This window comes from Streptomyces sp. NPDC054883, assembly GCF_053610645.1.
In genome coordinates, this window is record NZ_JBSGYT010000020.1 from 1 (window position 1) to 54,727 (window position 54,727).

Here is a 54,727-nt window from a genome sequence, read left to right on the forward strand (position 1 = left end):
GTACGCGGCCGCGTACCCCGCGGCGGGCGCCTCGGTCGGGGCCGCCGGAGGCGCGGCCGGGCCCGGGACCATCGCGGGAGTCCCGCTGAGGGCCGCCGGTCCCGGGTCCCGGGTCAGGGGGTGGGCCACGGTCGGCCCCGACGACTGGTGCGGAGCCACTGGTGGGGCTGTCGAGCGGGCGGAGGAGACGGGCACCGCCGCCGGGCTCGGATTCCGGGCCGAGGCCGTGCCCGGGACGGTGGCCGAGGACGGGGCGCCCGGCTCCGACGCCGACACCGCCTGCGGCGTCGCAGCGCGGGGGGTGGAACGGCTCGGCTGGGGCGCCGGGCCGGGGACCGGGACCGCGTGCTGCGCCTGCGCCGGGCCCGCGCCGGGGGCCGTTGTCGGCGTCATGCTCGGGTGGGGCACCGAGGCCGGGGGCGGAGGCCACGCCGCACTCTCCGCCCGGGCTGCGGCCGCCGCACGGACGGGGGAACGGGGCACGGTCGGCTCGGCAGCCGACCCTTCGCCCGGGGCCGGCTCCGGCGTCAGCGTCGGGACCGCCGGCCAGGGCGGCGCTTCCGCACGGGCCGGGGTCGGGACCGGGACTTCGGCCGGGGCCCGGTGCGGGGCCGTCGGCCAGGGCGCTTCCGCACGGGCCGGGGCCGGGTGCGCGGCCCCCTCTCCCACATCCCCCGGGGCCGCCGGCCAGGCCGGGTGCGGGGGCGGCGTTGGGGTTGCCGGCTCGGTCGGCGTGGGAGCCGGGGCCGGGGTGGCGCGGAAACGGGTGGTCCAGCGGCCCGGGCGGGGAGACCGGCGGGGGCCCGACGGGGGGACGGGGAAGGTGCCCGTCGTGGTCGTGGTGCGCGTGGGGTACATGGTTGCCTCCGTCATGCGAACAGCCGGCGCCAGGTTTCCGGGCCCGGATAGCCGTTGGCCGAGGCCCCGCGCCAGCCCTGCGCGCGCTGGAACGCCTCGACGTTGCGGCGGTCGGCCTCGCTCCAGACGGAACCCGGGCCGGAGGTGTAGTGCTTGCCGAACCCCTTCGCCACCAGCCGGCGGCCGAGGGCGGCGACGGCCGGGCCGGACCGTCCCGGCCGGAAGGCGGCCGGGCCCGGGTACGCGGGGTGGCCGCCCGGGCCCGGCGCGGCGTCCGGCGTGGGCACGATGTCGTTGCCCTGCCCCTCGACCAGCAGCCGCCAGGTGTCCGCGCCCGGGATGCCGTCGGCGTCGGCTCCCGTCCAGCCCTGGGCCGTCTGGAAGGCCCGGGTGGCCAGCCGGTCGGACTCGCTCCACTTCGTGCTCGGGCCCTTGGGGTAGAAGCGGCGTCCGCCCCGGTCGATCAGCATCCGGCCCAGCCGCGCCACGTGCTGGTTGTCGGCGCCCGGCCCGAACATCTTCGCTCCGGGGAAGGCGGACGGAACCGCCGGCTTCGGGTCCGTCCCCGGCCCGTCCGGCACGAGCCCGCCGGTCACCCCGGTGAAGCGGTAGGGCAGGTACTTGGTCGCGTTGTTCCAGTACCCGAACGGCGTCGCCAGCTTGCGCGTCGTCGGGCGCGTCTGCTCGTAGGCGATGTAGTGCGTGCGCGTCTCGTCGACCCAGCCGCCGAAGAGGGTGACGTGCGAGCCGTTGTTGGGGTCGGAGGGGTTGTGGAAGAGGAGCATGTCCCCCGGCAGCAACTCCTCCTTGGTGATCTTCTTGGCGAACTTGTCGAGACTGCCGGTCCATTCGTTCGTGCCGAGGTTCCAGGCCATGGAGACGAAGCCCGAGCAGTCCTGCCGGTATCCGTCCCACCAGTAGTCGTTCATGCTGTACGGGACCTGCTCGTCCAGCCACACCTTGGCCCGGTTGATGATCGTCGACCGGTCGATCCGGCGCACCGCCGTGGGCGCCCCCGGCAGGCCCGGCGGCTTGGCGGGCGACCCCTTCGGCCCGTGCAGCGGCGCCCGGCCGCCCTGTGGGGACCCGGGCACGTCCGGCGTCCCGGGCCCGGGCCCGCCCGGCTTACGGTGTCCCGGCGCGGCGGGTTTCCCGGACCCAGGCACGTCCGGCTTCGCGGAGCCCGGCACGTCCGGCGTGGCGGAGCCCGGCCCGCCCGGCTTCGCGGAGCCCGGCTTCGCGGGCTCCGGCGGCGTCGGCTTCACCGGATCCGGACCGCCCGGCTGCGCCGGGCCCGGGCCCGGCGTGGGGCGGGCCGTCGCCACGGCGGTCGCGCCGCCGCCGCTCAGCACCACACCGGCCGCCGTGGCCAGTACCAGCGCGCGGCGCGCGCCGCGCGCGGCGGGGTGTCCGCCGTCCCGGAGCGGTATGGCCCGCCCGCGGGCGAGGGTGCGCCGCCGGTGCACGCAGCCCGGGCAGACACAGTCGCCCGCGGGCTCGTACTCCTCGAAGACCGGCATCGGCATCGATGGCGCCATCTGCACCTGCATCGGAGGCTGCGTCGTCATGCGTTCCGTCCACTCCCCTTGCTCGTCCACTCGTCCGACCGGGCACGCGTCTGGCGGGGCATCAGATTCGGCTCGGCTCAGACATATCGTGCACGACAAACCCCCCAAACATGGGTTAATCGGACAACGCGGGCGCGGCTGGTCATGAGCACCCCCGCAGGTGGGGTAGAGTTTTCCCTGTCAGCAAGCGCCGCTAGCTCAGTTGGTTAGAGCAGCTGACTCTTAATCAGCGGGTCCGGGGTTCGAGTCCCTGGCGGCGCACAGACGGGAAAAACCCCCGCAGCGAAAGCTGCGGGGGTTTCTTCGTTCCCGTCCCTCACACGGGCGTACCGGGTCTGGCCCGCACACCCGTCAGGTAGGCGGCGACCACCACGTTCGCCGAGTACTGCTTGGCCGTCTTGTCGTACGTTCCGCCGCAGGTCACCAGCCGCAGCTCGGCGCGGCCCGGCACTTTGGGGCCGTACGCCTTCTGCGGGTCGAACCCCGCGCGCTCGTAGACCCGTACCTCCTCGACCGTGAACTCGGCGACCGACCCGTCCGCCCGGACCACGCCGACCTTGTCCCCCCGCTGCGCCGTGCTCAGCCCGTAGAACACCGCCGGCTTCGACCGCGTGTCCACGTGCCCGATCAGCAGGGCGGTACCGGCCTTGCCCGGCTGGGTACCGCCGCTCCACCAGCCGACCGTGCCCGGGTTCTCGTACGGAGGCGGCTCGATCGCCCCCTCGCGGTCCAGGCCGCGCGAGATCACCGGCGCCTGGATGCCCAGGGACGGTACGTCGAGCCGCGCCGGCGGCGCCGCCGCCAGCGGGGCGTGGGCCACGGGCAGGCCGGGCGCCGCGGCCCCGCCACCGCCCGCCTGGCCCCCGGGCGGTACGGGAACCCCGGTGATCTCCCGCCCCCACAACCACAGCCCGAGCACCAGCACGGTCCACGCGGCGAACGTCAGCAGGCGGGAGCCGCCGGAGCCGCGGGGCTCCTCGCTCACCGGCGTGCCCTCACTCGCTGCCGCGACGGCGGCGCAGCGCCAGCGCCCTGCCCGCGACGGCGAGGGTGGCCACGGCGGCGAGGACGGCGCCGATCACCGTCTGGGGCAGCCCAGGGCCGTCGCCGCCGTGGTTCTTCTTCGTGGGCGCGGCCGCCAGCTCGGTCGTCCGGGCCACCTCTGCGGCCATCGCGCCGCCGCCCGCGTGGACCGGCCGGACGGGCGAGTGGTGCGGGTCGGGGTGGTGCCCCTCCCGGATCCGGACGGAGCCGCTCACCCGGTCGTCGCGGCCGTCGCACTTGACGCGGATCTCGTGCGAGCCCGGCCGGGCGTGCGTGGCGATGAGCGCGTCACCCCACAGGGCGTGGCGGTCGTCGTGTCCGGCGGACAGGTGGACCTCGGAGACGAAAACGGAGGACCTGGCCGACGCCCAGCCGCCGTCGCAGCCCCGCACCTCCAGCTTGACCAGGTCGCCGGGCTCGGCCGGATCCGGCTTGACCGAGACGCCGCCGCGGCCCCAGTCCTCGGCGGCGGCTGCGGGCGCGGTCACCGCGCCGAGGGCGGTCAGGGCGACGGCCACCCCGGTGGCACGGAGAGCGATCAGAGTACTGCGCATGGTGAACCTCCTCAACAAGGAGATTCACGCGCGGCGCGCCGCCCCGCATCCGGAGCGGCGCGCCTTTGGACCGTACGAGTCAGCCGTACGCCCCGGACGTACGCGCCGGACACCTGCCGGGCACCTGCCGGGCACCTGCCGGACAGCACACTCGGGGACCTAGACGAGGTCGACCAGGTCGGCGATGGAGTCGACCGTCTTGGTGGGGCGGTAGGGGAACTTCTCGGTGTCCTCGACCGTGGTCAGACCGGTCAGGACGAGGAAGGTCTGCATGCCCGCCTCCAGGCCGGCGAGCACGTCGGTGTCCATCCGGTCGCCGATCATGGCGCTGCTCTCGGAGTGCGCGCCGATCGCGTTCAGGCCGGTCCGCATCATCAGCGGGTTGGGCTTGCCGGCGAAGTACGGCTGCTTGCCGGTGGCCTTGGTGATCAGCGCGGCGACGGCGCCGGTGGCGGGCAGCGGCCCCTCGGTGGACGGGCCGGTCTCGTCCGGGTTGGTGCAGATGAAGCGGGCGCCGCCGTTGATCAGGCGGACGGCCTTGGTCATCGCCTCGAAGCTGTACGTACGGGTCTCGCCCAGGACCACGTAGTCCGGCTCGTGGTCGGTCAGGATGTAGCCGATGTCGTGCAGGGCGGTGGTCAGGCCGGCCTCGCCGATGACGTAGGCCGTGCCGCCCGGACGCTGGTCGTCGAGGAACTTGGCGGTGGCGAGCGCCGAGGTCCAGATGTTGTCGACGGGGACGTGCAGGCCCATCCGGTTGAGCCGGGCGTGCAGGTCGCGCGGGGTGTAGATGGAGTTGTTGGTCAGGACCAGGAAGGGCTTGCCGGACTCGCGCAGCCGCTTGATGAAGGCATCGGCGCCGGGGATCGGCGTCCCCTCGTGGATGAGGACTCCGTCCATGTCGGTGAGCCAGGATTCGATCGGCTTGCGCTCTGCCACGGGACTGTTCTCCGCTCTGCGGGGCCTCTGACCACGGGGGCCTCTGGTCTGTACCACCCTATCGGGGAACGGGCCGTGGACGCGGGGCGCGTCCACGGCCCGGACATGGACCGGAAGGCGGCGGGAGACCGGTGTCAGCCGAGCTTCACGTTGTCGACGGTCCAGTACCAGTTGTTGGTGCCGCTGTAGCGGAGTTCGGCGGAGGCCGCGTCGGCGGTCTTGGGGTCCTCGCTGCCGTAGCCGTCGCGGTCGCCCTTGAGGCCGAGCCGCTTGTCGATCTTGGCGGAGAACCGGTCAGGCCCTGGCTCATCAGGCCTTGCAGGTTGGGGGCGTTGGCGGCCTTGAGGCGGTCGAGGACCACGCCGTCGGGGCCGATGACGAGGACCTTGTCGGTGGCGGCCGCCGTGGCCGGGACGGTGATGAGAGCGGTGCCGAACAGGGCGGTGGCGGTGGCGGCCACGGCGAGGGTCCGTCCGGACAGGACAGTGGACACGTACTCCTCCGGGGAGGGGTCGTGGTGAGGGCGCGGGGGGCATACGGCGCCCCCGGACCGAGGGCGCGTTTCGGTCAAGACCCGTTACCGGAAAGACACCTCGCCGGTCACAGGTGACCGGGAGGCGACCGCTCAGCTGCCGGTGGCCGACTTCCACGCGTCGACGTAGCCCGAGAGGTTCTTGTCGATGTCCGACCAGTCGGGCTCGAAGACCTCGACACCGGTCATGAGCTTGGAGAGTTCGACGGCGTTGGTGTCGGTGGGCTGGACGTCGGTGCGGGCCGGGAAGCCGCCGCCGACCTCGCTGACCAGCTTCTGGGCGTCCTCGCCGAGCAGGTAGTCGAGGAGCTTCTTGCCGTTCTCGGTGTGCGGGGACTTGTCGACCAGACCGGCCGCGTACGGGAGGGCGAAGGTGGTCGGCCTGCCGCCGTCCTTGGCCGGGAACCAGATGCCGAGGTTCGGCATGGACTTGGACTGCGCGAAGTTCATCTGGACGTCGCCGTTGGCGACGAGCAGCTCGCCCTTGTCGGTCTTGGGCGCGAGCTTGCTGGTCGAGGACGACGGGCCGACGTTGTTGGCCTGGAGCTTCTTCAGGTACTCCATCGCCGGCTCCTTGCCGCCGAAGTCGTGCATCGACTTGACGAGCACGGCGGTTCCGTCGCCGGCGACACCCGGGGTGGAGTACTGGAGCTTGCCCTCGTACTTGGCGTCGAGCAGCTCCTCCCAGGTCTTCGGGGCCTCCGTCAGCTCCTTCTTGTCGTAGACGAAGCCGAAGTAGTTGTTCACCACCGAGGTCCACTTGCCGTCGGCGGCCTTGTCGCCGCCGTTGACCTTGTCGGAGCCCTGCGGCTTGTACGCCTGGAGCAGGCCCTTGCCGTCGGCCTGCTGGATGAAGGGCGGCAGGGTGACGAGGACGTCCGCCTGGGTGTTGGTCTTCTCGCGCAGGGCTCGCTGCACCATCTCCCCCGAGCCGCCTTCGACGTACTTGACCTCGATGCCGGTCTTCTTGGTGAAGTCGGCGAAGACCTTGTCGTACCAGCCGTCGCCCTTGTCGCTCTTGAGGCCGTCGGCGCTGTAGACGGTGACGGTCTTCTCCGCGCCGTCGGAGCCCGCGGAGGAGGCGGATCCGCCGCCGCAGGCGGTGAGGGAGGCGGCGAGGGCGAGACCGCCGGTGACGGCGGCGGCGCGCAGGGGCATGCGGGTGCTGGGCATGCGGGTGCTGGGCATGGAACTTCCTCACGGGAAAGGGAGTCTGGAGGTGTGGAGCGGGGACTCAGCGGTAGGACGCCTCGGTGCGGACGCGGGAGACGGCCAGCAGGACCAGCAGGGTGGCGGCCATGAGGACCACCGCGATCGCGGAGCCGCTGAACAGCGAACCGCGGTCGGTGGCGGTGAAGATCCGGACCGGGAGGGGCATCCAGTCCGGCGGGTAGAGCATCATCGTGGCGCTCAGCTCGCCCATGGACAGGGCGAAGCAGAGCCCGGCGGCCGCGGTCAGGGAGGGCAGCAGCAGGGGGAGCTTGACCCGCCACAGGACGTACGAGGGACGGGCGCCCAGGGAGGCGGCCGCCCGCTCGTACGCGGGATCGAGACGGACGATGGCGGCTGAAACCGACTGATGGGCGAACGCCGTGACAAGAATCGTGTGCGCCAGGATGACGATGGAGCTCGTGCCGTTGAGCAGCAGCGGGGGCTTGCTGAACGCGACGAGCACGGCCAGGCCCAGGACGACGGACGGCACGGCGACCGGCAGCATGAACAGCGCGTCGAGCGACCGCCTGCCGCGCTTGCCCAGCCCGGCGGCGGCCAGTGCGGCCCAGCTGCCGACGGTGAGGGCGAGCAGGCTCGCGGCCAGGGCGGTGACCAGCGAGGTCGTCAGTGCCCGGAGGGATTCGCCCTGCACGGCGGAGGCGTAGTTCTGGGTGGTCGGACCGGAGGGGAAGGCGCCGGACCAGTGAGTGGCGAAGGAGGCGGCCACCACGACGAGCAGGGGCAGCGCGAAGAGGGGAAGGAAGAGGAAGCCGAACAGCCCCCAGGCGGCCCAGCGGCCCGCCTTGCTATGCACCAGCACGCTTGCTCACCACCCGGTAGAGGCCGAACAGGCCGACGGAGACCGAGATGTTGACGACGGCGACCACACAGGCGCCCGCGTAGTCGGATTCGAGGATCGCCTTGCCGTAGATGAGCATCGGGAGCGTCGTGACGTCCTTGGCGCCGGTGAACAGGACGATCCCGAACTCGTTGAGGCACATGACGAGGACGAGGCTGCCGCCCGCGGCGAGGGCCGGCAGGGCCTCGGGGAGGATCACCCTGCGGACGATCCGGGCCGGGCGCGCGCCGAGCGAGGAGGCCACTTCCAGCTGCGCCGTGTCCAGTTGGGAGAAGGCGGCGAGCAGCGGGCGCATCACGAACGGCGTGAAGTAGGTGATCTCGGCCAGCAGCACGCCCCAGGGGGTGGTGAGGAAGTGGAACGGGCCCTCCGGGGTGGAGAAGGCGTCGCTCCACAGCCCGTTGGCCATGCCGGCGGTGCCGTAGACGAAGAGGAGGGCGAGGGTGATGAGGAAGGAGGGGAAGGAGAGGAAGACATCGATGAACTTGGCCACCCCCCTGGCGCCGGGGAAGGGCACGAAGGCGATGACCAGCGCCAGGGCGAAGCCGAGCACGAGGCAGCCGATGGTGGCGCCCGCGGCCAGCCGGACGGTGGTGCCGAGCGCTTCGCGGAAGACGGTGGAGGAGAACACGGCGGAGTAGGCGTCGAGGGCGCCGCCGCCGTTGTCGGGGGTGAAGGACTGCTGGACGACCAGGGCGAGGGGGTACAGGAAGACCAGCGCGAGCGCGGCGAGCGGCGGCAGGGACCACACCCAGGCGGGAACCCCGCGCGGGTGCCGGGCGCGGGCCGGGCCGGCGCCCCGCGGGGCGGGCAGCGGGAACGGCACCGGCGCGGCGGCGGGGTCCGGCGCGGCCCCGGCCGTTCCCTGCGCGACCACGGCCGCGCCCGGCGCGCCCGGTGGGCCCGACGGTCGGCTGTCGGTGACCTCAGGCACCACGGGACACCTCCGCCGAGAGCAGCACCGCGTCCCGGGGCTCGAAGTGCAGGATCACCTCGTCGCCCAGCGCCGGGGTCTCCCGCAGCTCCGGCAGGTCCGCCTTGACCCGGTGGCCGTCGATGTCGACGTACAGCCGGTGCGTCGAGCCGCGCCACTGCACCTCGGTGATCGTGCCGCGCAGCGCGTTCGGGCCCTCGCCCAGGGCCAGCAGGTGGGGCCGTACGCACAGGGTGGCGCCCGCGCCGGGCGCGGCGAGACCCCGGTCGAGTTCCAGCGCGTGCCCCTCGAAGACCGCGCCGCCGTCGGCCACGGTCACCGGGAGCAGGTTGGCGTTGCCGACGAAGGAGGCGGTGAACTCCGTACCCGGCGTCCGGTACAGCTGCTGCGGGGTGCCGCAGTCCTGGAGCCGGGCCCGGTCCATGACCGCGATCCGGTCGGCGAGGGTCAGCGCCTCGACCTGGTCGTGGGTGACGTAGAGGATCGAGACGTCCGGCAGCTCGCGGTGCAGCCGCGCGAGTTCGGCGAGCATCCCGGACCGCAACTGCGCGTCGAGCGCGGACAGCGGCTCGTCCAGCAGCAGGACGCCGGGGCGGATGGCGAGGGCGCGGGCGATGGCGACGCGCTGCTGCTGGCCGCCGGAGAGCTCGCGCGGATAGCGCTTCGCGTAGGCGGCCATCCCCGTCATCTCCAGGGCCTCGGCGACCCGCCCGGGTATCCCGGCCTTGGGCGCCTTCTGCGCCTTGAGACCGAAGGCGACGTTCTCGTCGACCCGCATGTGCGGGAACAGCGCGTACTGCTGGACGACCATGCCGATGCCGCGCTTGTGCGGCGGCAGGCCGGTGACGTCCCGGCCGCCGATCAGCACCCGGCCGGAGACGGGCCGCACGAATCCGGCGACCGCGCGCAGGGCCGTGGTCTTGCCCGAGCCGGAGGGGCCGAGCAGCGCCATCACCTCGCCCGGCTCGACGGTGAGGTCGAGCCGGTCCAGGACGGTGGTGCCGTGGTAGGCGACCGAGACCGAGTCGAAGCGGATGCCGCTCACGCCGACTCCGCCAGCAGGGCCGGGAGTTCGGCGACGGAGCCGAGGACGTGGGTCGCGCCGTTGCCGGTCAGCACCTCGCGGCCGTGGGCGCCGGTGAGGACGCCGGCCACGACCCCGGCGCCGGCCCGGACCCCGCTGAGCATGTCGTACGCCGTGTCGCCCACGACCACGGTCTGCCGTACGTCGGCCACCGCGCCCGTGCGCAGGAACGCGGCCAGCACCATGTCGGGGTAGGGGCGGCCGCGGCCGCCGGCGTCGGCCGGGCAGAGGGTGAGGTCGGCCAGGTCCCGCCAGCCGAGGGCGTCGAGGATGGCGTCCTGGGTGACGCGGGCGAAGCCGGTCGTCAGTACGACGGTGCGGCCGTCGGCGCGGAGCTCCTCGACGGCCTCGCGGGCGCCGGGCACCGGGGTGATCAGGCCGCCGTCGACGAGTTCCCCGTACGCCTCCTCGAAGGCGGAGTTGGCGCGCTGGGCGATGTCCTGCGCACCGAAGAGGTGACGGAAGACGGAGATCTTCGACTCGCCCATGGTGTCGCGGACGTACTGGAGCTTGGCGGCGTGGTCCGCGCTGTCGGGCTCGACGCCGAGGCGTTCGGCGGCGCGCTCGAAGGCCCGTTCGACCAGACCGCCGTCGGAGACGGTGGTGCCGGCCATGTCGAGGACGACCAGGTCGCGGGTTCCGGCGGTGGCGTTCTTGGCGTTCTCGTCCGTCATGTCGGCTACCAGCCCAGTTCGTTCGCGGTGGTTTCGGCTATGGCCGGCGAGCAGGTCATGCCGCGCCCGCCGGGTCCGGTCACCAGCCAGACGCCGTCGGCGGCCTGCTGGCGGTGGACGACCCGGGTGGTGTCGGTGCACTGCGCGTACACGCCCGCCCAGCGGCGCCGGATCCTGGGCAGCGGGCGGCCCAGGAAGGACTCGACCACCCCGGCGAGGTGCTCGTAGGGATCCTCGACGGTGTCGAACGCGAACGGGTGCTCGTATGCGTGGGTGTCGCCGATGGTCAGTCCGCCGTCCTGGCGCTGGACCATCAGCAGCTGCATCTTGTGCGCGGCCGCGACCGGCGCCTGCTCCTGCCCGGCGTTGAGGGAGTCGAGGGCCTGCGACCGGTACGCCGGGTAGTAGCGGAAGCTGTCGGCGTCCGCGACCGAGGTGGTCAGCGGCTCGCCGAGCGGCGCGGTCTGCATCATCTGGAGGCGGACGCGGCGCACGGGCAGGTCGGGGACCAGCTCGCGGACCAGGCCGGACAGCCAGGCGCCGGTGGCCAGCACGACGGCGTCACCGCGGTGGACGTCGCCGTGGTCGTCGCGGACCGCGCCGGTCCCGACGACCTCGCGCACCTCGCGTCCCGGGAGGAAGGTGTACCGGCCGGTGGCGCGCAGGGCCTCGCGCAGGTGGAGCTGCGCGGTGCGCGGCTCCACGGCCGCGTCCCGCTCGCACCACAGGGCGGCCTCGAAGGCGCCGCGCAGCGCCGGATTGACCGCCCGGGCCTCCTCGGCGGTGACCAGCTTGTACCCGCGGGCGGCCGCGTCCGGGCGGGCCACCGCCGCTTCCGCGACGGCGAGTTCGCGGGGATTGCGGACGGGGGTCAGGGAGCCGATGGCGCGGAAGCCCAGGCCGGGCACGCGCGCGCCGATCCGCTCCCAGAGCTCGCGGGCCCGCAGGGCGGTGTCGAGCTCCTCGCCCCCGGCGCGGCCGCTGACCCAGATCTGGCCGAAATTGCGCAGGGACGCGCCGCGGGCCTCGGCCTCCCGTTCGATTTGGACGACCTCGTGGCCGCGTTCGACTGCTTGCCAGGCGTGCATGGTGCCGACCACGCCGCCTCCGACGACTATGACTCTCACGCCGTCCACGGTGCGGGCGGACCGTGGCCCGGGAGGGGCGGCGTGGTGGCGGGCGGGTGAACAGGCCTCGACGCTTGGACCAGACCCGTTATCTTCCCGTGACATGAGTGCGTCCCTTTCGCTCGCTCTGGTGAGGGAATGACCGAGGCTACTCGGGACGCAGACGGGTCGTGAAGCTGAACCGGTCACCACGGTAGAGCGAACGCACCCGCTCCAGCGGGCGGCCGTCCTGGTCCCGGGAGAACCGGTGGATGAGCAGCATGGGAAGGGCGGGGGGAGTGCCGATCAGCAGGGCCTCGCGGGGGGTCGCAAGGACCGTTTCCAGCTTCTCGTCGGCGTCGCCGAACGAGATGCCGAGGCGCTCGCGGAGGTATCCGTAGAAGGACGAGTCCGGCTGGAAATCGCTGTCGAGGCGGGGCGCGCGGGCGACGCGCAGGTAGGTGCTCTCCAGGCCGACCCGCTCGTCATCGGCGAGCAGGACGCGCTCCAGGTGCCAGACGGGCTCACCGGTCTCGGCGCCGATGCCGCGGGCCAGCTCGGGCGGGCAGGGGAAGCGCTCCAGCCCGATGAGGTGCCGGCCCGGGCGGCGGCCCTGGCGGCGTACGCCCTCGGTGTAGCTGGCGAGGGACAGCGGCTGCTCCAGCTTGGGCCCGGCGACGACGGTCCCGCGCCCGGAGCGGCGCAGCCGGCCCTCCAGCAGCAGCTCGCGCAGGGCCTGGCGGACGGTCTCGCGGGAGACCTCGTACTGCTCGGCGAGATCACGCTCGGTGGGGAGCAGGCCGCCCTCTCCGAGTTCCTCGACCAGAACGGAGAGACGGGCCTTGACCGCGTAGTACTTGGGGATGCGCCCGTGCTCGGGGATGCCGGACCGCACCGCCTGGCCGGGGCGGTGGGGCAGGCTCTGGCTCTGATGTTCCACCCTCGGACTGTACGTGGGCCAGGTGTACGTCAGCCTCCCGCGCGGGCCCGCAGCCTGCGGGCGCCGAGCAGCAGCGCGCCCCCGGTCGTGAGGGTGGCGACGGCGGCCGCGGCGGCCGCCCAGGGGCGCGGACCGGTGTGCGCGAGCGAGCCCGCCTCGCCGGTGTCGTCGTCCTGCGGCCCCTCGACGGAGAACCGGTAGCCGCCCGCCTCGCCGACCCAGTCCCCGTCGTCACCCTTGCGCTGGACGACGGCGGCGTCGGCGAGGACCTCGCCGTGGGGGGCGTCGGGCGCGAAGGCGAGCGAGACGCGGACGGTGCGGGCGCCGCCGGCGCCGATGGTGAACCCGGGGAAGGTCTCGCCGCCGCCGTCGAACACGGCGATGATCTCGTCCCGGTCGCTGCGCTCCAGGGTGACGGGGCGGGGGCCGCCGGGGGTCTCGAAGTCCATCCGGAGGTGGGCGGGGCGCAGGGTGCGGGCCTTGTCCGTGAAGACGACGACCGGGTGGATGGCGGTGCACTCGCCGGAGGTCGTGTTGGTCAGGTCCAGGTACCAGGTCTGGGGGCCGTCGCCGGTGCGGTACACGGCCGGCCCGCCGCGGATCCGGGCGCCGATGGGGAAGGCGCTGCTCTTGGCGTCCCCGCAGGTGGCCTTCGCGCGCGAGGGCAGCGCGGGGGCGGGGGCCGGACGGGCACCGCCGCCGTTGCCGACGTCGGCGGTGGCGGTGGCGGGGCCGGGTGCGAGGAGGGAGAGGACCACAGCGGCCAGCAGGGCGGGAGGGGCAAGGGCTTCGCGCAGTCGCATGGAGGACCTTCGCAGCTCGCCGGACGGAAACAAGGACGATCGGAGGATGATCGGACGAGGCGACAATCACCCCGCCCTCGCCCGCACTCTCCCACGCCCCCCACCCCACCCCTCCCCGGGGCGCGCGGGCAACCCCCCTTTACGCCTGATCGGACGCCACCGGGCCGGCGGGCCTTTGCGGGGCGGGGCCGCGGGCGGGGCCTGCTTGAGCGCAGGACCCCGGCCAAATCCAGCCCCGTCGGCGCTTGAGGCGCGGGGCCCGGGGGCGGAGCCCCAGAACACCCGGCGCAGCCGGGGGCGCAGCCGAGGCGCGGGGCCCGGGGCGGAGCCCCAGAAAACCCGGCGCAGCCGGGGCCGCACCCGAACCCCAGCTCGGCGCCCTCCGTCAACGCCCCCGCCCGAACACCGGTCCCAGCACCAGCTCCGCCGCCCCCTCCGCCACCCCCGCCCCGGCCAGGGCCACGGCCGCCCCCACCCGCCGCCGGGCCAGCACCGCCCGTACCCCCTCCACGAACACCTCCGGCTCGGCCTCCACCACCCGCCCGCCCAGCAGCACCCGGTCCACATCCAGCAGCGCCACCACGTTCGCCGCCCCCTCCCCCAGTACCCGCGCCGCCACCGCCAGGTCCCCCCGCTCCAGCGCCGCCAGGCACAACGCCTCCACGCACCCCCGCCCCCCGCACCGGCACGGCGGCCCGTCCAGCTCCAGCACCTGGTGTCCGAACTCCCCCGCCAGCGAGCGCGGCCCCCGGTACACCGCGCCGTCCAGCCGCAGCCCCGCCCCCAGGCCGGTTCCGACGTGCAGGTACACGCAGTTGCCCGGGTGCCGCCCGGCCGCCGCGGCCACCCCCGCGTTGGTGTCCTTGTCCACCACCACCGCCACCGGCGCCCCCGCCGCCCCCGTCACCCCTGTCGCCAGTCGCCCCGCCAGCACCTCCCGTAGCGGGAACCCCGCCCACTGCGGGAACCCCGTCACCCGCCCCAGCACCCCGTCCCGCCAGTCCAGCGGACCCGGCGCCGCGACCCCCACCCCGAGCAGCGGCGCCCCTGACGCGCCCCGGCCGGAAACCCGCGCGACCGCCCGTAGCACCGCCTCCACCGCCGCCTCCGGCCCCGGCCCCGCCGCCTCCGCACCCGCACCCGTACCCGCCCCGAGGTCCAGCCCGCCGCGCCACCGCGCGACGACGTCCCCCGCCAGGTCGACCCGTACGGCCGTCAGCTCGTCGCGGTCCAGGTACACGCCCACCGCGTACCCCGCGTCCGGCACCAGCCGCAGCAGCGTCCGCGGCTTGCCGCCCGTCGACGCGCCCCGCCCGGCCTCCGCCACCAGGCCCTCCGCCGCGAGCCGCGCCGTGATCTTGCTGATGGCCTGCGGGGTGAGACCCGTACGCGCCGCGAGTTCGGCGCGGCCCAGGCCGCCGGGGCCCGCACCCCGCAACAACCCCAGGAGCAGCGCCTCGTTGTGCCCGCGCACCGCGGGCAGGTTCACCCCGCCCCGGCCCTCGCCGTCCCGATTGCCCCGGTTCACCCCGCCGCCTCTCCTTGCACTTACGCAACACTGTTGCCAAAGTATGACCCATGCCCCTGAACGCCACCTCCCCCCTCCGCGTCGGACTCGTCGGCTACGGACTGGCCGGTTCCGTCTTCCACGCCCCCCTCGTCACCGCCACCGAAGGACTCGTCCTCGACGCGGTCGTCACCTCCGACCCCGGCCGCCAGGCCCAGGCGCGCGAGGCCTACCCCGGCGTCCGGATCGCCGGGTCCGCCGCCGCGCTCTGGGAGGGCTCGGACGGCGCCGCTCCCGTCGACCTCGTGGTCATCGCCTCCCCCAACAAGACGCACGTCCCGCTCGCCACGTCCGCCCTCACCGCCGGCGTACCCGTGGTCGTGGACAAGCCGCTGGCCGCCACCGCGGCCGAGGCCGAAGGGCTCGCCGCGCTCGCCGAGTGGACCGGCACCTTCCTGTCCGTCTTCCAGAACCGCCGCTGGGACAACGACTTCCTCACCCTGCGCCGGCTCCTGGCCGACGGCGAACTCGGCGACGTCCAGCGCTTCGAGTCCCGCTTCGAGCGCTGGCGGCCGCAGCTCAAGGGCGGTTGGCGGGAGTCGGGGGCGGCGGAGGAGATCGGCGGGCTGCTGTACGACCTCGGCAGCCACGTGGTCGACCAGGCGCTCGTGCTCTTCGGTCCGGCCGTACGGGTCTACGCGGAGACCGACGTGCGCCGCGCGGGCGCGGAGGCGGACGACGACACCTTCATCGCGATCACGCACGCGGGCGGGGTCCGCTCGCACCTCTACGTCAGCGCCACCACCGCCCAGCTCGGTCCGCGCTTTCGCGTGCTCGGTTCGCGCGCCGGCTGGGTCAAGTACGGCCTGGACCCCCAGGAGGCGGCGCTGCGCGAAGGGCTGCGGCCGGGCGCGGACGGCAGGGCGTGGGGCCTGGAGCCCGAGCACCTGTGGGGCCGGCTGGGCGCGGGGGAGTCCCCGCTGACCGGCGGCGGGAGCCCGGTGCCGACCGTGCCGGGCGACTACCCGGCGTACTACGCGGCGGTGGCGGCCGCGCTGCGCGAGGGCGGACCGGCTCCGGTGACGGCGCGTGAGGCGGCGCACTGCCTGGCCGTACTGGAGGCGGCCCGCCGGTCGTCGCGCGCGGGCGTCACGGTGACGCTCGCCCACCGCGACCCGGCGTAGCGGCCCCTCGGCCGCAGCCCGGCCGAGGGTGCTTGGCAGCCGGCCGGGCAGCCGGGAGGGGCGGGCCGCCCCCCGGGGGTCCGCTCCTCCCGCACCGCCGGCCGACCGCCGGCCCGGTCACGCGCCCTTGAACTCCTGGCGCTGACGGCCGAGGCCGTCGATCTCGACCTCCACGACGTCGCCGGCGCGGAGGTACGGCTTGGGCTCCGGCTGTCCCATGGCCACGCCCGCCGGGGTGCCCGTGACGATGACGTCGCCGGGGTACAGGGTCATGAACCGGCTCAGGTACCGGACGACCTCGCCGACCGGGAAGATCTGGTCCGAGGTGTTGCCGTCCTGCTTGAGCTCGCCGTTGACCCAGAGCCGGACGCCGAGGTCCTGCGGGTCCGGGATCTCGTCGGCGGTGACCAGCCACGGGCCGAGCGGGGTGAAGGTCTCGCAGTTCTTGCCCTTGTCCCAGGTGCCGCCGCGCTCTATCTGGAACTCGCGCTCCGATACGTCGTTGACCAGCGTGTACCCGCCCACGTGCGCCAGCCCTTCCGCCGCGGAGGACAGGTACCGGGCGGTGGCGCCGATGACGACGCCGAGCTCGGCCTCCCAGTCCGTCTTCACGCTGCCGCGCGGGATGAGGACGGTGTCGTCCGGGCCGCCGACCGTGTCCGGTGCCTTGAGGAAGAGGATCGGTTCGGCCGGCGGCTCGGCGCCGATCTCCGCGGCGTGCCCGAAGTAGTTCAGGCCGATGCCCACGACCTTGCCGATGCGGCCGATGGGGGCACCCACGCGCAGCCCTTCGGCGTCGAGCGCGGGCAGGTCCCCGGGCGCTGCCGCCGCGTCCCGTACCCGGGACAGCGCGGAGTCGTCGGCGAGGAGCGCGCCGTCCACATCCGTGATCAGCCCGGACAGGTCCCGCAGGGTTCCGTCCTGGTCGAGCAGCGCGGGGCGCTCCGACCCGACGGGTCCGACACGCAGCAGCTTCATGGGCATTCTCCCGTGGTCGAGGGTGGTCGGCCCATGGGCATGCCCCGGGCCGGACGATGGGTTGCGGCCATCGGAGGATTGGCCGATCCTCCAAGAAGTCCGGCCAATCCGCAAGACCCTGTTCACAGACTGGAACGCCCCCCTCCAGCCGGCCTTCCTCCGCCGCCCTTCCCCGCCTTGTGTCAGCCGCGCGCCGCGCCCCGTTGCAGCCAGGCGCGCTCGGCGACCGACCAGGCAGTGGTGGTCAGCAGGTAGAGCCCCGCGGCGAGCGGCACCACGGCAGCGGTGATCAGCGTCCCGAACGAGAGCAGGGGCAGCACACCGCCCAGCTTCCGCACCGCCGCCTCCTGCTCGGCGGTCAGCGTTCCCACACCCCCGCCCGGCAGCCCCCGCCCGCGGGCCACTGCCTTCGCCCCGACCCCCGCCTTGCCGCCGACCCGGGAACCACCGCCGACCCCGGCCTCGACCCCGGCCCCGGCATTACCCCTGGCCCGGGCCTTGCCGCCGACCCCGGCATTACCCCCGGCCTCGGCCTTGCCCCCGACCCCGGCCTTGCCGTCCGGGGCCAGTGCCGCCCGGCGCCCGCGCACCGCGCTCCAGGCCGCCACCGCCGCGATCGCCGCGAACAGTGCGAGGAACACCAGCCCCGGCGCCCCGAACACCCCGCCCTCGCCGAGCGCGTCGGCCCAGCGGGCCCCGAGGGGCGCGGCGAGCAGCCGGTGCCCCAGCAGCTCGTTGGCCGCCCCACCGACCTCCGCCGAGGAGAACGCGCGGTACATCACGTAGAACACGGGCAGCTGCAACAGCATGGGAAGGCAGCCGGCCACCGGCGTCGCCCCGCGCACGGCCGCCCGGCTCAGCGGGTGCAGTGCGAGGCGTACGAGCACGGTGAACAGCACGATCGCCACAGCGGTCGCCGACCCTGCCAGCACCGGCTCCAACAGCCGGCCCAGCTGGGCAACAAGGTGGGTGAAAACGGACACGCGGGCCCTCCGAGGGGTCTCGTCGAACGTCGAAAGAAATGCATTTCGGCGTGACGACCCGCGAGGGGCGACGACAGTGATCAGTGAGCGGTAGAACGGTGCCACCGGCCGGGGCCGACCGGCCCCGCCCTGTATTGCGCGCCCCTACGCGGCCGTCGGGACGAGGCGGCCGGGAGCCCGGGGCCGCGACCGGCCCGAGGCGTCGGGATCACGCTGCGGCAGGAACGCCGTGCGCTGCTCGCGATCACGGATCGTGGTACGTATTCGGTGCGGCGGTACCGGCCGGACCCGGCTCGCCGCCAAGGCGGCCGCACCCACCGCGACGGCGGCCGCGAGGACCACCACCACACCGGCCGGCCCGCTCTCCCCGAGCAGCAGCCCGAGGAAGCCTCCGAGCAGCAGCAGCGTGACGAACAGCCCGGTGAAACGCCCGGCCATGCCGCCCACCCCCTTCCGCTGCCGACCCACCCGTACGAATTCCCGTACCCGCACAACGGGCCGGCTCGGGGCGGTGTTCCCGGCTTCCGTCACCGTTTCAGCGTTCCCCACACCACCAGCCGGTACCTGGACGTGTACTCGGGCGTGCAGGTGGTCAGCGTGATGTACGCACCGGGCGCGCTGTAGCCGTACTCCGGCTTCACCACGCTGCGCGGCACGGGTGCGACCACGCCCGTGTCCCGCTCGGTGGTCTCGGGCAGGATCCGCCCCACCACGTACGTGTACCTCTGCCCCCGCACGTCGACCGTCACCTCGTCCCCCGCCCTGAGCCGGTTCAGGTACCGGAACGGCTCCCCGTGCGTGTTGCGGTGCCCGGCCAGCGCGAAGTTCCCCTCCGCGCCGGGCTGCGCGGTCCCGGGGTAGTGCCCGGCGTACCCCTTGTCCAGGACGGCCTTCTTGTCGATCCCCTGCGCGACGGGCACGACCAGCCCGAGGCGCGGGACGCGCAGCACGGCGTACGACTGGTCCCGCTCGGGCGCCCGGACCGGAGCCGCCGAAGGCGCGCCCGACCGGCCCGGCCCGTTCCCGGGTTGCGCCGGTGCCGGTGCTGGCACCTGCGCCTCCGGCTCCGACTGCGGCTGCGGCTGCGGCTCCGGAACCTGTTGCGGCCCCGCCGTGGGCGCCTCCCACTGCCGCTCCAGCGCCCGGACCTCCTCCCGCGCTCCCGCCAGCGCCTGCCGGTTGGTCCACCACATCTGGTGCACCACCAGCAACATCACCAGCACCCCCACCGTGACGGCCAGTTCGGCGGCCGCCCACAGCACCCCCGCGAGGCCGGCCCGGCGCCCACGCCGGCCGCCCCCCTGCACCACCACAGGTATGTGATCCCGCACGGGCGGCACCTTAAGACCTCCCCCGTCAACTGACCAGCAGCAGTACGGTGTGAACCATGCGCCCCGACACGCCTGCCGAGCACATCGCCGAAGCCGAGCGCCTCATCCGCACGGCGACCCGCTACCCCGAGGACCAGGAGCCGTTGCTCCTCCAGGCCGCGGCCCACCTCGAACTGGCCGACGCACGGGAACGGGCAAGCGCGCTCTACGACCAACTCCTCGCCTCCGACCCCGACGACCCGCACCTGATCAAGGCGCTCCAGGCCTCGAACCTGTGGGAGTACGGCCACGAGGCCGAGGCCCGCGCCCTGATCCAGGGCATCCGTACGGCGGCCCCCGCCGACCCGGCCCCCTGGGAGGTGATCGCGGAAGCCCTGGAGGCCCACGACGAGTTGACCGCCTCGGAGGAGTGCTTCACGCAGGCGGCCACCCTCCTCATCCCGGAGAACACCCCCCTCACCCAGGCCACCACCGCCCTCCTCACGGGCCGGCACCGCGTCCGCCGCCTCCTCGGGCGCCCGCACGACGACTGGGACATGGTCGCGGACACCCGCCACATCGGCCCGATCCCGCTGGACGAGCTCCACGACCCGAAGCGCATCTGGGCCCTGGGCTCCGACGACCCGGCCGAGCTCCGCGCCGAGATCGCCCGCCTGCGCGCCGAGCTGGGCGACCGGCGCGCCGCGCTCTCCCGCCCCTTCCCGGTGGCGATCCTGCACTGGCCCCAGCGCGAACTGGCCGAGCTCCTGACCAGCTACCCGACCCTCGCCGCGGAGTACCCGTCGCACGCGCAGCACCTGGCGCAGATCGAATCGTCCCTCCGCGCCCTGGCCGCCTCCGGCACCACCAACCTCGGCATCGTCACCGCCAGCGTCCCCTCGTACGAGGCCTTCGCCGCCTCCGAGAAAACCTCCCCGGCCTCCCCCAGCCTCCTGGCGGAGTACGCCACCACCCTCGCCGCCCGCGGCAAAGCCACCCCCTGGCCCCCCTCCCCCACCTCCCCCTGCTGGTGCACCTCGGGCAAGCCCTACCCGGAATGCCACGGCTCCAACAGCTGATCAAAATCAGACGCTCTGTGGCCGATGACGAGCCTCACTACATCTCAACCACCGCGATCTGAACAGATGTTGTCAGCAGCCCTTGGTACAACCAAGGCAGCGATGCACGAGCGATGGAGGAGATTCAGTGAAGGCTGGTCCTGACCCCAGAGCGGCGATTCCTGTTACCGGGTTGCATGAAACGCTGATCACCACTGCCCTTGAGAAGAGGATCAGCGATCTGATTGCCGGCGGTGCAAAGGTCATACGCGGTGAGGTCGTTGGTGAATCGCAACATCACGTCTTGACTCGGCATGTTGCTCACGCGGTCGGCCAGGTCCTCAAGAGGCTCCCAGCTGGCGATCGAGTCGACGCGACGAACGAGATCCTCAAGACCCTCAGCTCGTTCGACGGAGCGGACGGATGGGTGGAGCCCATCGTTACGGGACCTCGTCAGCTACTGGCTGTAGCCGATGCCGCAGCAAAGGGAACCTACGACATTCGCCCCTCCACGCCCCTGTCGGAGACGGCCCTCATCACCAACTCTCCCGATGACCCGAGCCTGGGATCGGAACTGCGTGCGGAACTGGCGACGGCGGACCGCATCGACTTGCTATGCGCCTTCGTGAAGTGGACGGGTTTGCGCGTGCTGGAGCAGTCGCTGAAAGCCGCTGCGGCTCGCGGCGTGCCGATCCGAGTCATCACCACCACCTACATCGGCGCAACCGAACGCACGGCACTGGACCGCATGGTGCGCGATTTCGGGGCCCAGGTGAAGGTGAACTACGAGCTCCGCTCTACTCGCCTACACGCCAAAGCTTGGCTGTTCCGGCGCCATTCTGAGTTTGATACAGCTTACGTCGGAAGTTCAAATCTCTCGAAGGCAGCATTGCTCGACGGACTGGAATGGAACGTTCGCCTGTCCGGTGTGGCGACACCAGACGTACTGCGCAAATTCGAAGCGACCTTCGATTCGTATTGGAGTGAGCGCGCCTTCGAAACGTACGACCCTGACCAAGATGCCCAACGGCTGGATGAGGCCCTCAGGGTCGCCGGGGGTTCTAGCAGCAGAGACGCAGCACGAGTCATCAGCTTGTCCGGTCTAGAGGTCCGCCCCTATCCGCACCAGCGAGACATGCTCGAACGCCTTGAGGTGGAACGTTCGGTGCATGGCCAGCACAGTAACCTGCTGGTAGCTGCCACGGGCACCGGAAAGACCGTAATGGCTGCACTTGACTTCAAGCAGCTGCAACAAAGGCTCGGCCGCCGACTTCGCCTGCTCTTCATCGCGCACCGCAAGGAGATCTTGGAGCAATCCTTGCGGACTTACCAAGATGTACTGGGCGATGCCAATTTCGGCGAGTTGCTTGTTGACGGGAAGACGCCCACCGCTTGGAACAACGTGTTCGCCAGCGTTCAGTCACTCCATGCGCGCACGCTGGAACAGCTTCCGACCGATCACTTCGATGCCATCGTCATCGATGAATTTCACCATGGCACATCTCCGACCTACCGAAGGATCATCGACCACTTCGCGCCACAAGAACTACTCGGGCTCACGGCAACTCCCGAGCGCATGGACGGCTTGAACGTTCAAGACGAGTTCTTCGGCGGTCGAATCGCCGCCGAGATGCGCCTATGGGAGGCGCTGGAGAACGACCTCCTTTGCCCATTCCACTACTTCGGCATCTCCGACAACACTGATATGAGCGCCGTTACTTGGAAGCGCGGATCGTACGACTCTACCGCCCTCAGTAAACTCTTTACCGGCAATGAGGCACGTGCACGTCTGGTTGTTCGCGCCCTCCAAGACAAGCACACCAGCCCGGAAACCATGCGAGCCCTCGGCTTCTGCGTATCGGTTGCTCACGCGCACTTCATGGCTGGCTTCTTCAACCGAGCAGGATTTCGCGCCGTCGCCTTGTCTGGCGAGACTTCACGCCTTGACCGTAAGGCCGCTCTGGAGGCGCTCAAGTGTGGTGACCTGAACGTCATCTTCTCCGTCGACCTCTTCAATGAGGGGCTGGACGTTCCGGACGTCGATACCCTACTGCTCCTCCGCCCGACCTCCAGCGCCACGGTATTTCTTCAACAACTGGGCCGAGGCCTGCGGCGAACGGAGAACAAGCCGGTCCTCACCGTTTTGGACTTCATCGGACAACACCGTAAGGAATTCCGCTTCGAAGAGCAATTCAGGGCATTGACAAACCTGACGCGCAACCGACTGCTCGGGGCAGTAGAAGAGGGATTCCCACAGCTTCCCTCCGGATGTCAAATCATCCTAGAGCCCAAAGCCAAGGATCTCATTCTTGACAATATTCGAACTCAAATCAACGTCAACGTGATCCAGCTTGCCCGGGAAGTGGCTACCTACGCCGAACCGACAATCGGCTCATACCTCAGGGAGAGCGGAAGGGAAATCAAGGAGCTCTATCGCGGTAATGGAAATTCTTGGACAGGACTGCTGCGGCGAGCCAAACTAGTTGCCACTCCTCCACCGAACGGTGAACAAGCCCTACTTAAGCGGGTATCCGCATTCCTGCATGCGGACGATCCTGCACGCGTACGGGCTTACACCACCTTGCTGCGGGATGACGCTCCGCCCTACGATGCCCTCGACGCACGCGAACAAGCTTACGCACGCATGTTCTTCTTCTCGCTATGGCCTCTCGGAGGCGGCTTTTCCGGCTACCAAGAGGCCTTCGACTCCCTCCGGTCGCAGCACGCGTTTCGCGAGGAGCTTCGTCAAGTGCTTGCCCACAACCTCGGGCAGACCGAACACTTGCCCGTCCCGCTGAGCGGGGAACTGGCCAATCTTCCGCTGACCGTACACGCGTCTTACAGTCGCGAAGAAATCCTTCCAGCACTGAACGAATCCGCGATTGGCGGCTTCATGCCAGGAAACTTCCGGGAGGGTGTGAAGTGGTGCGAGAGCATCCAGACGGACGCCTTGTTCATCACCCTTGAAAAGGAAGAAAAGGATTTTTCTCCCCAGACTCGTTACAAAGATTACGCGATGAGCGAGTTCCAGTTCCATTGGGAGTCGCAGGTTCAAACCTCAGAAACGTCGCCGACCGGCCGGCGCTACCAGACGCACCGAGAAAACGATTCCCACGTGGTCCTCTTCGTTCGCCGTTACAAACGGACGGACATCGGACGACCACAAGCCTGGATGTTGCTCGGCCCTGGTGAATACGTCCGCCACAAGGGCAGCAATCCCATGGGTGTCGTGTGGCGGCTCCAGCACGAGATCCCCGCTGACGTCTGGTCGTACTCCGCCATCGCGAACTAGACGGAACGAGGGCGCTCACCGAGCTCCCGGAAGAGCGAGAGCTGTTGGTGGCCGCGGGCTAGGGCCGTCGGTGGGGTGGGGCGGGGGGTGGTCAGGGTGAGGAGGGTGCGGAGGGCGGCGAGGACTTCCGTCGGGGTGTCGCGGAGCATGGAGGGGGTCGCGCTGACCACCAGGATGCCGTGGGACTCCAGGCGCAGCCGGCGGCGGAGGGTGGCGTGCCAGGCGTCGCGGGTGTAGTGGTACTCGGCCGAGTCGACCTCCAGGGCCACGCCCTCGTCGGGCCAGTAGGCGTCCGGGCTGGCCAGGAAGGTGCCGTCCGGGGTGTAGAGGCGGGCGTTCCACAGCGGGGCCGGGAGGTCGGTCGCCGTGAGGGTGTCGCGGGCCCGGGCCTCGGCGATCGAGCGGACGCCGGCCAGGAGTTCGGAAGCCGCCGAGCGGATCGCGGGGCGGGTCAGGAGGCGGGAGGCGCGCAGTTCGGCGTGCAGGTCGTGCGGGTGGCACCAGCCGGCCTGGACCACGTGGGCCAGCGTCGAGCGGATGCGGTCGGGGTCGTCGGCGCGGGCGGCGAAGTCGGCGGCCGCGCGGACCGGCCGGGTGCTCGGGATGCCGCCGACGGTGATGGTGCGCGGCCAGCGGGAGGTGGCCAGCGGGCGGACCCCGGGGGTGGCGGTGAGCCGGCGCGGGGCGCGGATCAGGACGTCCGCCGGGGTGTACGGGGCCTCGCGGACGCCGAGCAGGGCGAGCGCGGCGGCGCCGGTGAGGGCGGCCGTGTCCCCGGAGAGCGGGTCGGCGGTGGGCTCGGCGGCGTACAGGACCGCCGCGAGGGCGCGTTGGCGGTGGTCCGGGGGGCCGGTCTGGAGCAGGTAGACCGGGGGCAGTAAGCGCTGCCAGGGCCCGCCCGGGCGGGTGCGGGAGGTGATCGTGCCATCGGGCACTCCGGCGGTGGCGGTGAGCTGGTGCCGGGTGGCCATGTTGAGCTGGCGCCGGGCCAGCCGCTGGGGCGTCGTGGTGATCATGGCGCGGGTATGCCCGCCCCCGGAACGGGATATCCCTGGTCAGCGGCTCGGGTGGTCCGGCGCCAGGAAGACGATCACGCCCGTCTCGGTGCCGGGGAGCGCGGGGACCTCGTGCCAGCCCAGGCGGCGGTACGTCGCCACCGTGTCCCTGGCCAGCCGCGAGGTCAGCAGCCAGGCGCGCCGGTCGGGGGCGTCGGCCGTGATCTCGGTGAGCAGGGCGCGTCCGGTGCCGCGGCCGCGCGCGTAGGGACGTACGGCGAGTTCGTCTATCTCCAGCGCGCCGATGAGGAGTTCCTTCACCCGGCCGGGTCCGAGCTGCGCCGCGACCTGGGCGTAGGCCCGGTTCTTGGGGAAGGCGGCCGGGGTCAGCCAGCCGGTGGCGAACCCGTCGATCCCGGCCGCGGACTGGGCCAGGGCGGTACGGAAACCACGGCGCCGGGCGTCGACGGGGAGGCGGCCCGCGAACTGGCGAATGGTTTCTTCGTCTTCGTTCCACGGCGGGGCGGAGAAGACGTCGGCGTAGGCGTCGACCAGTTCGTCCACGAGGTCGAGGACGGCCTGTCCGTAGCAGATCACGATGTCCGGGCTCCTGGGGCACGTTGGCGGGGATTTTCCCGTTTGTCTTTGGAGAGTGAATTTATGCGCTCCGGGTTCCATGGGCGGCGTATCAGGCGGATCCGGCGAGTGTGCGACAAATCCCCTCAGGGCGGTCCGTGTCGCGGCCGGGGCGGTCGCGTTGAGAAGGCGTGGACAGACTGCTGCGGGCGGCCGGACGGGCCGCCCTCGCCTTCCTCCTCGTCCTCGGGGTCGTGGCGCTGCTGCCGGCCGCCGTACGGGAGGCGGTTCCGGACGGCGTGATCGGCGGGACGGTTCTGGTGCTGGGCGGGCTGGGCGCCCGTCGGGCGGTCAGGGGGCCGCGTTAGCCTCGTAAGCCGCACGGATGCGGCGTGGATGCCACGAGTGGCGCCAGTGGGAAGTGGAAGTGGACGGAGTGGACATGGAGCGGGTACCGACCTCGATGGTGGCGGCGGCCGGACTGGTGGGCGGGTACGCGGTGGCCCGCTGGACCAAGAAGCGCCCGCTGGGCGGCGTCGTGCTGGGCGCCGCCGGGATCGCGGCGGGCCGGGAGTGGCACCGGCGCGGCGGCGCGGCGGCGGCGGCCGGGCTCGGAGCGCTGTACCTGGCCGGGTTCGCGGGGGCGCATCCGCTGGCCAAGAAGGTCGGCGCGTGGCCGGCCGTGTTCGGCGCGGCCGGGGTCGTGGCGGGGGCCGCGTGGGTCGTGGCCGACCGCCGCGGGTAGCCGGCGGCGCGGGGCCGGGACCTGCGGCCCCGTCGCGCGGAGCGGCCCGGCCGCGCCGGGTGTTCCGGGGCTCCGCCCCAGACCCGCGCCTCAAACGCCGGCGGGGCTGAAATAGCCCGGCGAAGCCGGACATGCCGGGGCCCGAAACCACCCCGGCACCGCTGAGGTGCGCCTCAACCTCCGGCGGGGCTGGGGTTCACGCCCCCAGAGCCTTCGACACGGTGTAGATCAGCAGCCCCGCCAGGGCGCCCACCACCGTGCCGTTGATGCGGATGAACTGGAGGTCGCGGCCGATGTGGGCCTCGATCTTGCGGGAGGTGTGCTCGGCGTCCCAGCTCGCCACCGTGTCGGTGATCAGCGAGGTGATCTCCGTCCGGTAGGTGGTGACGACGTACACCAGCGCCCCCTCGATCCAGCCCTCCACCTTGTCCTGGAGCCGCCCGTCCGTCGCCAGCCGCGCGCCCAGGGTCATCAGCGAGGACCGGACGCGTACCCGCAGCTGGCTCTGCTCGTCCTCCGCCGCCGCGATGATCGTCGACCGGACGGCGGCCCACGCCGAGGCGATGACGTCCTGCACCTCGCCCCGCGCCAGGATCTCGGACTTGAGCCGCTCCACCCGCTGCCGCGTCCGCGTGTCCGACTGGAGGTCGGCGGCGAAGTCCGTGAGGAACCGGTCGACCGCACCCCGCGCCGGGTGCTGCGGCATGTCCCGCATCTCCGTCACGAAGCGCAGCAGTTCCTTGTACACCCGCTCGCCCACCTTGCGGTCCACGAAGCGCGGCGTCCAGCCGGGGGCGCCGCCCTGGACCGCGTCCATGACCGAGTCGCCGTGCGTGACGAGCCAGTCGTGGGCCTTGGCGCAGATGAGGTCGACGGCACGGTGGTGGCCGCCCTCGGCGACCACCTTCTCCAGGGTCTTGCCGACCCCCGGGGCGATCTCGACGGACTCGGCCCGGCGGGTGATCGCCTCCCCCACCACGGCCTGGACGTCGGAGTCCCGCAGCACGGTCAGGGCGCCGCGCAGGGCGGTCGCCAGTTCCGCCGTGACCCGCTCGGCGTGCGCGGGGTCCGCCAGCCAGGAGCCGAGCCGTCCGCCGATGCCGAGGGCGTGCAGCCGGACCCTGACCACCTCCGGGGAGAGGAAGTTCTCGCCGACGAACTCCCCCAGCGACACGCCCAGCTGGTCCTTCTTCGTCGGGATGATCGCGGTGTGCGGGATGGGCAGCCCCAGGGGCCGCCGGAACAGGGCCGTGACCGCGAACCAGTCCGCGAGCGCGCCGACCATGCCCGCCTCGGCGGCGGCCGCGACGTAGCCGGCCCAGCCGCCCGCGCCGGTGTGCTGCGCCCACTTGGCGAGTACGTAGACCAGCGCGACCAGCGTCAGCAGCCCGGTCGCGGTGGCCTTCATCCGGCGGACGCCGTGCCGCCGTTCCTCGTCCGCCGCGCTGAACACGAAAGCGCCCCGCGCGACGGCGGCCCCGCGACCGGAACCCTCCCCGGTCGCAGCGCCCGAACCCGAGCCGGTGCCCGTCCCCGTGCGATGGTCCACGTCTTCCACGTACTCCTGCCTTCCCCCGATGGCCGGTTTTGTCTGCATAGCATCCGACTCCCGGCCGGTCCCGGGAGTTCCCGGCGCGCCAGAGGAGGTCCCGGGAACCCCCTACAGCTCCTTCCGCGGCGGCCGGCCCTCCACCTGCCTGCCCCCCTTGGAGCCCTTGGCCCCCTTCGGCTCCTTCACCCGTACCTCGACCCCGCCCATCAGGGCCAGGCCCGTCACCACCACGCGCGGGGCGCCCGGCTCCGGCGGGCACGGGCTCTCGCGCTGGTCGAACGCCCCCATGAACCCGATGCCCCGCACATCGACCTCCACGCCCGGCGGCACGGTGATCTCGATGCCGCCCATCACGGCCACGCAGTTGATCACCACCTCGGGCTCCGCGAAGTTCGCCTCGCGCAGGTCGAGCTCCCCGCCGCCCATCAGGGCGAACGCGTCGAACCGCGCCGGCACCGTCCAGCGGCCCTTGCGCTGGAACCCCGACATGACGGCGATCCCCGTCGACGAGGTGCCCCGGCCTCCGATGCGGTCCGCCCACGCCGCCCCGGAACCCGCCCGCGCCACCGCCGACACCGGCTGCGCCGGCGCCGCCGAGGCCACCGGCGCCGCCGCCCCCGGCGCGGGCAGGTCGCGGGTCAGCGGATCCAGTTCGGCGTACGTACGCGACTTGTACGCCGCGTCCAGCCGCTCCTCGAACTCCTCCATGTCGAGCCGGCCCTCGGCGACGGCGTCCCGCAGCCGCTCCACCACCCGCTCCCGGTCGGCGTCCGAGGCCCTGAGCTGCGGCAGCGCGGCCTCCGGCAGCGAGGGAGCCGAAGTCCCCGGCACCGCCTTCCCCATGACCGGCTTCTCCGGCAGCGATCCCTCCGTCAACGGCTTCTCCGGCCGCTCGTCATTCATGGGACCAGCCTATGTACTGAGCCCCGGCAGGGGTACGGACCGGCCCCGTACCGGACCCCGGGACCGACCCTGATTTCCCCCTACCCCCGCCCCGCGTACATCCGCGCGATGACCTCCTCGATGTCCGGCTCCCGCACCGAGAGGTCCAACAGCGGGTACCCCGCCGCCACCGCCGCCACCAGCGGCGCCGCCGACGCCTTGGCCGGGAACGCCAGCCACTGCCGCGCCCCCTCCACCCGGACCACCCGCGCCCCCGCCACCTCCAGCGGCGGAAGCTCCCGCTCCAGGTCCACCACCAGCGTCCGCTCGCTCTCCCCCGCCGCCCCCGACGCGTGCAGCCCGCCCAGCGGCCCGTCGTACATCAGGCGCCCGTGGTCGATCACCATCACCCGCTCGCACAACTGCTCGATGTCCTGCAGGTCGTGCGTCGTCAGCAGCACCGTCGTCCCGAGCTCCGCGTTCAGCTGCCGCAGGAAGCCCCGCACCTTCGCCTTGCTCACCACGTCGAGCCCGATCGTCGGCTCGTCCAGGTACAGCACGTCCGGATCGTGCAGCAGCGCCGCCGCGATGTCCCCGCGCATCCGCTGCCCCAGCGACAACTGCCGTACCGGCACGTCCAGCAGCTCCCCCAGGTCCAGCCGGTCCACACAGCGCTCCAGGTTCGCCCGGTACCTCGCCTCCGGGATCCGGTACATCCGCCGCATCAGCCCGTAGGAGTCCTTCAGCGGCAGGTCCCACCACAAAGTCGTGCGCTGCCCGAACACCACCCCCATCCGGTGCGCCAGCCTCATCCGCTCCCGGGCCGGGTCGATGCCCGCCACGCGCAGCCGGCCGCCACTCGGCGTGAGGATCCCCGTCAGCATCTTGATGGTGGTGGACTTCCCCGCACCGTTCGGCCCGATGTAGCCGACCATCTCCCCCCGTCCGACGCTGAAACTGATCCCGTCCACGGCCCTGACCAGCCGTTTCTCCCGCCGCACCAGGCCCACCCGGCGCCGCACGGCGAAGACCTTCTCGACCCCGTCCAACTCGATCAGTACGTCTTCCATGCCCTGTCCTCAGCTCCCCGTGCTCCGGTACGAACGAAGTCCCGCCCGCCACGCCAGCGACGCGGGCACGAACACCGCGAAGGCGACGAGCGGACTCAGGTACGCGACCCAGCCCGGCAGCCCCAGCGGATCGGGCCGCCCCAGCACGTACAGCGCGGGCAGCCAGTTGACGAAGGCCAGCGGGACGACGAAGGTCACCCCGCGCAGCAGCTCCTTGGTGAACACCGTCGGCGGGTACTGGAGCATCGTGCAGCCGCCGTAGGTGAACGAGTTGACCACCTCCGCCGCGTCCCCCGCCGCGAACTGGAACGCCGCACCGGCCACCATCACCGCCGCGAAGATCGCCGTACCCGCCAGCACCATCACCGGCACCAGCAGCACCTTCCCGGCCGTCCAGTCCACGTCGAGCACCACGAGCGCCCACACCAGCACCCCGGACCCCTGCCCGACCCGCCCGAGCCGGCGCAGCGCGAACCGGTCCGCCGCGACCTGCGCGAGCACCGGGACCGGACGCACCAGCATGGTGTCGAGCGAACCGTCGCGGATCCGGGCACCGATCCGGTCGGTGTTGCCGAGCAGCAGGCCGGCCAGGCCCAGCGAGGTGGAGCAGGACCCGTACAGCAGGCCGATCTCCGCAAGGGAGAACCCGCCGAGGGCGTCCACGTGCGTGAACATGATGTAGATCGCGGCGAAGTCCAGGACCGTGATCGCCGCGTTCCCGAAGGTCGACAGGAGGAAGGACGTCCGGTAGGTCATGGTCGACCGGACCCACATCGCGACGATCAGCCCGTAGCCGCGCAGCCCCTCCAGCGCGCGGTGGCGCCGCGGCTCGCGCTCCCGCACCGCGCCGGCCGGCCGCTCGTGCCCGAGCGTCGCCTCAGCCACCCTGGACCACCGCCTTGCGCGTCGCCGCCGACTGCACCAGCCGGCCGGCCCCCAGCAGCGCCAGCGCCCAGCCGGCCTGGAACGCGAACGCCCTCACCGCCCCGCCGGCGCCCGCCCCCTTGCCCAGCAGGACGTCCATCGGCACCTGGAGCATCGCCGCCCACGGCAGCATGCGGACCGCCTCGCCGAACCCGCCGGGGAAGACGGTCAACGGCAGCAGCATCCCGGAGCAGAAGACCGACACCACGCTGGCCACCATGTTGACCCCGGCGCCGTCCATCAGCCAGAACGCCGCCAGCCCCAGCAGGAAGCGCACCGCGAAACTCACCACCAGACCGAGCAGCACGGCCGGCAGGAACAGCAGCCAGCGCACCGGATCGGCCGGCAGCGCCAACGGGAAGGCCAGCGCCCCCACCAGGATCGGCACCAGCCCGCGCCCCAGCAGCTGGAACCCCGCCCGGCCCAGGTCGGCCGCGAGCCACCACAGCTGGAGGTCGGCCGGCCGGTACAGGTCGACGGCGACATCGCCCGTACGGATGCGCTCCTGGAGCTCCTCCTGGAACCCGCCGCCCAGCAGCGCGGCAGCGGCGAGCAGCGACTGACTGACCCAGATGAAGGCCAGCGCCTGCCCCTGGTCGTAGCCGCCGAGCCCGGGCCGCTCGTCCCACAGCGCGATGAAGGTGTACGCGAGGACGAAGCCGAACACGGTGTTGGTGAACACACCGGCCGCCGTCGCCGTCCCGTAGGTGGCGTACCGCCGGAACCCGCCGACCGCGACGGCCGCGTAGAGCCGTACCCGGTGGACCGCTCGCCGCCCCGCCCTCCGACGGGCGTCCCCCTCCGCGTCCCGGCCCCCGCCGTCGTCCCCGCCGTCATCCGCTTCCGGCTCCACTTGCTGGCGCACCGTATCCCTCCCCTTCCCAGGTCGTTCCTACGTCGGCCAAAGCGCGCGAGCTTAGTGCGGAGGGGCGAGCCACGCGACGGATTTAAGCCCGTCCGAAGCACGCACATCGGCTATCGGGTAGACACCATCGGTACAGATGTGGACATGCCGTACACCGTCGAGGAGCCCCGGAGATGAACGACCAGTCACCGCCCCCGGGCTGGCCCCCTCGCGACCCCGACACCCAGCAGCACGCACCGGCGCAAACGCCCCCGCCGGCCCCCACCGGGCGGCCCCGGAAGCGCACCGGGTGGCGCCGCGCCCTCCCCACCTGGCGCATGCTCCTCGGCAGCATCCTGCTCATCGCCCTGCTGATCGGCGGCGCCCTGACCGCCGGCTACCTCCTGGTCGACATCCCGCCCGCCAACGCCACCGCCACCGCCCAGTCCAACCTCTACCTCTACGCCGACGGCTCCCAACTCGCCCGCGACGGCGAGGTCAACCGCGTCAACGTCGACCTCTCCCAGGTCCCCCGGACGGTCCAGGAGACCGTACTGGCGGCAGAGGACCGGGACTTCTACTCCGAACGGGCGGTGGACCCCAAGGCGATGCTGCGCGCCGCGTGGAACACGCTCGCCGGCAAGGGCACCCAGTCGGGCTCGACCATCACCCAGCAGTACGTCAAGAACTACTACCTGGGCCAGGAACAGACCGTCGAGCGCAAGGCCAAGGAGTTCTTCATCGCGATCAAACTCGGCCGGGAGAAGTCGAAGGACTACATCCTGGAGGGCTACCTGAACACGAGCTACTTCGGCCGCAACGCCTACGGCATCCAGGCCGCCGCCCAGGCCTACTACGGCAAGGACGTCGGAAACCTCACCACCACCGAGGGCGCCTACCTCGCCACCCTCCTCAACTCCCCCAGCGCCTTCGACGTCGTCGCCCACCCCCAGAGCCGCGACCGCGCGCTCGCCCGCTGGAACTACGTACTCGACGGCATGGTCAAGAAGAACTGGATGACCGCCGCCGAACGCGCCGCCGCCCGCTTCCCCGAACCCGGCAAGGTCCGCCCCGCCGCCGGCCTCTCCGGACAGCGCGGCTACCTCGTCGAAGCCATCAAGGACTACATCGTCGAGCGCAAGATCGTCGACGACAAGACCCTCTCCGAAGGCGGCTACCGCATCACCACCACCATCGACAAACGCCGCCAGAACGCCATCGTCGCCGCCGCGGACAAACAGCTCATCAGCAAGCTCGACCCGCAGACCCGCAAGGCCGACCGGGTGGTCCGGGCCGGCGGCGTCTCCATCGACCCCACCACCGGCAAGGTCGTCGCCATGTACGGAGGCGTCGACTACACCAAGCAGTACGTCAACAACGCCACCCGGCACGACTACCAAGTGGCCTCCACCTTCAAACCGTTCGTCTTCGCCGCCGCCGTCGACAACGACGCCCGCACCCAGGACGGCCGCCGCATCACCCCCAACACCCTCTACAACGGCGACAACAAGCGCCGCGTCGTCGGCACCCGGATCCCCTACGCGCCCGAGAACGAAGGCCAGCAGTCCTACGGGGACATCACCGTCAACACCGCCACCGACCTGTCCGTCAACACCGTGTTCGCCCAGATGGTCGTCGACGTCGGCACCGACAAGGTCAAACGGACCGCCATCGCCCTCGGCATCCCCGACAACACCCCCAACTTCGACGCCGGCCCGGCCATGGCGCTCGGCACCCTCCAGGCCAGCGTGCTCGACATGGGCCAGGCCTACGCGACCCTCGCCGACCACGGCCGATACACCCCGTACACCCTCGTGGAGAACATCGGCAAGGGCGACGAGAGCGTCCGACTGCCCGACCGCACCCCGCGCCAGGCCGTCAGCCGCGAGGCCGCCGACACCACCACCTCCATGCTGGTCAGCGTCGTGGACAACGGCACCGGCACCGCCGCCCTGGCGGCCGGCCGCCCGGCCGCCGGAAAGACCGGGACCGCGGAACTCGACCGCTCCGCCTGGTTCGCCGCGTACACCCCCGACCTGGTGACGGTGATCTCCGTGATGGGCCAGGACCCGGACACCGGCGCCCTGGAACCCCTCTACGGGGCACTGGGCGAAGACCGCCTCGGGGGCGGCGGGTACCCCGCCCGGATCTGGGCCCAGTACACGAAGACGGCCCTGGCGGGCAGCGACCCGCTCGACTTCGACCTCGAAGTGCAGCAGGGCGCCGCCCCCTCCCCGCCGCCCTTCACCCCCAACACCCCGGAGCAGTCCCCCGGCACCGCCCCGCTCCCGCCCGTCCCGCCCAGCCGGCCGGGCCGCCCGCACCGCCCCGCACGACCGACCGGCGGCCAGGACCAGGACGGACAGAGCGACGGCGGACAGCCGACGGAGGGCCGCAACACCGGCGGACGGACGAACGGCGGCCAGAGCGACGCCGGAACCGGCACCGGATCAACCACGGGAACCGGCGCCGGTGCCACCACGGGCGGAATCCCGACCGGCGGCCTCACCGCCGGGGTCCTGGGCGGGGCCGACGGAACCCGCCGCTCCCGCCCCCCGTCACAATTCGTCGAATAGCCGCATCAGTGACCGGAGGTGGCCTTCAGCCCCACCACCGCGACCAGCAGCAGACAGATGAAGAAGATCCGGGAGGCCGTCACGGGCTCCCCCAGCACCGCCATACCGAGCACCGCCGCACCGGCGGCGCCGATACCCACCCACACGCCGTAGGCCGTCCCGATGGGCAGCGTCTTCGCCGCGTACGACAGCAACGCCATGCTCGCGACGATGCCGGCGCCCGTGAACACACTGGGCCAGAGCCGCGTGAAACCATCAGTGAACTTCATACCGATCGACCAGCCGACTTCGATCAGACCGGCGACAATGAGCAGAACCCAGGCCATGACAGGCACCTCCGGGACGAGACGGAACGGGGGTGCGTCGTCTTTGCGTCCAGCAACCCGGTACGGCGCGTCTCGTCGGGGGTTCCCCACCACCGTAGCAAAAGGCACGCAAAAGGGCCGGTGACCCCGGTCACCGGCCCCTTCCGCGCTCGAATCAGAGGTACAGCCCGGTCGAATCCTTCGACCCCTCCAGCCGCTCCGCGGCCACCGCGTGCAGGTCCCGCTCGCGCATCAGCACGTACGTCGCCCCGCCCACCTCGACCTCCGCCCGGTCCTCCGGGTCGTACAGCACCCGGTCGCCCGGCTCCACGCTGCGCACGTTCTGCCCGACCGCGACCACCTCCGCCCAGGCCAGCCGCTTGCCGACGGCGGCCGTCGCCGGAATCAGGATGCCGCCGCCCGAGCGGCGCTCGCCCTCCGGCAGATCGGAACGTACGAGCACACGGTCGTGCAGCATGCGGATGGGCAGCTTGTCGTGGGTGGTGGTGTTGTCGCTCACGACCCGAACCTACCCGCCCCCGCCGGGCCGGCACCCCGCAGGGTCACCGCCGACACCCCGCCGACACCCGCGGACCTCATCCGCGCTTGCGGCGCGCCGTCAGCACGAGGAGCCCGACCAGCCCCGCCGCGGCCGCCACGACCGGCACGATCCGCTCGAGGCGCGGCGACCCGTCCTCCCGGCGCAGCCCGCCCTTCACGTCGGTGACCAACCGGTTCACGGCCACGACGGCGCGGCCGACGGTGTGGTCCACCTTGGAGGCGACCTTGGCCTTCGCATCCCCGACGATCGTCGACGGGTGCACGCGCACACCGATCTCGTCGAGCGTCTCGGCGAGCTGCTCACGGCGGCGGACGATGTCCGCCTCGATCTGTGCGGGGGTCCTGGCTTCCGGCACCGCGCTGCCTCCGTCGTCGTCGTGGTCGGTCGTGGTGGCCAAAGGGGCGTGGGCCACCGTGGACAGTCTGTCAGCTTAGTCTCGGACCGTACCGATCCCCTCCCGAGGAGACTGCTGACATGAGCGAGCGACTTGAGCCGGGCGACACCGCCCCCGCCTTCACCCTGCCCGACGCGGACGGCAACGAGGTCTCGCTGGCCGCCCACAAGGGCCGCAAGGTGATCGTGTACTTCTACCCGGCCGCCCTGACGCCGGGCTGCACCAAGCAGGCGTGCGACTTCACGGACAACCTGGCGGTGTTGGCCCAGGCGGGTTACGACGTGATCGGCGTGTCGCCGGACAAGCCGGAGAAGCTGGCGAAGTTCCGCGAGCAGGAGCACTTGAAGGTGACCCTGGTCGGCGACCCCTCCAAGGAGGTCCTGACGGCGTACGGCGCGTTCGGCGAGAAGAAGCTGTACGGCAAGACGGTCACCGGCGTCATCCGCTCGACGGTGATCGTGGACGAGGAGGGCAAGGTCGAACGCGCCCTCTACAACGTGAAGGCGACGGGCCACGTAGCCAAGATCATCAAGGACCTCGGCATCTGATCCGCGCGCTTCCCCCGCCGACGAGCGACCCGCACCCGACCAGTGCGGGCCACTCCGCTCACCGGACGAAATCCCCCGTGACCGTCCGACTGACTACCCGTTACTCCGTACGAGGACCGCACGTGCGGCCGGAAGCCGGAGGGAACGAGGATGCCGATCAGCCCGTACACGAGGGAACGCCTGGCGGAAGCGGCGGCGGGGGCGCGGACACTGTCGGAGGCGCTGGTGAGACTGGGGGTGGACCCGAAGGGGCCGTCAAGGCGGTACCTGCACGACCGCATGCGGAAGCTGGGCGTGGACGTCTCCCGCTTCGAGCGGGACGAAGCATTCAAGTGGACGAGGGAGATCCTTGCCGAGGCGGTCGCCGCTTCGACCACCATGTGCGGCGTGCTCAGGCACCTCGGGCTGGAAGTCGTGGGCGGGCACCACACCTTCATCAGTCGGCGCGTGAAGGCGTTCGGCATAGACACCTCCCATTTCACGCTGCCCTCCCGGGCAGGACGCGCAAAACGACGCCGGACGCCGGAAAAGGTCCTCGTCAGGCAGGACGAGACCGATGCCCGCCGGGTGCCCAGCAACCGGCTCAAGCACGCACTCGCCGCACTCGGCGTTCCCGAGCAGTGCGCCCTGTGCGGCATCGAGCCCACGTGGCAGGGATATCCCCTGCCACTGGAGGTCGACCACATCGACGGTGACTGGCGCAACAACCGGGCGGACAACCTGCGCTTCCTCTGCCCGAACTGCCACTCCACGACGGACACCTACCGCGGTCGCGGCAAGGGCCGCCGATGACCGCGAGCGCTCGCTACACCCGCGAGCTCCTGACCGAGGCCGCCGCACGGTGCAAGAGCATCGAGGAAGTCGTCGCCCGCTACGGCATCAGGCCCCACCCAGGGCTGGGGCACTACCTCATGCGACGCTTCTCCGCCTACGGCATCGACGTCTCCCATTTCCAACGGCGCGCCTACGTCCGCCACGTGAAGCCGGATGACGCCGTCCTGCGCGACGCGGTCGCCGCATCGCGGTCGTTGGCGGAGACGCTGAGGCGCCTGAACCGTCCAGCGGGCTTCGGGTGGAGGGCTTCGCTGAAGACGTGGATCCTTGAAGCGGGACTGGACACGTCCCACTTCCTGGGGCAGGCACACCAACGCGGCAAGCCCGGAACCATCGCCGCCCGGCCCGCCGAGCAGATACTCGTTCGCCACGACGGGAAGCGCCGCACCGGGACGAAGCTCCTCCGCCGTGCACTTCGCGAGATCGGCGTTCCTGATGAATGCGCGCGGTGCGGCACGTCACCCGAGTGGCTGGGCCGCCCCATGACGCTGGAAGTCGACCACATCAACGGCGACTGGAGCGACGACCGGCGCGAGAACCTGCGGCTGCTGTGCCCCAACTGCCATGCGATCACCAGCACCTGGTGCCGCGGCGGAAAACGGTCGACCGCGATCCCCCCTCAGAGGACGGAGGGCACCCAGTAGAGTGGGGGAAGCCCCCGCGCCCGTACTCCAATTGGCCAGAGAGAATGGCTTTAGGTGCCATGTGTTGTCGGTTCGAGTCCGACCGGGCGTACCGGTGAAAGAGGCCCGCTTCCTTCGATTCGAAGGAAGCGGGCTTTTTCATCGCCTCAGGCCGTCAGGGCGCGGATGAAGGGGACCAGGGCGCGGAAGGCCTGGCCGCGGTGGGAGATGGCGTTCTTCTCCGCCGGGGTGAGCTCCGCGCAGGTGCGGGTGTCGCCCTCCGGCTGGAGGACCGGGTCGTAGCCGAAGCCGCCCGTGCCCGCCGGGGCGTGGCGCAGGGTGCCGCGGAGGCGGCCTTCGACGACGCGTTCGGTGCCGTCCGGGAGGGCGAGGGCGGCGGCGCAGGCGAAGTGGGCGCCGCGGTGGGGGTCGCCGATGTCGGAGAGCTGGGCCAGCAGGAGGTCCAGGTTGGCCTTGTCGTCGCCGTGGGTGCCGGCCCAGCGGGCGGAGAAGATGCCGGGGGCGCCGTTCAGGACGTCGACGCACAGGCCGGAGTCGTCGGCGATGGCGGGCAGGCCGGTGGCGCGGGCCAGGGCGTGGGCCTTGAGGAGGGCGTTCTCGGCGAAGGTGACGCCGGTTTCCTTGACGTCCGGGATCTCGGGGTACGCGTCCGCGCCGACCAGTTCGTGCGGCAGGCCGGCGTCGGACAGGATGGCGCGGAGTTCGGTGACTTTGCCCGCATTGCGGGTGGCGAGGATCAGGCGGGTCATGGCGTCCAGTATCGAGCAGTGACCCGCCGGGCCGTGCGCCGGTGTGCGTCAGCCGGGGGTGCAGACCTTGGAGATCTCCTTCGCGGCGTTGCCGACCGGGGTGATGTCCGGGGTGGTGTTGCCGTTGTCGATCGAGGTGCGGACGTTGGTGACGGCCGTCTTCATGGAGTCGATGGCCTTGCTCAGGTCGGCGTTGTCCGTCTGGTCGCCGATCTTCTTGAGGCTCGTCTCGATCTGGTTGAGGGCGTTCTGGGCGTCCTGCGGACTGTTGCCGGCCTGGGAGACGGCCTGCTGGAGGTCGTTGGCCCCGTCGGTTATGGCGACGGCGGTGTTGGCGCAGTCCATCGCCGTGGAGAGCGTGTCGCAGGCGGAGAGCGCCGGGACGGCCAGGGCGGCGGCGAGTACGACGGCGGCGACGCGGTGGTGGCGGTAGGGCTTCATTCGGTTTCCCCCTGGGGCTCGGTGCAAGGCGCGGTGCGGCGACGTGCGTACGCGGGCTCGGTTTCCGGCTCGGTATGCGGGCTCGGGTGCCGGTGTCCGGTGCCTGTGCGCGGGTACGTGGACGGGCGCACGGCTTTGACACCGTGCGCCCGTACCGGCGTAGACGCCGGGGCCGGCCCGGCGGTTGCCGGCTGCGGCCGGCTATGACGCGGCGAGGTCCAGGGCGCTGAGCTGGAGGGCCTGGAGGTCGGCGCAGCCGCCGGCGGCGAGGTCGAGCAGGGCGTTGAGTTCCTTGCGGTCGAAGGGCTCGCCTTCGGCGGTGCCCTGGACCTCGACGAAGCGGCCGTCGCCGGTGCAGACGACGTTCATGTCGGTCTCGGCGCGGACGTCTTCCTCGTAGCAGAGGTCGAGGAGGGGTTCGCCGTCGACGATGCCGACGCTGACGGCGGCGACGGTCCCGGTGAGGGGCTTGCGGCCGGCCTTGATCAGCTTCTTCCGCTGGCCCCAGGCGACGGCGTCGGCGAGGGCGACGTAGGCGCCGGTGATGGCGGCGGTGCGGGTGCCGCCGTCGGCCTGGAGGACGTCGCAGTCCAGGACGATGGTGTTCTCGCCGAGGGCCTTGTAGTCGATGACGGCGCGCAGGGAGCGGCCGATGAGGCGGGAGATCTCGTGGGTGCGGCCGCCGATCTTGCCGCGGACGGATTCGCGGTCGCCGCGGGTGTTGGTGGAGCGGGGCAGCATCGAGTATTCGGAGGTGACCCAGCCTTCGCCGCTGCCCTTGCGCCAGCGCGGGACGCCTTCGCTGAAGGAGGCGGTGCAGAAGACCTTGGTGTCTCCGAAGGAGATGAGGACGGAGCCCTCGGCGTGCTTGCTCCATCCGCGTTCGATGGTGACCGGGCGGAGCTGTTCGGGCGTGCGGCCGTCGATGCGAGACATGTTGCCGAGCCTAGTCGGTGTGCGGGTACGGGAAGACCCCGTCCGGGTGGTTCGGGGACGGGGTCTGCCGTGCTGCCGTGGGTGGGGCGGGTGAGCCGGTGGGCTCAGCTCACATCATGTCTTCGATGTCGGCGGCGATGGGGTCGGCGTCGGTGCCGATGACGACCTGGATCGCGGTGCCCATCTTGACGACGCCGTGGGCGCCGGCGGCCTTGAGTGCGGCTTCGTCGACCTTGGTGGGGTCGATCACTTCGGTGCGCAGGCGGGTGATGCAGCCTTCGACTTCTTCGATGTTTTCGATACCGCCGAGCCCGGCGACGATCTTCTCAGCCTTGGTGGCCATGTGTGTCTCCCTGCGTATGACGAAGAACGAGTCTCGGCGGCCGGATGCCTGGTCGGCCCACCCGGAGGTCCGCTTTGTCACGGTAGCTCACGGTTGGCCCATCTATGCGAGCGCGGGCCCGGCACCTGCCGAATGATAACGATCAGCACCCACCCGCCCTGTGGGCCGGTGCATGTGACCGTGTGACAAGTGGTCTACACCAGTGTGCCGTACGTGCCGCACCTGCCAAAACGGGCCGGTCAGGGAGGACGCCGATGAGCGCGAACAGCGCCGCAGCCAGGCCGCGGCCGAAGTGGTGGAACGGCTTGCTCCAAGGGCTCCAGAAGATGGGCCGCAGTCTCCAGCTGCCGATCGCCGTCCTGCCCGCCGCCGGCATCCTCACCCGGCTCGGCCAGCCCGACGTCTTCGGTACGGAGGGGCTGGACTGGGCGGACGTCGCCAAGGTCATGGCGGGCGCCGGCGGCGCGCTGCTGGATCCGGACCTGGGTCTGCCCCTGCTGTTCTGCGTGGGCGTGGCGATCGGCATGGCCAAGAAGGCGGACGGTTCGACCGCGCTGGCGGCGGTGGCGGGGTTCCTCGTCTACCGGGGGGTGATGCACGCCTTTCCGAAGCCATGTCCGCCGGGGACGAGGGACATCGGGGGCGGCTGCCTGACGTCGACGGACACGTTCGCCGGGTACACGTACCAGAATCCGGGGGTGTTCGGCGGCATCGTCATGGGGCTGCTGGCGGCCTGGTTCTGGCAGCGCTTCCACCGGGTGAAGCTGGTGGACTGGCTCGGTTTCTTCAACGGCCGCCGCCTCGTCCCGATCGTCATGTCGTTCGTCGCGATCGCGTTCGCGGGGCTGTGCCTGTGGATCTGGCCGCCCATCGGTGACGCGCTGGAGAGCTTCTCGGACTGGCTGGTGGGCCTGGGGTCGTGGGGTGCGGGCATCTTCGGCGTCGCGAACCGCGCGCTGCTGGTGATCGGCCTGCACCAGTTCCTGAACGTGCCGGTGTGGTTCCAGTTCGGCAGCTACACCAAGCCGGACGGGGTGGTCGTGCACGGCGACATCAACATGTTCCTCGCGGGTGACCCGCAGGCCGGCCAGTTCCTCTCGGGCTTCTTCCCGATCATGATGTTCGCGCTGCCGGCGGCGGCGCTGGCGATCACGCACACCGCGAAGCCGCAGCGCCGCAAGGAGGTGGGGGGTCTGATGCTGTCGGTGGCGCTGACGTCGTTCGTCACCGGGATCACGGAGCCGCTGGAGTACTCGTTCCTGTTCGTGGCGCCGGCCTTGTACGTGATCCACGCGTTGCTGACGGGTGTGTCGATGGCGGTGACGTGGGCGCTGGGGGTCCACGACGGGTTCAGCTTCTCGGCGGGTCTGATCGACTACGTCATCAACTGGGGGCTGGCCACCAAGCCGTGGCTGATCATCCCGATCGGGCTGTGCTTCGCCGTCGTCTACTACGCGGTCTTCCGCTTCGCGATCACGAAGTTCCGCCTCGCGACGCCGGGCCGGGAGTCGGACGAGGAGATCGCGGCGATGCAGGCGGACGTCACCAAGGCCTGAGGCCTGCTCCGCCGCCTCCGTTTGCACGGTCGAAAGGCCCTCGGATCCCTGGATCCGGGGGCTTTTCGCTGCCCGCGGGGAGGGTGGGTCCTACAACAAAAAATTGAAGGTTCCTTATCTAACCCTGACCGTGTTACAACTGGTCTACACCATGCATTGGTGTAGACCACGACCGCTTCCCCCCGGCGGCGTGTGCCCCCTTTTCGAGACGTCGCCGTCCCCCTTGGTTCCACCCCTGGCGGCGCCTTGCTCCCCGGAGGAAGTTATGAGTACGGCTACTGAAGCCGCGGCGCCGCCCGCCAAGAAGCGGGGCGCCGGCCTGATCCAGGGTCTGCAGAAGGTCGGCCGCAGCCTCCAGCTGCCCATCGCCGTCCTGCCCGCGGCCGGCATCCTGCTGCGCCTCGGCCAGCCCGACGTCTTCGGCAAGGACGGCCTCGGCTGGGGCAAGGTCGCCACGGTGTTCGCCACCGCCGGTGACGCCGTCTTCGCCAACCTGCCGCTGCTCTTCTGCATCGGTGTCGCCATCGGCTTCGCCAAGAAGGCCGACGGCTCCACCGCGCTCGCCGCGCTGGTCGGCTTCCTGGTCTACAAGAACGTCCTCACCGCGTTCCCGGTGCACGAGGCGATCATCAACACCACCGAGAACAAGGGTGTCGACATCCCGGCGGTGTACAACAACCCGGGCGTCCTCGGCGGCATCGTCATGGGTCTGCTGGCCGCCGTCCTGTGGCAGCGCTACCACCGCACGAAGCTGGTGGACTGGCTCGGGTTCTTCAACGGCCGCCGCCTCGTCCCGGTCATCATGGCGTTCGTCGGCGTTGTCGCCGGTGTCTTCTTCGGCCTGGTCTGGGAGCCGATCGGCGAGGTCATATCCAATTTCGGCGAGTGGATGACCGGCCTGGGCGCCGGTGGCGCCGGCCTCTTCGGCCTCATCAACCGCGGCCTGATCCCGATCGGCATGCACCAGTTCGTCAACACCGTCGCCTGGTTCCAGATCGGTGACTTCACCAACGCCGCCGGCGAGGTCGTCCACGGCGACCTGAACCGGTTCTTCGCCGGTGACCCGGACGCCGGCCTCTTCATGACCGGGTTCTTCCCCATCATGATGTTCGGCCTGCCGGCCGCGGCCCTGGCCATCGCGCACTGCGCCCGTCCGGAGCGCCGCAAGGCCGTCACCGGCATGATGGTCTCGCTCGCCCTCACCTCGTTCGTCACGGGTGTCACCGAGCCCATCGAGTTCTCGTTCATGTTCATCGCGCCGCTGCTGTACGCGATCCACGCCGTCCTGACCGCCGTCTCCATGGCGATCACCTGGGCGCTCGGCATCCACGCGGGCTTCACCTTCTCGGCCGGTCTGATCGACCTCGGCCTGGGCTGGAGCAAGGCGACCAACCCGCTGTACATCATCCCGGTGGGACTGGTCTTCGCGGCGGTCTACTACTTCGTCTTCCGCTTCGCGATCACGAAGTTCAACCTCCCCACGCCGGGCCGCGAGTCCGACGAGGAGATCGCCGAGATGGAGAAGGCCGAGGCCAAGTAGGCCCGACGCCCTCAGGCACGAAGGAGCCCCCGCTCTCCCCGAAGGGAGGGCGGGGGCTCCTTCGTGTGCCCGTCGGGCCGTCAGACCTCGTAGACGGCGCCCGGCGCCGCCAGGTCGATCCGGCCGCCGTAGACCGCGCGGGCGTCGGCGAGGTTGCGGGCGGCGTCCGTCCACGGCGGGACGTGGGTCAGGACCAGCCGGCCGACGCCTCCGGCAGCCGCGTACCGGCCCGCCTCGTGGCCGTTGAGGTGGAGGTCGGGGATGTCCTCCTTGCCGTGCGTGAAGGACGCCTCGCACAGGAACAGGTCGGCGCCGTCGGCCAGCGCCGCAAGCTCCGGGCAGACCCCGGTGTCCCCGGAGTAGGTGAGCGAGCGGCCGCCGTGCTCGACGCGGATGGCGTACGACTCGACGGGGTGGCACACCCGCTCGGTACGGACCTGGAACGGGCCGATCTCGAAGGCGCCGGACTTCAGGGTCCGGAAGTCGAAGACCTCGCTCATCGAGCGGGCGTCGGGGACGTCGTCGTAGGCCGTCGTCAGCCGCTGCTCGGTGCCCTCGGGACCGTAGACGGGGATGGTGCCGCAGCGGCCGCCCTCGTGCCGGTAGTAGCGGGCCACGAAGTACGCGCACATGTCGATGCAGTGGTCGGCGTGCAGGTGGCTCAGGAAGATCGCGTCGAGGTCGTAGAGGCCGATGTGGCGCTGGAGCGCGCCGAGGGCGCCGTTGCCCATGTCGAGGAGCAGCCGGAAGCCGTCGGCCTCGACGAGGTAGCTCGAACATGCCGAATCGGCGGACGGGAACGATCCCGCGCAGCCGACGACGGTGAGCTTCATGGAGCGTGAACCTCCGTGGACGGTCCGTGGACGGAATGCGGGCCGAGCGTGCGTCGAGCGTAAGGCGCGAAACCTCCGGTCGCTCCTCCGCGGCGGGCCGTTGTGGGGGGAATCACCTGTGCTGTCACCCGGGGGAGCGACGGGGGGTACGGGCGTTGCCGTGCCGGGGGCCGGGGCCGCGGCTACCTTCGGGTTATGGACACGTCATGGTGGCCCGCCGCGGGGGCGGTGGTCGCCGTCGTGCTGCTGTTGCTGTGGCCCCGCCGGGCGGGAGGGAGCGCGGCGCGGCCGCGCGGGCCGGGTTCCCGGGCCGGGGTGCGGCCGGGCGAGTTGTGGCGTCTGGCGGACGGGCGGCCGTGTCTGGTGCTGGCGGCGGGGGTGCGGGGGAGGGTGCGCGTCGCGTGGATCACCGGGAAGTACGACGACCGGCGCGCGGGGGTGATCCCGTTGCCGCCGGGGGTCGCCGGGCTGCCGGGGCGGACGGGCTACCTGGAGGCGGACCGGCCGGCGGAGGTGTCGCCGGCCGAGTTCGACAGGCGGCTGGGCATGCTGGACCCGACGGTGTGGGACGAGGTCAGCGGGCTGGGCGGAGGCCACGGGTGAGCGAGCGGTGATCAGGGTGCGGCGGGTCTACGATCCCCCGGAGCCGGGGCCGGACGGCGACGGGGTACGGGTCCTCGTGGACCGGCTCTGGCCGCGCGGACTGGCGAAGGCGCGGGCTGCGGTGGACGAGTGGCCGAAGGCGGTGACGCCGTCGGCGGAGTTGCGGACGTGGTTCCACGGGGGCGGGGGGCCGGCGCGGGAGTTCCGGGCCCGGTACGAGGCGGAGCTGGCGGCGCCGGAGGCGGTGGCGGAGCTGGACCGGCTGCGGGCGCTGGCTGCGGCGGGGCCGGTGACGTTGCTGACGGCGGTCAGGGACCCGGGGGACAGCCACGCGGCGGTGCTGGCGGAGCTGCTGGCGCGCTGAGCGGACCGGTCTCCGGGGAGGTGCGGCGGGCCGGGGCGGCCGGACGGCCCCGGGCGCGCGGGGCGGGGCGGGCTGCCGCTGCGCGGGACTCTCCCCCACGCCGCCCCTTCCCGGAACCGGGCTCCGCCCGGACCCTCCCCCCAGACTCCGTCCGGGGGACCCCCACTCAAACGCCGGCGGGGCTGGATCGGGCCGGCCCGGCTCCGCGCGGAGCCGCGCCACAAACGCCGGCGGGGCCGGCCGGGCCGGGGCCGGGCCCTACGCCCAGAGCTGGCCCTGGAGGACCTCGATGGCCTCTTCCGTCGTCGCCGCCGTGTAGACGCCCGTCGAGAGGTACTTCCAGCCGCCGTCGGCCACGACGAACACGATGTCCGCCTGTTCGCCCGCCGCCACGGCCTTGCGGCCGACCCCGATCGCCGCGTGCAGGGCCGCGCCGGTGGAGACGCCCGCGAAGATGCCCTCCTCGCGCAGCAGTTCCCGGGTCCGGGTGACCGCGTCCGCCGAGCCCACCGAGAAGCGGGTCGTGAGCACCGACGCGTCGTACAGCTCCGGGACGAACCCCTCGTCCAGGTTGCGCAGGCCGTAGACGAGGTCGTCGTAGCGCGGTTCGGCGGCGACGATCTTGACGCCGGGCACGTGCTCGCGCAGGTAGCGGCCGACCCCCATCAGCGTGCCGGTGGTGCCCAGGCCCGCCACGAAGTGGGTGACGGACGGCAGGTCGCGCAGGATCTCCGGACCGGTGGTGGCGTAGTGCGCGCCCGCGTTGTCCGGGTTCCCGTACTGGTAGAGCATCACCCAGTCGGGGTGCTCGGCGGCGAGCTCCTTGGCCACCCGGACCGCGGTGTTCGAGCCCCCCGCCGCCGGGGACGGGATGATCTCGGCTCCCCACATCGTCAGCAGGTCACGGCGCTCCTGGCTGGTGTTCTCCGGCATCACGCACACGATCCGGTAGCCCTTGAGCTTCGCGGCCATCGCGAGCGAGATGCCCGTGTTGCCGGAGGTGGGCTCCAGGATGGTGCAGCCGGGGAACAGCCGGCCGTCCTTCTCCGCCTGTTCGACCATGTGGAGCGCGGGGCGGTCCTTGATCGAGCCGGTGGGGTTGCGGTCCTCGAGCTTCGCCCAGATCCGCACGTCGTCGGAGGGCGAGAGCCGGGGCAGCCTGACGAGCGGCGTGTTGCCGACCGCCGCGAGGGGGGAGTCGTAGCGCATTACTTCGATCCGCCGGCCACGGCCGGGAGGATGGTGACGCTGTCGCCGTCCTTGAGCGGGGTGGAGATGCCGTCCAGGAAGCGGACGTCCTCGTCGTTGAGGTAGACGTTGACGAAGCGGCGCAGCTGGCCGCCGGTCGCCTGGTCGATGAGTCGCTCCTCGATGCCCTTGTGCCGGGTTTCCAGGTCCGCGAACAGGTCGGCCAGGGTGCTGCCTTCGCCCGTGACGGCCTTCTCGCCGTCGGTGTAGGTGCGGAGGATGGTGGGGATGCGGACCTCGATGGCCATGGCGGGCTCCAGTGTCGTCAAGTCGTCAAAGCGTGAAGGGGCGTGCGGGGGGCGGGAACGGCGCGTGTGGCCCCCGCGCGGCGGGGCCGTGTGCTCGTGAAGTGCTCAGGCAGCAGGACAGATGGCGCTTGCGAGGCGGCACAGGTCGACGTGCAGCCGCGCCACGAGCAGCAGCGGCCTGCCGGGCGTCTCATTGCTCACGTCGTGGGAAACCATGCGGTCATGTTAACGATTCCCGGTCCCCCGTTTGGAGTGTGATCCCGCATCGTGGACCAGTCGCGCTCACATACTGGTCAGTAGGCCTCGACGACCTGCACTTCTTCCTCGGTGATGACTCCGTCGACGATGCGGTACGAGCGGAACTGGAACTCTCCGAGGCCGTCATGGTCGGCCGTCGAGACGAGTACGTAGTGCGCTCCGGGCTCGTTCGCGTAGGTGACGTCGGTGCGCGAGGGGTAGGCCTCGGTGGCGGTGTGCGAGTGGTAGACGATGACGGGTTCCTCGTCCCGGTCGTCCAGCTCGCGGTAGAGCTTGAGCAGGTCCTTGGAGTCGAACTCGTAGAACGTGGGCGAGCGGGCCGCGTTGAGCATCGGGATGAACCGCTCGGGACGGTCGGCGCCGGCCGGGCCGGCCACGACCCCGCAGGCCTCGTCGGGGTGGTCCTTGCGGGCGTGTTCCACGATCTGGTCGTACAGGGCCTGGGTGAGGGTCAGCATGAGCGACAGGATAAACAGACGGGCCCTCCCGTACCGAGGACTGGTACGGGAGGGCCCGCATGCTGGACGGACGGCGCGCTTCCCGGCCGCGGCGGACGGCCGGGACCCGCGGTCCGCGGGGTGCTACTGGGCCTTGGTGAAGGCCGCGCCGCGGGGGTCGCGGTTCTTCATGACCAGGTAGGAGACACCGAGGATCACACCCCACAGCGGGGCGCAGTACAGCGAGACCCGGGCGTCCTTGTCGGCGCCCATCATCACGATGACCATGCCGATGAACAGGAGCGCGAACCAGCTGGTGTACGGGGCTCCGGGTGCCCGGAACGGGGACTTCGGCAGGTCGCCGCGGTCGGCGGCGGCCCGGTAGCGGATCTGGCAGACCAGGATCATGATCCAGGCCCACATGCCGGAGATGGTGGCGAAGGAGACGACGTAGTCGAAGGCCTTGCCGGGGGCGACGTAGTTGATCCAGACGCCCACGAGCATCAGGGCGGCGGAGAAGGTGGTGCCGACGAGCGGGGTGCCGCTCTTGGTCAGCTTGGTGAAGACCTTCGGGCCCTGGCCGTTGAGCGCGAGGTCGCGCAGCATGCGGCCGGTGGAGTACATGCCCGAGTTGCAGGAGGACAGGGCGGCGGTGAGCACCACGAAGTTGACGATGGCGGCGCCGACGCCCAGGCCCATCTTCTCGAAGGCGGCCACGAAGGGGCTGACTCCGGGCTGGAACTCGTGCCACGGGACGACCGAAAGGATCATGATCAGCGCGCCGACGTAGAAGACGGCGATCCGCCACGGCACGGTGTTGATGGCCTTGGGCAGGGTCTTCTCGGGGTCCTTCGACTCGCCGGCGGTGACGCCGACCAGCTCGACCGCGAGGAAGGCGAACATGACGATCTGGAGGGTCATCAGCGTGCCGCCGATGCCCTTGGGGAAGAAGCCGCCGTCGTTCCACAGGTTGGCGACGGTCGCGGTGTCGGCGGCGTCGGAGAACCCGATGGTGAGGATGCCGGCGCAGATCAGGATCATGCCGACGATGGCGGTGACCTTGACCATGGAGAACCAGAACTCCAGCTCGCCGAAGAGCTTCACGGAGATCAGGTTGGCGGCGTAGAGGACGACCGTGAAGATCAGCGCGTACGCCCACTGCGGGAAGCTGTCGTGGGTCCAGTACGACATGTACTGCGCTGCGGCGGTGACCTCGGTGATGCCGGTGACCACCCAGAACAGCCAGTACGTCCAGCCGGTCACGTAACCCCAGAAGGGGCCCAGGAACTCGCGGGCGTAGTCCGAGAAGGAGCCGGAGACCGGGCGGTACATGAGCAGCTCGCCCAGGGCCCGCATGATGAAGAAGATGACCAGGCCCGCGATGGCGTAGGCCAGGATCAGGCTGGGGCCGGCCTTCGAGATGGCCTTGCCCGCGCCGAGGAACAGGCCGGTGCCGATGGCGCCGCCGATCGCGATCATCTGGATCTGGCGGGCTCCGAGTGCGCGGTGGTATCCCTCCCCGCCACCCTCGGGCCCGGCACCCTCGCCGGGCTTCTTGTCGTGCTGCTCGACCTGCACAGAGGTCATGTCTGGTGCGCCTTTCTCCACGCCGACCCGCGCCTCGATGGCTGCGGATCGGGTCCTCGATCCCCCCGGATACGGATGGAGTTGCACGCCGGCGATCAGCCGGTTCAAGCGAGCCGGGAGACATGGGTGGCGTCCCGTCGGCAGTCGTGAAGATTTATCACGTGCTTATGGGTGATCGAGAGACCGGAATGTGGCGCACCACACAGATAAACCAGGACATCGGCCCGAAAGCAGATCAGATCACCGCATCGCGGTGATCTGATCGTTATCCGGATTTGAGCGTTCGCTGAGCGAACGGACCGGGTGACGGGCGGACGGCCGGCGCACGACGGCCGGGTGGCCCGTTCAGAGGGTCTCGATGAGGCTCTCCTGGAGACCGCCGAGCCACAGGTACGCCATCACCATCGGCTTGCGCGGGTCGTCGTCCGGCAGCCGGAACAGCACGGCGCTCTCGTCGTCCTCGGTGATGTCCAGCCGCGCGGCGATGGTCAGGCGCAGGTCGTTGAGCGCCCCGAGCCAGCGCAGCGGCAGCTCCCCGGTCAGCTCCAGCACGGCCGCCCCGTCCCCGGCGGGGGTGAGCCCGTTCAGGCTGTGGACGACCGCCAGCGCGTCCTCCCGCTTGCGGGTGCGCAGGTCGTTCTCGGTGAAGCGGCGGAACTCGGCCGAGCGGGCCCGCAGCTCCTGTGCCTCGGCGCGCCGGGCGCCGTCCTGCGCCTGCGGGCCGGCCCCGTAGGCGTCGGGGAAGAGGCGGGCGAGCGCCGGGTCGGACGGGGGTTCGGTCGGGCCGTCCGAGGCGAACAGCACGGCCAGCGGGTCGGCGTCCGCCGGGGGTTCCGGCTCGCCCGGGCCGATCAGCTCCAGCAGCTGCACGGCCAGCGAACGCAGGATGGAGATCTCGATGTCGTCGAGCGCGATCGCCGCGCCGCCGCCCTGACGGGACTCGAAGGTGCCCATCAGCCGCGGTCCTGCGACAGCGTCGCCCAGAGCCCGTAGCCGTGCATCGCCTGCACGTCCCGTTCCATCTCCTCGCGGGTGCCGCTGGACACGACCGCCCGGCCCTTGTGGTGGACGTCGAGCATCAGCCGGTTCGCCTTGTCCTTGGAGTAGCCGAAGTACGCCTGGAACACGTACGTCACGTAGCTCATGAGGTTGACCGGGTCGTTGTGCACCAGGGTCACCCACGGGACGTCGGGTTCGGGGACCGCGGAGGTCTCTTCGGCCGACTCGGTGCGTTCGATCTCAATGGGAGCAACACTCACCCGTCCCATGCTGCCACTGTGACGGGTCCGTCGCACAAACCGGCCCTACATCTCGTCACTCTGACGAGATGTGCGCTAGCATCCGTGACATGAACCCTGCGGACCTGGGCCTGCCGGTGGACGTGCCGTCGACAGCGCTCTTCACGGACCATTACGAGCTCACGATGCTCCAGGCCGCGCTGGCCAACGGCACCGCCGACCGGCGCTCGGTCTTCGAGGTCTTCACCCGGCGGCTGCCCGAGGGGCGGCGCTACGGCGTGGTGGCGGGCACCGGACGGGTGCTGGACGCGGTGGAGAACTTCCGCTTCGACGGGGCCGTACTGGAGTTCCTGCGGGAGCGGTCCGTGGTCGACGCGGCGACGCTGGAGTGGCTGTCCTCGTACCGCTTCTCGGGCGACATCTGGGGCTACCCGGAGGGCGAGGTCTACTTCCCCGGCTCGCCCCTCCTGCGGGTCGAGGGCAGCTTCGCCGAGTGCGTGCTGCTGGAGACAGTCGTCCTGTCGATCCTCAACCACGACTCGGCGATCGCCGCGGCCGCCTCCCGGATGGCCTCGGCGGCGGCCGGCCGGCCGCTGATCGAGATGGGCGCCCGGCGCACGCACGAGCTGGCGGCCGTGGCGGCCTCGCGCGCCGCGTACGTGGGCGGCTTCACCTCCACCTCGGACCTGGCGGCGGGATTCCGCTACGGGATCCCGACGGTCGGCACGAGCGCGCACGCCTTCACCCTGGTGCACGACAGCGAGCGCGACGCCTTCACCGCACAGGTGGCCTCGCTGGGCAGCGGCACGACCCTGCTGGTGGACACGTACGACGTCGCGGAGGCGGTGCGCACGGCCGTGGAGGTCGCCGGGACGGGCCTGGGCGCGGTGCGCATCGACTCCGGGGACCTGCTGCTGGTCGCGCACCGGGTGCGGCACCAGCTGGACGAGCTGGGCGCGACGGACACGCGGATCGTGGTCACCTCCGACCTGGACGAGTACGCGATCGCCTCGCTGGCGGCGGCGCCCGTGGACGCGTACGGGGTCGGCACGCAGCTGGTGACCGGCAGCGGCCACCCGACCTGCTCGATGGTCTACAAGCTGGTGGCGCGGGCCACGTCGGGCGACCCGAAGGCGCCGCTGCTGCCCGTGGCGAAGAAGTCCTCCGGGGGCAAGACCTCGGTGGGGGGCCGCAAGTGGGCGGCCCGCCGACTGGACGCGGAGGGGATCGCGGAGGCGGAGGTCGTCGGCGTGGGCCCGGTACCGACCGCCCTGGCGGACCGGCAGCTGCTGGTCCAGCTGGTCAAGGGCGGCGAGGTCGTGGCCCGCGAGCCCCTGGAGGCGGCCCGCGACCGCCACCTCGCGGCGCGCGCCGGACTGCCGCTGTCCGCGGCGCAGCTCTCGCGCGGCGAGGCCGTGATCCCGACGGAGTACGTGTAGCCACGGCGCGGGGTCCTCCCCCGGCGGCATGCGCACGGGGCGGTTGCGGCCTCGACGGCGTTTGAGGCGCGGGGGTCCGGGGGCAGGGCACCGGCACGGTGGGGGAAGAGCCCCCGCAGGGTCCCGCCCACCACACATCACAGCGAAGGGCACGCGACATGCACCGCGCACTGATCGTCGTCGACGTACAGAACGACTTCTGCGAAGGCGGCAGCCTCGCGGTCCCCGGCGGCGCCGACGTCGCCGCCGCCATCACGGAGCTGATCGGCCAGGCCACGCCGGGCTACCGGCACGTCGTCGCCACGCGCGACCACCACATCGACCCCGGTCCGCACTTCGCGCGCCCGCCGGCCGAGCCGGACTACGAGAGCTCCTGGCCGGTGCACTGCGTCGCCGGAACCGAGGGGGTCGGCTTCCACCCGAACTTCGCCCCGGCGGTCGCCTCCGGCGCGATCGCCGCCGTCTTCGACAAGGGCGCGTACGAAGCCGCGTACAGCGGGTTCGAGGGCCGGGACGAGAACGGCGCGGGCCTCGCCGAGTGGCTGCGCGAGCGCGACGTGGCGGAGGTCGACGTCGTGGGCATCGCCACCGACCACTGCGTGCGGGCCACCGCCCTGGACGCGGCCCGCGAAGGCTTCCGCACGCGGGTCCTGCTCGACCTCACGGCGGGCGTGGCCCCCCGCACCACCGCCCGCGCGCTGGAGGAGCTCCGGGCGGCCGGGGTGCGCCTCACGGGCGCCCCGGTGCTCGGCGGCGCGTAGCGGGCCGCCAGGCCGCCTCAGGCGCCCCGCAGCAGGGCGCGGATCGGGTGCCAGAGTTCCTGGGCGCGGTCGGGGGTGCCGCGCCAGAGGAGGCCGTCCGGGTGGTGCAGGACGGCGGTGACCTCGTCGGGGGTCGGCGGGTGGGCGTTGCCGCGGAGGTAGACGGCGCGCATGCCGAGGTTCCGCAGCCTGGTCAGGGCGCGGGCCCGGTTCGCGGCGTGCACGAGCACGCGGACGTGCCCGCCGTCGCCGGACGGTCTCGGCAGCATGAGCGCGACCACCACGCTGCCGCCTGGCAGTCTGACGAAACCTCCACCGGGCATGATCTTCAGCTCCCCCGTCAATAAGACAACTTCCGACCCGCATCTAAACGCGATCGGCCGCCGCCCGCTAGGGGGCGACGGCCGATCATGTTTTGACCTGCGGTTTTGCCGGACTACTTGGCGGCGGGGCCGACCTCGACCGTCATCTGGAGACCGTCGTACGGCTCCTTGACGATCTTGATCTTGGTGTTGGTGTCAGTGGTCTGCACCGAACCGGTCGGGTTCTCGTCGTAGAAGTACTTGCCCTTGTGGTCGTCGAAGACGAGGTTCGCGGGCTTCGGCTTGAGGAACAGCGCCTCGCCGTTCTTGTGCAGGGTGAAGGCGTCCGTCGAGTACGCGCTGAAGGTCGCGTCGTACGGCTGGATCTTGTTCCGCAGCAGGGTGCCGTCAGCCCACTTCATCGGCTTGGCGTTGGCGTCGACCGGCAGGATCAGACCCGAGCCCGGGTGCTGGCTCGTGTTGTTGTCCTTCTGGGAGGTGTCCCAGAGCCAGATCAGCAGGCCGTCCTGGTATGGGTAGTGCTCCACCCAGTTCGGCTTGGTGTTGGCGAAGCCGAAGTTGTACGGGCCGACCTTGAGGGTCGAGTCGTACGAGACGTAGCGGCGGTTCTCCGCCAGGTAGTACTGCGGGTACTCCTTGGTGAAGCCCGCACCGACCCGGGAGAAGCCCTTGCCGGTCCAGCCGTTGTCGCCGTTCTCGGCGCCGTCGGTGAACAGCGCGGAGCCGTCCGCGGTGAGGGTGATGGCGTCGGCGGTGAAACCCTTGCCGCCCGCGCCGCCGTCCGTCTGGTAGCGGAAGCGGAGGTCGACCTTCTTGCCCGCGTAGGCGTCCAGCGGGAAGTTCAGCTGCTTCCAGGCACCGGAGACACCGGTCAGCGAGGGGGCGCCGGAGGCGTCGGCCGGGAGGGCCGCACCGTCGGCGGTGCCGGCGAGGGCGGTCCAGGTGGCGCCGCCGTCCGTGGACGCCTCGGTGTACAGGAAGTCGTAGTCCTGCTCGATGTCCCACCAGCCCTTGAGCGACAGGGCGGCGGAGGACTTGCCGGTCAGGTCGACCGAGCGGGTCAGGGTGTTCTTGAGGTCGTCACCCATGTTGCTCCACCACTGCGAGGAGCCCTCGGCGGGAGCGACGATGTCCGTCTTGACCTGCTTCTTCGGCAGCTCGACGAGCAGGGCCTGCTTGTCCTTCGTGTTGTACGCGGAGACGCCCAGCTTGTGGGTGGACTTCGTCGCGGCCTTGGCCTTGTCGTAGTTCAGCCAGCCGAGCTGCAGCTTGCTCCAGGCGTCCATGTCGCCCGGGAGGTTGCCTATGGAGTCCTTGCCGTCGCCGAGCCAGGAGCCCGCCGACATCAGGGACCAGAAGCCGACGCTGTTGTCGCCGCCGCCGCTGGTGTCGTACAGGTCGGGCAGGCCCAGGTCGTGGCCGTACTCGTGCGCGAAGACGCCGAGGCCGCCGTTCTCCGGCTGCATCGTGTAGTCGCCGACCCAGATGCCGGTGTCGCCGATCTGCGTGCCGCCGGCCTTGTTGTCCGCCGGGCCGGTCTTGCCGACGTCGGTGCCGTACGCGTACCAGCGGTGCGCCCACAGCGCGTTGCCGCCCTGCACGCCGCCGCCGGCCGACTCGTCCTCGCCCGCGTGGACGATCTGGAAGTGGTCGATGTAGCCGTCGGGCTCGTTGAAGTTGCCGTCGCCGTCGTAGTCGTTGCGGTCCCACTGGTCGTACTGCGCCAGGGTCGCCTTGATCTCGGCGTCCGACTTGCCGGCCTTCTTCTGGCCGTCGACCCACGCGTTGACGCCGTCCTTGACGGTGTCCCAGACGTTGGAGCAGTTCGTCTGGCCGCAGTAGTTCGAGCCGTAACGGGCCTCGTTGTACGGGATCTTGACCCAGTCGGCGACCTGGCCGTCGACCGAGTAGCGGCCCGAGGAGGTCTTCTCGTAGTAGGTCTTCAGCGAGTTCTTGCCCTGGCCCGTACCGAAGTACAGGTCCTGGAAGTAGTCGCGGCTGAAGTCCTTGCGCCACGCGGTGCTGTTGTTCGTCGCGCGGTCGGGCTGCGCGATCGTGTTGTGCGCCGGTCCGGGGGTGCCGCCGTACTTCGGGGCCGGCGGCTTGGGGCCGTTCGGGCCGTCCGGGTCGTACATGGTCGTGTTGTCGACCTGGTCGCCGAACTCGACGAGGACCGTGAAGATCTTGTCGGTCTTCTCACGGCCCAGCTCGACGTACTTCTTGTCGTCCAGCTTGACGACCTTGGAGGCCCCGTGCTGCTCAACTGCCTTCTTGCCGCTCAGCACCTGGTCGAGGGCCGCCTCGCGGGCCTGCGCCTGCTGCTTGCTGAACGGGCCCGGCAGGTCGTGCTGGACCTGCTCCTTCGACGGAGCGTTCGGGTCCTGGCGGTCCGATGCGGGCGCGCCACCCCGACTCGTGTCGGCCTGTGCCGTGGTGAAGAAGGCGCCCGAGGCCGCGGTGGCGGCCAGCGTCACGGCGACGGCCGCGGCGCGCAGCGTGCGCCTTCTCGTGGATTTGCCGGTCACTTGATGTCGTTCCCCTCCCGCGGCCGCAGCGTTGGTCGGAACGTCTCCAAAGGAGTGGGGGGTTCCGCGCGGCGCGCGTCTCAAGTGACGACATTTGACCGGAGAGAACAGAGAAAAGACAGACCTTGACTTGTTCCTTACAACTGCACTATGCGGGCAACGAGTTCCGCTATTCGGACGTTCCGGCGCCAGTCGGGGCGAAGGGGCGCTTCCCGCCCTCGGCCGGCGCCCTTGGAAAACGCCGCAGGACGGCTGGAGAACCACCACAGGATGCCCGGGAAATGACGCCGTGCGCCCCCCTGTGCTCCCGTGCGAGGCCATCCTCCGGTTAGGGCACGCTTACTGACGGTTCCGCTCGGGCATCCCCCGTCATAGAGTCTGCTGACGCGCGACCAGTTGAGCCGACTCTCCCTCACCGCCTTGAGGAC

General features: G+C 71.5%; 56 protein-coding genes, 2 tRNA genes and 1 riboswitch. Of the genes, 17 read left to right on the forward strand and 41 right to left on the reverse strand.

What is annotated here, in order from left to right; translation table 11 throughout:
- Positions 1-869: 869 nt before the first annotated feature.
- Complete coding sequence (locus ACWGH1_RS16810) at positions 870-2,426, reverse strand: peptidoglycan-binding protein (RefSeq protein ID WP_453408771.1); 1,557 nt, start codon at positions 2,424-2,426, stop codon at positions 870-872.
- Between the two features lie 187 nt (positions 2,427-2,613).
- Between ACWGH1_RS16810 and ACWGH1_RS16815 the strand changes: the two genes are divergently transcribed.
- Positions 2,614-2,687, forward strand: a tRNA-Lys gene (locus ACWGH1_RS16815).
- A gap of 55 nt (positions 2,688-2,742) precedes the next feature.
- Here the strand turns inward: ACWGH1_RS16815 and ACWGH1_RS16820 are convergent.
- The 12 genes from ACWGH1_RS16820 to ACWGH1_RS16875 form a co-directional block, all read right to left on the reverse strand.
- A complete protein-coding gene (locus ACWGH1_RS16820) occupies positions 2,743-3,411 on the reverse strand; it encodes a class F sortase (protein ID WP_453357623.1) in 669 nt (222 codons plus the stop codon).
- Positions 3,412-3,421: 10 nt separating this feature from the next.
- On the reverse strand, positions 3,422-4,024 hold the full coding sequence (locus tag ACWGH1_RS16825) for a hypothetical protein (RefSeq protein WP_453357622.1): 603 nt from the start codon (positions 4,022-4,024) through the stop codon (positions 3,422-3,424).
- Between the two features lie 159 nt (positions 4,025-4,183).
- A complete protein-coding gene (locus ACWGH1_RS16830; protein ID WP_453408772.1) occupies positions 4,184-4,963 on the reverse strand; it encodes an HAD-IIA family hydrolase in 780 nt (259 codons plus the stop codon).
- 625 nt (positions 4,964-5,588) lie between these two features.
- Complete coding sequence (locus tag ACWGH1_RS16835; RefSeq protein ID WP_453354511.1) at positions 5,589-6,653, reverse strand: 2-aminoethylphosphonate ABC transporter substrate-binding protein; 1,065 nt, start codon at positions 6,651-6,653, stop codon at positions 5,589-5,591.
- Between the two features lie 76 nt (positions 6,654-6,729).
- Entirely contained in the window at positions 6,730-7,527 is a 798-nt protein-coding gene (locus ACWGH1_RS16840; RefSeq protein ID WP_453354509.1) for an ABC transporter permease, read from the reverse strand.
- Positions 7,514-8,443 carry a 2-aminoethylphosphonate ABC transporter permease subunit gene (locus tag ACWGH1_RS16845; RefSeq protein WP_453354510.1) on the reverse strand — a complete coding sequence of 310 codons (930 nt, stop codon included), beginning with the start codon at positions 8,441-8,443 and terminating at the stop codon, positions 7,514-7,516. The genes ACWGH1_RS16840 and ACWGH1_RS16845 overlap by 14 nt, the downstream gene beginning before the upstream one ends.
- Positions 8,444-8,492: 49 nt before the next feature.
- Entirely contained in the window at positions 8,493-9,545 is a 1,053-nt protein-coding gene (locus ACWGH1_RS16850) for an ABC transporter ATP-binding protein (RefSeq protein WP_453354508.1), read from the reverse strand.
- The gene (locus ACWGH1_RS16855) at positions 9,542-10,258 is read right to left on the reverse strand and encodes a phosphonatase-like hydrolase (protein WP_453354507.1); all 717 of its coding nucleotides are present in this window, start codon (positions 10,256-10,258) and stop codon (positions 9,542-9,544) included. Before ACWGH1_RS16855 ends, ACWGH1_RS16850 begins: the two co-directional genes overlap by 4 nt.
- Before the next feature lie 5 nt (positions 10,259-10,263).
- The gene (locus ACWGH1_RS16860; protein ID WP_453354506.1) at positions 10,264-11,385 is read right to left on the reverse strand and encodes a TIGR03364 family FAD-dependent oxidoreductase; all 1,122 of its coding nucleotides are present in this window, start codon (positions 11,383-11,385) and stop codon (positions 10,264-10,266) included.
- Between the two features lie 148 nt (positions 11,386-11,533).
- Entirely contained in the window at positions 11,534-12,304 is a 771-nt protein-coding gene (locus ACWGH1_RS16865) for a GntR family transcriptional regulator (protein ID WP_453354505.1), read from the reverse strand.
- Positions 12,305-12,333: 29 nt separating this feature from the next.
- On the reverse strand, positions 12,334-13,107 hold the full coding sequence (locus ACWGH1_RS16870) for a hypothetical protein (protein ID WP_453354504.1): 774 nt from the start codon (positions 13,105-13,107) through the stop codon (positions 12,334-12,336).
- A 385-nt stretch (positions 13,108-13,492) separates the two neighbouring features.
- Entirely contained in the window at positions 13,493-14,635 is a 1,143-nt protein-coding gene (locus ACWGH1_RS16875) for an ROK family transcriptional regulator (RefSeq protein ID WP_453408773.1), read from the reverse strand.
- Between the two features lie 50 nt (positions 14,636-14,685).
- Here ACWGH1_RS16875 and ACWGH1_RS16880 point away from each other — a divergent pair, with 50 nt between their 5' ends.
- Positions 14,686-15,798 carry a Gfo/Idh/MocA family oxidoreductase gene (locus ACWGH1_RS16880; RefSeq protein WP_453353589.1) on the forward strand — a complete coding sequence of 371 codons (1,113 nt, stop codon included), beginning with the start codon at positions 14,686-14,688 and terminating at the stop codon, positions 15,796-15,798.
- A 117-nt stretch (positions 15,799-15,915) separates the two neighbouring features.
- On the opposite strand, the gene ACWGH1_RS16885 is transcribed toward ACWGH1_RS16880, so the two are convergent.
- From ACWGH1_RS16885 to ACWGH1_RS16900, 4 genes are all read right to left on the reverse strand, one after another.
- Complete coding sequence (locus ACWGH1_RS16885) at positions 15,916-16,776, reverse strand: fumarylacetoacetate hydrolase family protein (RefSeq protein WP_453353588.1); 861 nt, start codon at positions 16,774-16,776, stop codon at positions 15,916-15,918.
- A 182-nt stretch (positions 16,777-16,958) separates the two neighbouring features.
- Entirely contained in the window at positions 16,959-17,759 is an 801-nt protein-coding gene (locus ACWGH1_RS16890) for a hypothetical protein (protein WP_453353587.1), read from the reverse strand.
- A gap of 144 nt (positions 17,760-17,903) precedes the next feature.
- The gene (locus ACWGH1_RS16895) at positions 17,904-18,197 is read right to left on the reverse strand and encodes a DUF6412 domain-containing protein (RefSeq protein WP_453353586.1); all 294 of its coding nucleotides are present in this window, start codon (positions 18,195-18,197) and stop codon (positions 17,904-17,906) included.
- A gap of 89 nt (positions 18,198-18,286) precedes the next feature.
- On the reverse strand, positions 18,287-19,090 hold the full coding sequence (locus tag ACWGH1_RS16900) for a class E sortase (RefSeq protein WP_453353585.1): 804 nt from the start codon (positions 19,088-19,090) through the stop codon (positions 18,287-18,289).
- Between the two features lie 56 nt (positions 19,091-19,146).
- On the opposite strand from ACWGH1_RS16900, the gene ACWGH1_RS16905 reads away from it, so the two are divergent.
- A complete protein-coding gene (locus ACWGH1_RS16905; protein ID WP_453353584.1) occupies positions 19,147-20,148 on the forward strand; it encodes a hypothetical protein in 1,002 nt (333 codons plus the stop codon).
- Between the two features lie 127 nt (positions 20,149-20,275).
- On the forward strand, positions 20,276-23,419 hold the full coding sequence (locus ACWGH1_RS16910; protein WP_453353583.1) for a DUF3427 domain-containing protein: 3,144 nt from the start codon (positions 20,276-20,278) through the stop codon (positions 23,417-23,419).
- On the opposite strand, the gene ACWGH1_RS16915 is transcribed toward ACWGH1_RS16910, so the two are convergent.
- Positions 23,416-24,435, reverse strand: a complete 1,020-nt coding sequence (locus ACWGH1_RS16915) for a hypothetical protein (protein WP_453353582.1) — start codon at positions 24,433-24,435, stop codon at positions 23,416-23,418. The genes ACWGH1_RS16910 and ACWGH1_RS16915 overlap by 4 nt on opposite strands.
- A 39-nt stretch (positions 24,436-24,474) precedes the next feature.
- On the reverse strand, positions 24,475-25,011 hold the full coding sequence (locus tag ACWGH1_RS16920) for a GNAT family N-acetyltransferase (RefSeq protein WP_453353581.1): 537 nt from the start codon (positions 25,009-25,011) through the stop codon (positions 24,475-24,477).
- A 170-nt stretch (positions 25,012-25,181) separates the two neighbouring features.
- Between ACWGH1_RS16920 and ACWGH1_RS16925 the strand changes: the two genes are divergently transcribed.
- Positions 25,182-25,358 (forward strand): hypothetical protein, encoded by a 177-nt coding sequence (locus ACWGH1_RS16925; RefSeq protein ID WP_453408774.1) that lies wholly within the window; start codon positions 25,182-25,184, stop codon positions 25,356-25,358.
- 74 nt (positions 25,359-25,432) lie between these two features.
- Positions 25,433-25,735 carry a hypothetical protein gene (locus ACWGH1_RS16930; protein ID WP_453408775.1) on the forward strand — a complete coding sequence of 101 codons (303 nt, stop codon included), beginning with the start codon at positions 25,433-25,435 and terminating at the stop codon, positions 25,733-25,735.
- Positions 25,736-25,931: 196 nt separating this feature from the next.
- On the opposite strand, the gene ACWGH1_RS16935 is transcribed toward ACWGH1_RS16930, so the two are convergent.
- The 5 genes from ACWGH1_RS16935 to ACWGH1_RS16955 all read right to left on the reverse strand — a co-directional run bounded on the left by ACWGH1_RS16935 (position 25,932) and on the right by ACWGH1_RS16955 (position 31,028).
- On the reverse strand, positions 25,932-27,293 hold the full coding sequence (locus ACWGH1_RS16935) for a DUF445 domain-containing protein (protein ID WP_453352487.1): 1,362 nt from the start codon (positions 27,291-27,293) through the stop codon (positions 25,932-25,934).
- Between the two features lie 102 nt (positions 27,294-27,395).
- Complete coding sequence (locus ACWGH1_RS16940) at positions 27,396-28,190, reverse strand: DUF1707 SHOCT-like domain-containing protein (RefSeq protein WP_453352473.1); 795 nt, start codon at positions 28,188-28,190, stop codon at positions 27,396-27,398.
- Between the two features lie 80 nt (positions 28,191-28,270).
- Positions 28,271-29,239 (reverse strand): ABC transporter ATP-binding protein, encoded by a 969-nt coding sequence (locus ACWGH1_RS16945; protein WP_453352474.1) that lies wholly within the window; start codon positions 29,237-29,239, stop codon positions 28,271-28,273.
- A gap of 9 nt (positions 29,240-29,248) precedes the next feature.
- Positions 29,249-30,013: an ABC transporter permease gene (locus ACWGH1_RS16950; RefSeq protein ID WP_453352488.1), complete on the reverse strand. Its 765-nt coding sequence runs from the start codon at positions 30,011-30,013 to the stop codon at positions 29,249-29,251.
- 103 nt (positions 30,014-30,116) lie between these two features.
- Positions 30,117-31,028, reverse strand: coding sequence for an ABC transporter permease (locus ACWGH1_RS16955; RefSeq protein WP_453352475.1), 912 nt, complete (start codon positions 31,026-31,028; stop codon positions 30,117-30,119).
- 173 nt (positions 31,029-31,201) lie between these two features.
- Here ACWGH1_RS16955 and ACWGH1_RS16960 point away from each other — a divergent pair, with 173 nt between their 5' ends.
- Positions 31,202-33,583: a transglycosylase domain-containing protein gene (locus ACWGH1_RS16960; protein WP_453352476.1), complete on the forward strand. Its 2,382-nt coding sequence runs from the start codon at positions 31,202-31,204 to the stop codon at positions 33,581-33,583.
- Between the two features lie 5 nt (positions 33,584-33,588).
- On the opposite strand, the gene ACWGH1_RS16965 is transcribed toward ACWGH1_RS16960, so the two are convergent.
- From ACWGH1_RS16965 to ACWGH1_RS16975, 3 genes are all read right to left on the reverse strand, one after another.
- Entirely contained in the window at positions 33,589-33,909 is a 321-nt protein-coding gene (locus tag ACWGH1_RS16965) for a DMT family transporter (RefSeq protein ID WP_453352477.1), read from the reverse strand.
- 31 nt (positions 33,910-33,940) lie between these two features.
- A riboswitch (guanidine-III (ykkC-III) riboswitch) is annotated at positions 33,941-34,005 on the reverse strand.
- Between the two features lie 58 nt (positions 34,006-34,063).
- A complete protein-coding gene (locus ACWGH1_RS16970; RefSeq protein WP_453352478.1) occupies positions 34,064-34,408 on the reverse strand; it encodes a GroES family chaperonin in 345 nt (114 codons plus the stop codon).
- Between the two features lie 76 nt (positions 34,409-34,484).
- Positions 34,485-34,805, reverse strand: a complete 321-nt coding sequence (locus tag ACWGH1_RS16975; RefSeq protein WP_453352489.1) for a DUF3618 domain-containing protein — start codon at positions 34,803-34,805, stop codon at positions 34,485-34,487.
- Between the two features lie 119 nt (positions 34,806-34,924).
- On the opposite strand from ACWGH1_RS16975, the gene bcp reads away from it, so the two are divergent.
- From bcp to ACWGH1_RS16995, 4 genes are all read left to right on the forward strand, one after another.
- Positions 34,925-35,392 (forward strand): thioredoxin-dependent thiol peroxidase, encoded by a 468-nt coding sequence (gene bcp, locus ACWGH1_RS16980; protein WP_453352479.1) that lies wholly within the window; start codon positions 34,925-34,927, stop codon positions 35,390-35,392.
- A gap of 150 nt (positions 35,393-35,542) precedes the next feature.
- Positions 35,543-36,184 (forward strand): HNH endonuclease signature motif containing protein, encoded by a 642-nt coding sequence (locus tag ACWGH1_RS16985; protein ID WP_453352480.1) that lies wholly within the window; start codon positions 35,543-35,545, stop codon positions 36,182-36,184.
- On the forward strand, positions 36,181-36,870 hold the full coding sequence (locus tag ACWGH1_RS16990; protein WP_453352481.1) for an HNH endonuclease signature motif containing protein: 690 nt from the start codon (positions 36,181-36,183) through the stop codon (positions 36,868-36,870). Before ACWGH1_RS16985 ends, ACWGH1_RS16990 begins: the two co-directional genes overlap by 4 nt.
- A 16-nt stretch (positions 36,871-36,886) precedes the next feature.
- Positions 36,887-36,961, forward strand: a tRNA-Leu gene (locus ACWGH1_RS16995).
- Positions 36,962-37,016: 55 nt separating this feature from the next.
- On the opposite strand, the gene rdgB is transcribed toward ACWGH1_RS16995, so the two are convergent.
- The 4 genes from rdgB to ACWGH1_RS17015 all read right to left on the reverse strand — a co-directional run bounded on the left by rdgB (position 37,017) and on the right by ACWGH1_RS17015 (position 39,339).
- Positions 37,017-37,619, reverse strand: coding sequence for an RdgB/HAM1 family non-canonical purine NTP pyrophosphatase (gene rdgB, locus ACWGH1_RS17000; protein WP_453352482.1), 603 nt, complete (start codon positions 37,617-37,619; stop codon positions 37,017-37,019).
- Between the two features lie 48 nt (positions 37,620-37,667).
- A complete protein-coding gene (locus ACWGH1_RS17005; RefSeq protein ID WP_453352483.1) occupies positions 37,668-38,060 on the reverse strand; it encodes a hypothetical protein in 393 nt (130 codons plus the stop codon).
- A 201-nt stretch (positions 38,061-38,261) separates the two neighbouring features.
- Positions 38,262-38,996: a ribonuclease PH gene (rph, locus tag ACWGH1_RS17010; RefSeq protein ID WP_453352484.1), complete on the reverse strand. Its 735-nt coding sequence runs from the start codon at positions 38,994-38,996 to the stop codon at positions 38,262-38,264.
- Between the two features lie 109 nt (positions 38,997-39,105).
- Positions 39,106-39,339 (reverse strand): glucose PTS transporter subunit EIIB, encoded by a 234-nt coding sequence (locus ACWGH1_RS17015; protein WP_136214402.1) that lies wholly within the window; start codon positions 39,337-39,339, stop codon positions 39,106-39,108.
- Between the two features lie 254 nt (positions 39,340-39,593).
- Between ACWGH1_RS17015 and ACWGH1_RS17020 the strand changes: the two genes are divergently transcribed.
- Positions 39,594-40,895 carry a PTS transporter subunit EIIC gene (locus ACWGH1_RS17020; protein ID WP_453352485.1) on the forward strand — a complete coding sequence of 434 codons (1,302 nt, stop codon included), beginning with the start codon at positions 39,594-39,596 and terminating at the stop codon, positions 40,893-40,895.
- A gap of 265 nt (positions 40,896-41,160) precedes the next feature.
- Complete coding sequence (locus ACWGH1_RS17025; RefSeq protein WP_453352486.1) at positions 41,161-42,435, forward strand: PTS transporter subunit EIIC; 1,275 nt, start codon at positions 41,161-41,163, stop codon at positions 42,433-42,435.
- A gap of 80 nt (positions 42,436-42,515) precedes the next feature.
- On the opposite strand, the gene ACWGH1_RS17030 is transcribed toward ACWGH1_RS17025, so the two are convergent.
- A complete protein-coding gene (locus ACWGH1_RS17030) occupies positions 42,516-43,268 on the reverse strand; it encodes an MBL fold metallo-hydrolase (protein ID WP_453408776.1) in 753 nt (250 codons plus the stop codon).
- A 195-nt stretch (positions 43,269-43,463) separates the two neighbouring features.
- Here ACWGH1_RS17030 and ACWGH1_RS17035 point away from each other — a divergent pair, with 195 nt between their 5' ends.
- Both ACWGH1_RS17035 and ACWGH1_RS17040 read left to right on the forward strand, forming a co-directional pair.
- Positions 43,464-43,871 carry a hypothetical protein gene (locus ACWGH1_RS17035; RefSeq protein WP_453356575.1) on the forward strand — a complete coding sequence of 136 codons (408 nt, stop codon included), beginning with the start codon at positions 43,464-43,466 and terminating at the stop codon, positions 43,869-43,871.
- Between the two features lie 7 nt (positions 43,872-43,878).
- Positions 43,879-44,235, forward strand: a complete 357-nt coding sequence (locus tag ACWGH1_RS17040; RefSeq protein ID WP_453356576.1) for a DUF488 domain-containing protein — start codon at positions 43,879-43,881, stop codon at positions 44,233-44,235.
- 258 nt (positions 44,236-44,493) lie between these two features.
- On the opposite strand, the gene ACWGH1_RS17045 is transcribed toward ACWGH1_RS17040, so the two are convergent.
- The 7 genes from ACWGH1_RS17045 to clpS form a co-directional block, all read right to left on the reverse strand.
- Positions 44,494-45,444, reverse strand: a complete 951-nt coding sequence (locus tag ACWGH1_RS17045) for a PLP-dependent cysteine synthase family protein (protein ID WP_136214408.1) — start codon at positions 45,442-45,444, stop codon at positions 44,494-44,496.
- Positions 45,444-45,731, reverse strand: a complete 288-nt coding sequence (locus ACWGH1_RS17050; protein ID WP_453356578.1) for a MoaD/ThiS family protein — start codon at positions 45,729-45,731, stop codon at positions 45,444-45,446. The genes ACWGH1_RS17045 and ACWGH1_RS17050 overlap by 1 nt, the downstream gene beginning before the upstream one ends.
- 105 nt (positions 45,732-45,836) lie before the next feature.
- On the reverse strand, positions 45,837-45,947 hold the full coding sequence (locus ACWGH1_RS17055) for a putative leader peptide (protein WP_329195557.1): 111 nt from the start codon (positions 45,945-45,947) through the stop codon (positions 45,837-45,839).
- A gap of 77 nt (positions 45,948-46,024) precedes the next feature.
- Complete coding sequence (locus ACWGH1_RS17060) at positions 46,025-46,447, reverse strand: Mov34/MPN/PAD-1 family protein (RefSeq protein ID WP_453356577.1); 423 nt, start codon at positions 46,445-46,447, stop codon at positions 46,025-46,027.
- A gap of 123 nt (positions 46,448-46,570) precedes the next feature.
- Entirely contained in the window at positions 46,571-48,013 is a 1,443-nt protein-coding gene (locus ACWGH1_RS17065; protein ID WP_453356134.1) for an amino acid permease, read from the reverse strand.
- Positions 48,014-48,358: 345 nt separating this feature from the next.
- Positions 48,359-48,970, reverse strand: coding sequence for a DUF2017 domain-containing protein (locus tag ACWGH1_RS17070; protein WP_453356135.1), 612 nt, complete (start codon positions 48,968-48,970; stop codon positions 48,359-48,361).
- Positions 48,967-49,281 carry an ATP-dependent Clp protease adapter ClpS gene (gene clpS, locus ACWGH1_RS17075; RefSeq protein ID WP_453356133.1) on the reverse strand — a complete coding sequence of 105 codons (315 nt, stop codon included), beginning with the start codon at positions 49,279-49,281 and terminating at the stop codon, positions 48,967-48,969. The genes ACWGH1_RS17070 and clpS overlap by 4 nt, the downstream gene beginning before the upstream one ends.
- Positions 49,282-49,361: 80 nt before the next feature.
- On the opposite strand from clpS, the gene ACWGH1_RS17080 reads away from it, so the two are divergent.
- Both ACWGH1_RS17080 and ACWGH1_RS17085 read left to right on the forward strand, forming a co-directional pair.
- Positions 49,362-50,690 carry a nicotinate phosphoribosyltransferase gene (locus ACWGH1_RS17080; protein WP_453408777.1) on the forward strand — a complete coding sequence of 443 codons (1,329 nt, stop codon included), beginning with the start codon at positions 49,362-49,364 and terminating at the stop codon, positions 50,688-50,690.
- 158 nt (positions 50,691-50,848) lie between these two features.
- Positions 50,849-51,451, forward strand: a complete 603-nt coding sequence (locus tag ACWGH1_RS17085) for a nicotinamidase (protein WP_453408778.1) — start codon at positions 50,849-50,851, stop codon at positions 51,449-51,451.
- A gap of 17 nt (positions 51,452-51,468) precedes the next feature.
- Here ACWGH1_RS17085 and ACWGH1_RS17090 read toward each other — a convergent pair whose 3' ends face one another.
- Both ACWGH1_RS17090 and ACWGH1_RS17095 read right to left on the reverse strand, forming a co-directional pair.
- Positions 51,469-51,774, reverse strand: coding sequence for a hypothetical protein (locus ACWGH1_RS17090; protein ID WP_453408779.1), 306 nt, complete (start codon positions 51,772-51,774; stop codon positions 51,469-51,471).
- 113 nt (positions 51,775-51,887) lie between these two features.
- Entirely contained in the window at positions 51,888-54,299 is a 2,412-nt protein-coding gene (locus ACWGH1_RS17095; RefSeq protein WP_453408780.1) for an immune inhibitor A domain-containing protein, read from the reverse strand.
- Between the last annotated feature and the right edge of the window lie 428 nt (positions 54,300-54,727).

Coding starts and splice junctions, on each gene's coding strand:
- bcp (WP_453352479.1), top strand. CDS start 34,925: ATGAGCGAGCGACTTGAGCCGGGCGACACCGCCCCCGCCTTCACCCTG.
- ACWGH1_RS17085 (WP_453408778.1), top strand. CDS start 50,849: ATGCACCGCGCACTGATCGTCGTCGACGTACAGAACGACTTCTGCGAA.
- ACWGH1_RS16880 (WP_453353589.1), top strand. CDS start 14,686: ATGCCCCTGAACGCCACCTCCCCCCTCCGCGTCGGACTCGTCGGCTAC.
- ACWGH1_RS17065 (WP_453356134.1), bottom strand. CDS start 48,013: ATGACCTCTGTGCAGGTCGAGCAGCACGACAAGAAGCCCGGCGAGGGT.
- ACWGH1_RS17090 (WP_453408779.1), bottom strand. CDS start 51,774: ATGCCCGGTGGAGGTTTCGTCAGACTGCCAGGCGGCAGCGTGGTGGTC.
- ACWGH1_RS16905 (WP_453353584.1), top strand. CDS start 19,147: ATGCGCCCCGACACGCCTGCCGAGCACATCGCCGAAGCCGAGCGCCTC.
- ACWGH1_RS16965 (WP_453352477.1), bottom strand. CDS start 33,909: ATGGCCTGGGTTCTGCTCATTGTCGCCGGTCTGATCGAAGTCGGCTGG.
- rdgB (WP_453352482.1), bottom strand. CDS start 37,619: ATGACCCGCCTGATCCTCGCCACCCGCAATGCGGGCAAAGTCACCGAA.
- ACWGH1_RS17020 (WP_453352485.1), top strand. CDS start 39,594: ATGAGCGCGAACAGCGCCGCAGCCAGGCCGCGGCCGAAGTGGTGGAAC.
- ACWGH1_RS17005 (WP_453352483.1), bottom strand. CDS start 38,060: ATGAAGCCCTACCGCCACCACCGCGTCGCCGCCGTCGTACTCGCCGCC.
- ACWGH1_RS16835 (WP_453354511.1), bottom strand. CDS start 6,653: ATGCCCCTGCGCGCCGCCGCCGTCACCGGCGGTCTCGCCCTCGCCGCC.
- ACWGH1_RS17035 (WP_453356575.1), top strand. CDS start 43,464: ATGGACACGTCATGGTGGCCCGCCGCGGGGGCGGTGGTCGCCGTCGTG.
- ACWGH1_RS17055 (WP_329195557.1), bottom strand. CDS start 45,947: ATGGTTTCCCACGACGTGAGCAATGAGACGCCCGGCAGGCCGCTGCTG.
- ACWGH1_RS17025 (WP_453352486.1), top strand. CDS start 41,161: ATGAGTACGGCTACTGAAGCCGCGGCGCCGCCCGCCAAGAAGCGGGGC.
- ACWGH1_RS16855 (WP_453354507.1), bottom strand. CDS start 10,258: ATGACGGACGAGAACGCCAAGAACGCCACCGCCGGAACCCGCGACCTG.
- ACWGH1_RS16930 (WP_453408775.1), top strand. CDS start 25,433: ATGGAGCGGGTACCGACCTCGATGGTGGCGGCGGCCGGACTGGTGGGC.
- clpS (WP_453356133.1), bottom strand. CDS start 49,281: ATGGGACGGGTGAGTGTTGCTCCCATTGAGATCGAACGCACCGAGTCG.
- ACWGH1_RS16990 (WP_453352481.1), top strand. CDS start 36,181: ATGACCGCGAGCGCTCGCTACACCCGCGAGCTCCTGACCGAGGCCGCC.
- ACWGH1_RS16985 (WP_453352480.1), top strand. CDS start 35,543: ATGCCGATCAGCCCGTACACGAGGGAACGCCTGGCGGAAGCGGCGGCG.
- ACWGH1_RS16945 (WP_453352474.1), bottom strand. CDS start 29,239: ATGGAAGACGTACTGATCGAGTTGGACGGGGTCGAGAAGGTCTTCGCC.
- ACWGH1_RS17045 (WP_136214408.1), bottom strand. CDS start 45,444: ATGCGCTACGACTCCCCCCTCGCGGCGGTCGGCAACACGCCGCTCGTC.
- ACWGH1_RS16940 (WP_453352473.1), bottom strand. CDS start 28,190: ATGAATGACGAGCGGCCGGAGAAGCCGTTGACGGAGGGATCGCTGCCG.
- ACWGH1_RS16870 (WP_453354504.1), bottom strand. CDS start 13,107: ATGCGACTGCGCGAAGCCCTTGCCCCTCCCGCCCTGCTGGCCGCTGTG.
- ACWGH1_RS17030 (WP_453408776.1), bottom strand. CDS start 43,268: ATGAAGCTCACCGTCGTCGGCTGCGCGGGATCGTTCCCGTCCGCCGAT.
- ACWGH1_RS16915 (WP_453353582.1), bottom strand. CDS start 24,435: ATGATCACCACGACGCCCCAGCGGCTGGCCCGGCGCCAGCTCAACATG.
- ACWGH1_RS16810 (WP_453408771.1), bottom strand. CDS start 2,426: ATGACGACGCAGCCTCCGATGCAGGTGCAGATGGCGCCATCGATGCCG.
- ACWGH1_RS17050 (WP_453356578.1), bottom strand. CDS start 45,731: ATGGCCATCGAGGTCCGCATCCCCACCATCCTCCGCACCTACACCGAC.
- rph (WP_453352484.1), bottom strand. CDS start 38,996: ATGTCTCGCATCGACGGCCGCACGCCCGAACAGCTCCGCCCGGTCACC.
- ACWGH1_RS16950 (WP_453352488.1), bottom strand. CDS start 30,013: ATGTGGGTCCGGTCGACCATGACCTACCGGACGTCCTTCCTCCTGTCG.
- ACWGH1_RS17060 (WP_453356577.1), bottom strand. CDS start 46,447: ATGCTGACCCTCACCCAGGCCCTGTACGACCAGATCGTGGAACACGCC.
- ACWGH1_RS16825 (WP_453357622.1), bottom strand. CDS start 4,024: ATGCGCAGTACTCTGATCGCTCTCCGTGCCACCGGGGTGGCCGTCGCC.
- ACWGH1_RS17080 (WP_453408777.1), top strand. CDS start 49,362: ATGAACCCTGCGGACCTGGGCCTGCCGGTGGACGTGCCGTCGACAGCG.
- ACWGH1_RS17015 (WP_136214402.1), bottom strand. CDS start 39,339: ATGGCCACCAAGGCTGAGAAGATCGTCGCCGGGCTCGGCGGTATCGAA.
- ACWGH1_RS16895 (WP_453353586.1), bottom strand. CDS start 18,197: ATGGCCGGGCGTTTCACCGGGCTGTTCGTCACGCTGCTGCTGCTCGGA.
- ACWGH1_RS16885 (WP_453353588.1), bottom strand. CDS start 16,776: ATGAAGCTGCTGCGTGTCGGACCCGTCGGGTCGGAGCGCCCCGCGCTG.
- ACWGH1_RS16960 (WP_453352476.1), top strand. CDS start 31,202: ATGAACGACCAGTCACCGCCCCCGGGCTGGCCCCCTCGCGACCCCGAC.